We start from the raw sequence: 57,671 nt of genomic DNA, 5'->3' as shown, positions 1-57,671 counted from the left end.
CTATAAATGCTCTTAACCCCGACGTGAACGTCGTGACCTATGAAGCATATATAAACAGCAAGAACATTGCCGATATTATTAAGAATTACGATTTTATCATTGACGGCACAGACAATTTTCCAGCAAAATTTCTCATAAACGATGCCTGTGTTCTGGGAGGCAAGCCCTTCTGTCATGCAGGCATACTGCGCTTTGAGGGGCAGCTGATGACATATATCCCGGGTAAAGGTCCGTGTTATCGCTGTATATTTGAAGCCCCGCCGCCGAAGGACTCTGTGCCAAGCTGCCGCGAGGCGGGAGTTATCGGAGCAATGGCAGGAATAATCGGTTCCATGCAGGCTCTTGAAGCCGTGAAATATATCACGGGACAGGGCGAAATGCTCTCGGGAAGTATGCTTATATTTGACGGACTGAAAATGGAATGGCGAAAGGTCAAACTGCCGAAAAAAGTACACTCTTGCCCTGTATGCGGTGATAATCCGAGAATAACCGAGCTTTTTGATGAGGGACAGCAGATATGCTCACTTAAATAGAGATCAGTTCCCTGACGACCTCTCCCGCAATAAGAAGTCCCGCCACAGCAGGTACAAATGCCGTACTTCCGGGAATATCCCTGCGTTCTGTGCATTTATGCTGTGCTCCGGGAGGGCAGATACAGTGACTGCGGCAGCTTATGGACATATCTTCAAGAGGCCGTACAGGCTGTTCATCCGAATATACCACTTTCAGTGCTTTTACACCGCGCTTTCTGAGTTCATGCCGCATTACCCTTGCCAGAGGACAGACTGAGGTCTCGTAAATGTCAGCTATTTTCATCCGTCCCGCATCGAGCTTGTTGCCTGCTCCCATTGCGCTTATCACAGGCATATTTTTGCTTTTGCAGCGCATGATGAGCTCCAGCTTTGCCGTGACCGTATCAACTGCATCAATAACATAATCATATTCATCAAATGGAAAATCATCAGCATTTTCCGGCAGAAAGAAGCATTTGTGTATACGTATATCCGCTTCGGGATTTATCTCAAGCATACGTTCTGCCATGACCTCTGCCTTGTATTTCCCCACTGTTTTTCTTGTGGCAAGAATCTGACGGTTAAGGTTTGTCAGGCATACCTTGTCATCGTCGATAAGGTCGAAATGGCCTATGCCGCTGCGCACAAGTGCTTCGCAGACATAACCGCCCACACCGCCTATGCCAAATACCGCTACCCTCGATTCCGAGAGCCTTTTTATCGCTTCCGCACCGATAAGAAGCTGTGTCCTTGAAAACTGATTGAGCATTTTATCCCTCACTTATTTGTATTATGTCTATATATATAGTATGATTATATACCATATTATAAGGATTGTCAATAAGAAAAACTTAGAATTCCTATTGACAAAATATGCATATTATGGTATATTATACATAGTCATTCAGTATGTATTGTGGAGGTGTTTGTTATGCAGGTATATATGTGTAAGATGGATAATTGTATAATAAGCTGCTCCGCGCCTGTTGTATCATAGGCTTTTCCTGCCTGTAAATAAACAGCCTGACGCGGAGACAGAAATGTCTCTATTTTTTTATATACAGGAGTGATATCATGAAAAGAATCGAAGTCATCTCTCTGAACAGAATTGGTCTTGTCAGAGAGATATCCAACGTAATCAGACGTTTGAACGGTAACATAATCACACATACAGCTAATGTAGTGACAGATGAAAAGAATACCTATGTTTCACATTTTACTGCCGATATAAACTTTGCAGCTTCATCCGAAAACGAAGCTGTTTCACGCAGGCTTCGCAGAATAAAAAATGTTCGGCAGGTAATAGTGACCGATCTGTGAGGTGACAGCAATGAACGAAAATATCAGAAAAGCAATTTACGACAAATACATAGCACCAACCAAGAAAGAACGTCCCGATTATATCGGTGTGGAAATAGAGATGCCGGTGGTTGACCTGGGAGGAACACCAGTAGACGAAAATATCTCAATAAGCGTAGCGGAAAAATTCACGGAACATTTCGGCTTTGCTCCCGAAGGTCACGATTCATACGGCAGCCTTACATCAGCAAAGCACAGTCCTACCGGTGATATACTCTCATTCGACTGCTGCTACTCAAATCTCGAACTCTCATTCGGGAAAGCTGTAAGTCTCTTTGAAGTCAAGGAACGTTTTGAGAAATACTGCAAATTCCTGAACTCGGAATTTTCAAAATACAACTATACTCTCACCGGCATGGGAGTAAATCCCCATGCCGATATAAACCACAACAAGCCCATACAGAACGAGCGCTACCGTATGCTTTATCACTATCTGCACTCCTATCCCCGGCATACAAAAGAAGTTGATATACGCTTCCATGAGCGCCCCGATTTCGGTACATTCACAAGCGCATCACAGGTACAGCTCGATGTGAGATATGACGAACTTACCGACGTTATCAATGTTTTCGGTATGCTTGAACCATATAAAGCACTCCTCTTTGCAAATTCCTACCTTCCTGACTACCCTCAGTTCCTCTGTGTGAGAAATATGCTCTGGGAGTACAGTATGCAGGGCTATAACCCTCATAATGTAGGAATGTTCGCACAGAAGCTGTCCGGCATTGAAGAGCTTGTTGACTACATAGGCACACAGTCCATATACTGCACCATGCGTGACGGTAAATATGTGGATTTCACTCCTGTTACCATTGATGAATACTTCTCAAGGAGCAGTATCGAAGGCGAATACTATGACGGTGAAAGCTACCGCAGGATATCTTTTTCACCCGAAAGCAACGATATAGAATACCTTCGTACCTTTAAATTTGAGGATCTCACTTTCAGAGGCACTATAGAATACAGGAGCTCATGCTGTCAGCCTCTTTCGGAAGCAATGACAGTTGCGGCCTTCCATACAGGTCTGAAAGAACAGCTTTACGAACTGAAAGAGCTGCTTGAAAACGACAGGATAATATATTCTCACGGCTTTAATGCCATCGAGCTGCAGAATATGCTTTCAAAACGCAAGCTGCCCGATTTCCTTGATGAGACCGAGGTCGAGAAACAACTTATAAATATTCTTGATATCGCAGCTGTGGGACTGAAAAAACGCGGACTCGGCGAGGAAGTCCTTCTCGCTCCGCTTTATGAGCGTGCCGAAAGACATACAAATCCGGCCAGGACCATGCTTGAAGGTATATCAAAGGGAATACCGATAACAAATTATATTGAGCAGTACGCTGCCATATGAGGTAAATAAAATGAATGAGTATTATTACAGGGGGAAATTCGGGATAGAGCGCGAAACACTGAGAGTTGACAGCCACGGCAGACTTGCTCAGACCGTTCACCCCTTTGGCAATGACGAACACATCACCCGTGACTTCTGCGAAAATCAGATAGAACTTGTAACTCCTGTTGCAGAGAGCATAGACGAAGCCCTCGGCCATCTTGCGGAGCTTGACAGAAGAGCAAGAAAGGTACTCTCCGATAACGGCGAGAGTTTATGGCTTTACAGCAATCCGCCCCATTTTGACAGCGAGGACGATATACCGATAGCCGATTTTACAGGCGACCATTCCTCAAAGCGTGCATACCGTGAAGTACTGCAGCGCAAATACGGAAAAAAGCTCATGCTTTTCTCGGGAATACACTTCAATTTCTCCTTTTCCGAGGAGCTCATCAGAGAGCTTAATACCGAAGGTGTGGACTTCCGAACTTTCAAAGACGAGCTTTATCTCAGACTTTACAAACACCTTATGATAAACAGCTACCTGCTTGTGCTTCTTACTGCGGCAAGTCCTTATTATGATGCTTCTCTTGACAAAGAAGGAAAAAGCGGTATAATTATGAGTGGATATTCCTCACTCCGCAACAGTGACCGCGGCTACTGGAACAAATTCCTGCCTATCCTCGACCACAGAAGTCTGAAGACCTTCACGGGCAGCATCAAAAAACATATAGTAACAGGCTCTCTGTATTCGGCAAGCGAGCTGTATCTGCCAATACGTCTTAAACCCAAGGGCGTGAACAGCCTTGAAAACCTTGCGGCAAACGGTGTTGACCACATTGAGCTTAGAATGTTCGACCTTGATCCCTCCGCACCTCTCGGCATTGACGGCAGAGAACTTGAATTCGCACATCTGCTCATACTGTATCTGCTCTCACAGCCCGATTTCGACTTCACTCCCGATTTGCAGGAAAAGGCTGTCAGCGACCATAAAAATGCGGCACTGCTTAACCCCGACGCCGAACTTTTGGAACGTGGTGAAAGCGTGATCGAGGAAATGGAAAGTCATTTCAGTGACAATAAAAAAGCACTTGAAATTATTGGCTTTGAAAAAGAAAAAATAAGCGGACGAAAGGTCTGTAATCGCTCTGACAGCACTAAACTCTTTAAATAAGGCGGTGATATAATGTGCGAGCTTCTCGGCTTCACTTCGGCAAGAAATACTGATATATCAGACTATCTGCGGACATTCTTTTCCCACAGCAACAAGAATCCTCACGGCTGGGGAATGATGTACGAAACTGACAGGCGTGAGATACTGAAGGAACCTGTCAGTGCTGAAGCCAGCTCTTTTCTGTCCGATGTTATCGACTATATGCCGCCGCAAAAGGCTTTACTTGCACACATCAGATACGCTACCGTCGGAACTGTAAACCAGCGCAACTGCCACCCGTTTACGGGTTCGGACATTTCGGGCAGAGAATGGACTCTGATACATAACGGAACTATCCTGAACAGCAAGCACAATCACAGATATTCCGCAATACAATCAGGCGATACGGACTCCGAACGTTTCTTCCTTTCTCTCCTTGATAATATGAATGAGCATATTGCAAGAAATGTTCCCAACGAACGTGAGCGCTTCGAGATAGTGAATAAATTCATCGTCGAAAATGCTCCGAGAAACAAGCTTAATCTGATGATATATGACGGAGAACTCTTGTACGTCCATAAAAATCTGAAAAACACCCTCTGCTTCAAAAGACTTGAAGACGGGCTTATTTTCTCTACCAAGCCCCTCGATGACGGAGTATGGATACCCTTCCCCATGGCTCAGGTAATAGCTTACAATAACGGTCAGGAGGTCCACCGCGGCGACCGCCACAAGGGCACTTTTATACCTACATTGGAGTATATCACCGCTATGGACGCAATGTATATATAACAGGAGAATAGTATGGGATATAATTTTTACGGCTGGGAAAATGCCTCAGTCCCGCCGATAAACAACGATTTCAACGGTATTGGCGATCCACGTCAGCTCTATGACGCTCTTACCCAAATATGGTGCGAATACACCTGCGCTCCCCGTCTGCGCGGGAAGTGGAGCAAGGATAATATCACTCTCGGACAGTGCTCCGTTACCGCTTTTCTGGCGCAGGATATTTTCGGCGGCAAAGTTTACGGAGTCCTCAGACCTGCCGGGAATTATCACTGCTATAACGTTGTGGGAGATGTTGTGTTCGACCTTACCAGTGAACAGTTCGGCAATGAAAAGCTGAACTATACCGATAACCCCGAACAGCTTCGAGAGGTGCATTTCGCAAAGACTGAAAAGCTTGAGCGGTATGAGTACCTCAAAGCTGAACTTTTAAAATATACGGTGAAATAATATGAGTGCAAATGAACTTAAACAGGCTGTTATCACTGAAAACGAAATTGCTTTCTCACATAGCGGCAATGATTATTTACTCTACGGCTGGGATCAGTGTGACGGCTATGTGCTCAGCCTCGAACGTGAAGGAGAGCTTGTATGGCAGTCCGCACCACAGCCGAAAAAGGTCTGCATAGAGGATTTTATCAGCTATTATTCCGAACTATAACTGATTATAGATTTTCGGGATTGGACAGTTACTGCATTATGGAGTATAATAATAACATCAAATGAAAGGAGTTGTTTCACGATGAAAAAAATATGTTGTTGTTTCTCGCTTGACAATAGAATATTTTCATATCGGAGAAACAGCAATTTTGTTTTATAACTGTGCGCCTATGCGCTCATATCAAGAACAAAGGGAATGCAGTTTTCTGCGTTCTCTATTTTTATGTATTAAGGAGAATAATTATGAGCAAGTATATTTTCACTTCCGAATCCGTTACAGAAGGACATCCAGACAAGGTGGCAGACCGCATCTCAGACTCCATCCTCGACGCTTACCTTGAAAAAGATCCGACAGCAAGAGTTGCCGCTGAAACAGTCCTCAAGAACAACACTGTAATCCTCGCAGGAGAGGTAAGTTCATCTGCTGAGATAGATACGGAAAAAGTAGTCCGCAACGCAATAAACAGTATCGGTTATGACCATGAAGCACTCGGTTTTGACGGTCATACTGCTGAGATAATCAACCTGCTTGACAGACAGTCTCCCGACATCGCACAGGGCGTTGACTCGGCACTTGAAGTAAGAGAAGAAAACGGCACAGACATCGGTGCGGGAGATCAGGGAATAATCTTCGGCTACGCTGTGAATGAGACTCCGGAGCTGCTTCCGCTGCCAATATCTCTTGCCCATAAGCTGGCTTACAGACTTACGGAGGTACGCAAGAACGGTACCCTTCCCTATCTCCGTCCCGACGGAAAAACTCAGGTATCCGTTATCTATGAGGACGACAAGGCTGTCGGTATCGACACTGTGCTTATCTCCACACAGCACGATGAAGAGGTGTCACAGGAACAGCTCCGCAGCGACCTAATCGAATATGTCATCAAGCCGATAATTCCCGAAAACTGGCTCAATGACGAGGTACGCATACTTGTAAATCCCACTGGTAGATTTGTTATCGGAGGACCTGTAGGCGACAGCGGTCTCACAGGCAGAAAGATAATCGTTGATACCTATGGCGGAGCTGCTCATCACGGTGGCGGAGCTTTCAGCGGAAAGGACTCCACAAAGGTGGACAGAAGCGCTGCCTATGCAGCAAGGTGGGCTGCTAAAAACATCGTTGCCGCAGGCCTTGCAGAACGCGCAGAGATACAGCTGGCCTACGCTATCGGCGTGGCTGCTCCTGTGTCGGTCTACGTGAATACCTTCGGCACAGGTGTTATCCCCGATGAAGATATACAGGCTGCCGTTTCGGAAGTATTTGACTTCACTCCGGGCGGTATCATCAGAGAGCTGGAACTCAGAAAGCCCGTGTTCGCTCAGACTTCTGCATACGGACATTTCGGCAGGGCTGACGCTGACTTCACATGGGAGCGCACAAATAAAGCTTCCGCTTTGAAAAAAGCACTTCAGATTTCTGTAAAAACCAAATAAGTACAAAGAACGATTTCCTGAACAAGTAAAGGGCAGCCTCAACGGCTGTCCTTTATTGATGTATCGTGTTCCGCAGCATAGTCCCGAATCTGTGATCTTTTCAGCCTTACAGCATGATCTGTTGAAGCGTTTTCTCTTTATTGCAACATACCGGAAAAGTATTTACAATGCCGCTGAAAAATGCTATAATTGATGTATAATGAATTTTGGGCTTGCTTATAAAAATCAGGATTTACGGAGAATAAAAGATATGAAATTCAAGATCAAACATGAACAAAAATGGATCTTATTTACGATACTGGCCGCCGGTTTGCTTTTTTTTATATTTGTTGTCCTGTCTGTAAAATGGTTTTCCAGATGGCTTCTGATGGCGGATATAGCAATTGTGATACTAACGATGATGTTATACTTTACGGAACAGCTCATCGGTACTTCCGTGCGTGTTGGGGGAAACACGGTAACTATAAAATATATTTTCCACAAAAGAATAATTGCTGTCAGTGACATAAGTGATCTGAATATCGAAGCATACCAAAGAATTCGCAGGAGAGGTGGCGGAGCTGCATCTCAGGAAAAACGTATGCGAATGACAATATCACTTCTTAACGGAAAGGATATAATTCTTACAGATAAAGCAGAAAAATCAGGATTCGCTCTCACGGAACCCGAAAAGCTCCCTGATGGTGAGGTACCGCTTTATAAGGCATATACAGCTATAAAGTCATTTATGAAATAAGCTCCGTACACCGGGATAATAAAGCATATGAGCTGATAAAGGAGGACGAAAGCATGGATACAGATATGAACCGTATATCCAACCTGGATATATACCTGACAAGGATGCAGAGATCGATACTTGATAAGATGTTCTTCATTGACAAGGTTTTTGAACCGTTCAAGTACATCCTCGATTTCGGCTGCGCTAACGGAGAGCTTATCAAAGCCATGAAGCCGATGTTCCCAGATTATAAGTATACAGGATACGACATAAGCCGCGAAATGATCGAAGCTGCACGCAAAAATGTTCCGGATGCACAGTTCTATGACAACTGGGACAGAATTGATATACCCTTTGAGGACAGCCTTATCAACATTTCAAGTACGGTACATGAGGTCTATTCCTACTGCGACGAAAAGGATATAGATATTTTCTGGAACAGGGTTTTCGGAAGCGGCTTCAGATATGTTGCCATAAGAGACATGATGTTCTCACAGGCAGAGGATATACCGGTGAGGAAAGAACAGCTTGAAATCGTAAGGAACAGCAGCTATGCGGAATGGCTGAAGAGCTTTGAGAGTGTCCGCGGCAAGATAGAAAGTCAGCGTCAGCTCGTCCATTTTCTGCTGAAGTATAAGTATACGCAGAACTGGGACAGAGAAGTGCATGAAAACTACTTCCCCGTTTACACAGAGGAGCTGATGAAAAGGATACCCGCTTCTTACAGGCTCGTATACAAAGACGTGTTCACTCTCCCCTATACCTCATGGCAGATACGGAAGGATTTCGGGTTTGAGCTCACAGACCATACCCACATAAAGATCATAATGGAAAGGATAATCTGATAGGTGACCTGTTACTGATAAAGAGAGGTAATATCAGGATATACGATGACTTTTCTGCCTGTGCAGATGCTCAGGGCGCGCTATGAGCAGAAGATGTAAAAGAAATAAAGGATAAATGCAATGGAAAATTTCTATGAAAAGATAAATGAAGAATGCGGAGTCAGATTGCCGTTTTCAAATGAACAGGATTGGGAGATATGTGCAGGCGATCCTAATCACACTTCCGGCTATATCACCTTTTATAACAAATATTCCGACGATATGGATATATGGCAGAAATATCTTGCTGCAAATCTCATCGTTCAGGGTATCGAAGATCTAATGGAACAGAACGAAGATCAGAACGTTATTGATGCACTATGGTCAGAAACACAGAAGATACTGCTGAAGGATAATCACAGACATACGATCTTTTCATGGTCCTGTGTCGATCAGGAGCCTGAGGACAGCTGGCTGATAACTCCCAGAATGAGAGAATTGCTGTAACCGAGATCAATATCAAGGATAATAAGACTCCTACCACGATCATACAAGCGACATGACAAGACGTTATACAGTTAAATACGTGCTGCAAAAGTAAAAACAACCCGGAGGTAGCAAAATGCTCAATTACAGGCCCAAAATGTTCGATGAGGCTTCGGAAGCCAATATCTCAAAGGATATTCTCATGATACTTATCAGTTTCATAGTCGTGTTCATGCTGACAAGAACCCAAAAACTTATCCCTGTAATGATCTCAAACCACCTCCTGAAGCAGGAACTGGCAAATTCGGCTCCTGACTTACAAGAAAAAATAATGATCAGCGGTTCCGACAAGCGTGTAATGATACCTGCTCTGTTTAGCACAGTATTGACCACCATTGTTTCCATAATCTACTGCCGTTTCTTCGAGGAAAGACCTGTGCGTTCAATGGGTGCAAGAAAAAATGGCTTCCTTGCCCATTATCTCTCGGGGCTTCTTGTCGGAGGAGCGCTCATGTCGGCAATAGTCCTTATAGCAAACAGCTCGGGAGCTATCAGCTTAAAGCTCTGCGAAAATATAAACTATAAGGTAATAGTTCTTTTCTTTCTGGGCTTTGTTGTACAGGGCATGAGCGAAGAATTCCTGTTCCGCGGTTTTCTGCTCAATTCAATAGGAGGCGCAGGTTATCACACCATGCTGGCTGTAATGATAACATCCGTAGGTCACGCATTTTCACACGGACTGAATAACGGCTTCGGCTTTTTCACGTTTTTCAATCTCATAATCATTAATCTGTTCTTTACTCTGTATATGATACTGTTTGATAATATATGGGGAGTATGCGCATTACATTCTGTCTGGAACTTCACACAGGGAAATATCTTTGGCATAAGCGTCAGCGGTAACGAAGAAATGGACTCGGTAATGCGTGCGACCGCCATATCCGGCAATGACATAATCACTGGTGGGAAATTCGGGATAGAGGGCAGTATATTCACTACAGCCGCTGTTACGGTCTGCATAATCGTTATAAGTATCCTGCTGTTCATAAAATACAGAATCACACAAGCCAAATCGGCAGAACAGCCTGTATAAAAACCATAAGATAATCTGTGAATTTATCTGAAAGCTTATTATTTATACTCAAAACTGAAATGGCAGCCCGAAGGCTGCCATTTTATTATGTCAGTACGATAATTCCTTATCGAATAATTGTCCGTCTGCACAATGTCCTGTAAGATCGTCCCATACCAGCTGTTTGCCTTCCAGCCTGAACTCAGCGGATCCGTCCGTATATTCTTCAGTCTCGCTGAGCTGTGTTTCTCCTTCTTTAACATCATAATTGGTTTTAGTGCCTTTGCCTTTGCATACAAGCTTACCGTCTTCGGGTTCAAGGGGATATATCCACATTGAAAAAGAGTCGCCGTTTCCGCCCCATTTTATAAGAGCCCTGTATTCTCCTTCGCCTTTGTCGGTTATTTCTATCGTGGCTCTCCCAAGCCCCCATCTTCCTGTAAAGCTTTCCTCTTCCGCGGATTTATCATCTGCGGGTTCAGAACCGGCTTCAGCATTATCATCATTTGCAGCAGCTGCTGTTGCTTCAGCAGTTGTGCTTTCCGTCTTTTCTTCTGCGGTAGTTATTTCTGTTACGGCAGTTGTTTCTGTTACGGCTGTTGTAACTGCTGCAGTTTCCGCAGATTTAGCCGTATCGGCAATGCTTACAGAACCCTTTTCTTTGCCGCAGGACGAAAATGCACATAGTGTTAATATCAGTGCTATGATCAGTGCTTTGTTTTTCATGATAATTTCTCCTTTTTTCAAATAGTTTGTGAATAAGACATTCTATAATAAATAACGAACTAAGAAAACAGAATGTGACATAAAAAAACCCCTCAGAGTTCACAGACCTTTATGTATCTGCTCTGAGAGGATGGGCATATTATTTTTTCATGTAATTCTCAAAGGATATGATATCTTCTTTTGTTGTGGAAACGTAAGAATAGTAGGCAAGAATATTTGAAGCATCAACTGCATTTATCTGTCCGTCGCTGTCAGCATCAGCTGCAAACTGCTGTTCTTCCGTATATCCTCCGTCCTGCTTTGTTGAAACTCTGGCATAATATGCAAGAACCGAAGAAGCATCGACAGAGTTTATCAGGCCGTCATCGTTTATGTCGCCGAGCTTATATTCAGCCGCAGATACAGGCTCTGCCGTTGTTGTAGTGGTCACAGCAGTCGTAGCCGCGGTAGTTGTTTTTTTCGCGCCGTTGATCTTTATATAGCCGCTATGGATACCCTTTGTGAATACATAGGTCATCTGAAGCTTGCCTGCGTCCTTCTGTTCCGAATCAATGAATGTATCGGGCGCTGCATCGTCTGTCACATATGAAAGACCGAACGGATAAACATCGCCCTGCTCCGCATTTTCGGGGACGATAAAATCAACCGTGAATAAACAGCCGTCAATCAGCTTGGCCTCATCTGAATACGCATTGAATACCAGCTCTCCCTCTTCGACCATCGCAGAACCTGTGGTGAAGTCATTTAACGCTCTGCCTTTATTCAGAAGCTCCCCTTTTGTGTTATTCCTGACAGTCAGTCTTGTATCATAAAAAAAGTGGAACTTGATGTGGCTGACAGGCTCCGTTGCTCCCGTCAGACAAAAATATACACTCTGCACCTTGCCTCTTGCATATTCGGGATCGAGTCCGATCTTATCAAAATACAGCATTATTCCGCCTTTATAATCCTTGGGACTGATTTTCGGCTTGTTCCATTCCTTTGGCTGTACCCAGCGTGAGCCGTCATAGGCAACTTCCATATCGTCCTGTCTGTTATAGGGATTATCTGATATGCCGTCAGACTCAGCGATCGTATCCCTGTCTGCCGAAACAAATACTGAAGGCATTATCGAATTGGTTTTTATGATGCTGTCCGAAAAGAAATGATAAAACGATAATACTGCTGCGAAACTTGTTATCAGCGATATAAAGCGATTTAAGCTCCTTTTTTTCATAGTTTGCCTCCTGTCATCTGTACATGGTTTCTGCGGGATATGTCTTATTATATCACATCACCGATATATTGTAAATATACAAAAAAGAAAGCTCCTCCGCAGTGAAGGAGCTTTCATTATCGGGTACATTTCAGCAGGACAGGCTGCTTTCCGCAGTCCCGAAACCGTCATATCAGCCCGCTTTGAAGATATATTTTATAAAGTTATACATCAAAGGTATAACGGTACTGCTGTCGTGACCGCCCCTTGGTACAGAAAGATATATGTTCTCAGTGCCGTGCTGCGTGAAGAGGTCACTGTACTGCTTCGGGAAGTCATTTACCATAGTGTCGCTGGTTCCGCCTGCTATAAGCAGCAAATAGGGTGAATACGGCGGATCTATACGCATCTCATCCTTACTCATAACACCCGGATGAGTCATGAACTGATCCTTTGTCGGGAATATACCCGGTGCAGGTGCACCGCCGCCGATATATCCGACCTTATCGCAGCACTTCATGCCTATGTAGAGAGATTCTCTTCCGCCCATGGAAAAACCTGCTACCGCCGTATTTTCACGGCCTGTTTTTACCGGGTAATGGGATTCGATATAGGGCATCAGGCTGTCAGGCATATCCTCAACGAAATTATCGTAACCCGGAACATCTGCCTGACCGTTACCTGTCTGTGCTGCATGGTTCGGATCAGTGTACTGATTGGTGAAAACGATTATCATCGGAACAGCCTCGCCGCTCTTGATAAGATTGGTAGCTATCTCGCGGACTCCCATACCGTTCATCATTGAGGACTCATCGCCGCCGTATCCGTGATTTACATAGAATACAGGATACTCCTTGCTGCTGTCATATCCGGGCGGTAGCCATACATTGGCGCCTTTATTGCGGTTGGCCTTCTTCGAGAAATAGGTGATATGCTCAATTTTTCCTTCTGCATTTTTAAGGACTGAAGAAGGTACATCTGCCGTTATCTTATCGCGGATGCTTTCCATATAGCTGCCTGCGTTCACAGGACTTGTGGTAGTTGTCTGAACGGGAGGCGCTGTTGTGACAGTTGTTGTGACCACGGGCTTCGGGAATTCCGTTACCTGTCCGAGAAGGAACTTTGTTAAAAGGACCAGATCGTTTACCGCAAAGCTTCCGTCACCGTCAATATCGGCAATATTCATGTTTATACCTGCATCAGAGCCTGACATATGACTGAGCAGAGCCCTTCTTGCTCCGATAAGATCAAAGGATGTAAGGTAACCGTCGGAGTCAAAGTCTCCCGGGACAGGCTTTTCTGCATCTGATACGATGACTTCGTCGATGAGTAGATCCCCTGTGCCTGCTTCTGTTTCAACATAAAGGATATATCCCGAGCCTTCGGGGAGTTTATATTCTGTATTTGCAAGTATTATATAATCACCTGAAGATATGCCATCGGCAATGTGATCGTAAATATTCTTTCCCAAGGCATCTGTATACTGAAGCGAGAGCATCATTTTTCCGGTTCCCAAAACAGCTGCGCTGAAGCTGTACTCCACGCCTGCTTTGAATACATCGGCATCAAGAGCTTTCATGGCGCCATGCCATGAGCTTTTTCTGTCGGAAACAGTCAGTGCCTTTGAACCTGCATAGGCTGTATCAGCTGTGGTGACCGAAGCGCCGCCTCTTCCTTCCCAGCCGTCCGAACCGTTTTCAAATGTATCGTGAAAGAAGCAGCTTTCCGTGCCTGCGGACTTTGTGTCAAGCTGTGAGAATGACGCATTCGGCAGGGCTAAAGCTGCCAAAAATGCCAGTGTTCCTGCGAGAAAGCTCCTGATCTTGCCCATAATCATTCCTCCTTGGCCGAAAAAATGTCAGAAAAAAATATTCCATTATATATATCATATATCATAAAGCCCAATAGTTCAACTCTTTTTTTAACGGTTTGGTGGATAAAAGGCGGATTTTTCATTGAAACATCCGCTGTCACTGTCAGAAAAACGATAAATAAAAAAGTCAGCCCCGTAAGGAGCTGACTTATTCTGCAAATAAGTATTAAAAACGCCGGATACCTGACATCAGACTATCCCGATTACTTATTTCAGCTCAGGATAGGTCTCAAATGTCCTATCACGGATAACTGTCATGGTATCATCCCAGCTGCGTCCTTTTTCAATATATGATTCTTGTATCTCACTTATGATATTGGTTTTAATTGTATCATCATAATGTGTATACTTCTTCATATCGATATTTCTTCCGCTCTGGTCGAAAACGTCATAATAATTCTGTGCATTCAGTATTTCCTGCATCTCTGTGTCATGATAAAAGTTTTCCTTTGCAAGCTGCGCATTGACAGACATATTGTTAGGCATATGATTATCCTTATTTCTCTGTCTGGCGTACTGCATCATGCATCCGGAATTAAAACCGAAAGAAAGAACAAAGCTTTTTACATCATCGCCGTTATCGGTAGACGGGTTGATGAGAATTTCATTGCCCCCCCAGTAATAAGACTGCGGTCCTAAACATATGCTCCATTTTCCGGTCTGATTCTTAGCAGCATCACAAATGAAGCTACCTGAATAAATTGCCCATGAAGGCACAAAATAGCCCATACAATTGCCTTCCTGGCCGCTTTGTACCCATTCATCAGTCCACTGATTGTTCTTTGCAACACCGCCGTTTTCCCAGAGTTCTTTAGCCATATCGGCAAAGGCTCTGACATCGTCACTCATATCCAGCTTATTGTTGCTCGTGACAAAATCAAATCTTCCGCAGGAATATGCTTCCCACATACCTCCGATGGAATCGGCAAAAGCAATTTTTCCTCCTGTTTTTTCTGCAATAGTTTTAGCCGAGCTCGAGAACTTATCCCAATCTCCAATAGTTGCCTGCATTTCCTCGGGATTTTTAACTCCGAGATACTTTTCCGCAATGTCCGAACGGTATACAAAAGCTCCGGGAGCAATACAATAAGGAACGGCTTTGTATACACCCTTGCTGTTTTGAGCAAGCTTCTTGGTATACGGATACCATTCGCCCATATCTTTTTCGGTTATGCCCAGAGATGAAAGAGGAGCAGAAAGTGCATCATTATCCATATACTTTAAAGCCCAGTACGGTTCGGCTAAGTATATATCTATATCCTCACCCTGATTGAACATCTCATCATAGCTGTCTGAAGCCCTTCCGCCTGAGGTGCCTAAGTTGATAAAGTTAATTTTGGCACCTGATGCCGTTGTTATTCCCTCTCCGGATTCGGAATACAGACTATCAATCACTTCTTCGGCATCAAGGCCTTTCCAGTTTGCGATCATACTCGGTATTTCGTCATGGTTCCATGATACAAGGGTAAATGTGTCGCCGCCTGTTCTGAGGCTGACATCTTTTTCAGGTGAATCTGAAGTTTCAGGTTCGGTCTTATCGGAATCCTTTGCCATGAACTGTTCTAACGTCATGGGAGTCCCCTCGGCAGTTGAAACATAAGAGTAATAGCTAAGTATCATTGAAGCATCAACAGCGTCAATATAGCCGTCAGAATTGATATCGCCAAATTTTGTATCGGCTTTGACGTTATTGCTTAACGTAGAAACTGCAGTTAAAGAAAGCGCTCCGATTAGCCCCAGAGCAGAAATGCCTGCGATATTACGTTTGATTTTCATGATTTAATCCTCCTGATATTGTCATTTCCATATATTTATATATTTTTATTATATCACACCCGAGCTTGTAATACAAGTATTTTCAGGAACTTTTGGTGTCAGAAAAATCGTCTGACAGATCATAACAAAAGTCAGCCCATTTTCAGGGCTGACTTTATATATATGTGTATCGCAGGAGAAGCGGAATAAAACAAAATGAGCATACATAAAAATGATTTATGAACTCAACAATGAATCAGCGTCTCGAAAGATTATTCAATTCATATGACGGAATACATAACACATACTCCGCATTCACCGTGCGAATTACAGAATATGAATATGTTATCAGGTAGTGATTCGGTATAAAACCACCTATAAACGGTATCAGAGAAAAAAGGCTGCTTTTCTTCTTAACTCCGTTTTTTGAATACAATGATGGAGATCCGCTATGAATCCAATGACGAATTTTAGCCTTGCCATCTGATTCTGTCCATGGACTCATGAGCGAGTATGGTATTCTTACTGTTCCAATGACATCAACAATATATAAAGCTTCACTGTCAGCGTAACTGAGGTATATTCCGTTTGTAAAGGGATATTCCTTTTTCAGCTGGAAATCCTCCTGAATATTCTTTGGAAATAAAAGTTCTATTTCATTATTATCATCGGGAATATTCATCTCCTCCAATGCCATAGTACAGAGTTCATCCGAACGCCGCTTTACAGACGGTCTGCTGATCCATATCGCAGCTAATGCCCAAATCAGCGGGAAACCAAATATTGTAAGTAGTCCGAATACCAGTATCAAGCTTGAATTCCATCCTGCAAGATCTCCGCCGATCCAAAAAACTGCCATGAAAATGACAAAAGCAAGAGCGATCCACTTTGTATTCTTTATTATCTTATCTATCTTCATATTATGACTTTTGATATGTTCCAAAAGCTCCGGATTCGGACGGCACACAATTAATTCATCAGAGTCAAATATATTTTTCAGCATAACGAGGCTGCCTCCTATAAACCTGTGACTAAATATAACTTTATAATTATATCACACCCCCGTACCCAAAGTCAACGAGAAAATTTACACATATATGGATCATGGTATATAAAAAAACAATTGGCTACAACCGAAACAAGCCTGTATTCATGCAGAAGAAAAGGAGTTTTTGCAATAAAGTGCCATAATTCTGCAAATATCCCCGATGATTCCCCATTTCTGAAAAAACATATCCAAATACGTACATTGCCTGCCGATCTTTAGAATATATCAATTTTACACAATGTAGCAACAATCGACTTGATTTATGGTAAGAATTATACTATTATTTTATTGCAGTTAACCACTGACATCTTAAAAAAGGAGTATTTCTCATGAGCAGGCAAAGAAAGAAATTCATCTCTGCTGCCATCGCAGCAGCAATATGCACAGCTTCGGTATCCGTTCCTTCCAGCAATGCAGGCATAGTTATCGACCATGACAGCAACGGAATAGATAAAGGCTATTACTATGAATATTCCAACTGTGACGAAAAAAGCAAACCCGTTCTGGACATAGAGGGAAACGGCTGCTTTGACTGCAAATGGGACAACGAAAAGGACTTCTCAGCAGTCAGAGGAGTAAAGTTTTCTTCGCCTGTCGAGTATTCGAAGCTCGGGGATATGATGATAAGATACTGGAGAAGAATTGAAGTCGAAAAGATGTACAACGGCGACGGTTATTTAAAATTCGGAATAAGACTTCATAATAAAAACGGTAATACCATTACTATCCTTGAAACAGATGAGAACTCCTCACCTTCGGCTTCCATCAGGAATAATGAAAGCTACAAAAAAGTCGGAACACTTGCGTCATTCGAGATTATGAACGACTATACTGTCTTCGGTATCGATGACAGTGATAAAAAAGATGTGAACTACACTATCTATTCCTATGAAGACAATAACGGCACATCGTTCATTTGCCGCAGAGATACTCCTGTCCCAACAAACAATTACACTGATAACAGCAGAAAAATAAGCATATCCGATAAGCTTGGAGCTGTTGCGGAAACAGGCTTTGACATCGGAGAGATCACAGATATCACATGGTTTGTGGAGGCAAGCTCCTCAAAGGGCGAGGCAAATATACATAACAACGGACTTATGATAGAGAATATGCCCGAGCTTTTGCCCGACCAGTGTGATGACGAGCAGGCTCCCCTGCGTATCAGCAGCTTTGACAGCGGAGTCAGAAACGGTTACTATTATTACATGAATTGCTATGACAATTCTGATATGGAAGTTGTCTCTCCGTCATTATTCAAGAGCGAATGGGACAATTCAGCCAATACTTATGAGGTCTCCTCGGTGTTTGAACGCGGAAAGACATTTGACAGCGGTCAGTCGTACAAAGTAGCTGCCGATTCAGGTATCGACTATTCCCTGGACTTCGACGCACAGGGAAAATTCAGCGTATGTACATATGCTGATATGGCAGGCCCGGAAACAGAAGAGGCAAGATTCAATTCAGAGTTGTACATAGTCGATGCTTGCAGCAAAGAGTGGGCTGTTCCCCAAAGCGGCATCAAAGCCGGAAGAATAACCGCTGACGGCTGTGATTATGATGTTTTTTACTGTCTGAGCGGTGCACAGGGCAGCTTCAAGACCATATTCACTTTCGTTTATTATTTCGTAAATGTAAATGCAATAAAGAACAGCGAAAAGGGAACGATATCCGTTAAACATGAACTTGCACCGTTCGTGGACTATATACACGATCAGGGAGCAGTTCTCGGAAGCCCCGGAAAGCTTACAGCACAGTTCAACTGCGGTATCTCAAAGGGAAAAGCCGAACTGACACGAAATGTTGTAACTCTTTCTGATTTTATTGCGGAAGATGATGAGTTCAAGGAAGCTTATGAGAACTACGATCCTATGAATGAGCCGTACTCAAGCGCACTTAATAAAAATGATCTTTACGGTAAAACCGTCGGAAGCAACTCAACGATGTACAAGTATGCTGTAGATAAAACCAAATGTGACTGGATCAGCAGATATGATCTGAATTTATCCCCCTTCAAGTTCAAGCAGTTCTCCTTCTCACGCTACTTTTTACAGGATGGCCCCAACTCATTGGGATACGACGGCGATGGCAGCATAATCGTCGATTACAGCATAGATATGGGCGAACTTTCCGCAAAGGACGATGAGTCACGGTGGATAATCGGCTCTTCTATCGAATGCAATAACAGAAACTTTTTCAATGGTTCTGTACCCGAAGGCGAATTCAATGGCACAACTATCGTTGTAGCGGATAAATGGGAAGGTGATCCTCTTTTCTTCTTCGGCAATCCTTACGGTTATATCGCTGATAAGGAAGAACCAGACATGATACTGAAAAATATTAGTCCTCCACTGCCCTACCATGATTTTGAAAAGCTGGGTACCATTGAATCCGGCGGCGCGGAATATGATGTTGCAGCGGCATTTCCTTATAACAGCTGCGATTACGCATACATAATCGTGACGCGCAAACACGCCTTGAATGATATAAAAGACGAAGATGTTTTCGACGGATACAAGCGATATGCAAATACCGTCAACGCATCGGACATCGTCAATAAGATCAGGGCTCTCGGTTATGACGCAGGTATGATATCAGAGGCAAGCGCTTCGGTTATCGCCTACCATAATGAAGGCTCGGCTCTTGTCAATTCCTATGACGTAAAGATCGTCCCGAATGAAAAAAACGCTTATACGGCTGATGATGTCAGAAAACTATCGGATTTCCTGCTGGGCAAAAAGACTGATATCCCGCAAGGAACGGATTACGATCTGAACGGTGACGGCGTATGGGACTCATTTGACCTTATCGCCCTGAAACGAAACCTTTCTCAGAATGATTGACAAAACTGCAAGCTTATACAGACACCACGGATACTGATACTGTTACTTTACAGTAATTGACGGCGATACAGGTGAGCTTATAAATTATAAAAAAAAGGACGGCTTAAAACCGTCCTTTTTATATTCACTGAGCAAACAGAAATATCTGTTATTATCAGTTCGTACTGTTTGCAGCTACCGACGCAGCAACAATAGCAGCCATCATTGCAGCTTCCTGTGCAGCGATAACAGCCAGAGCAGAAGCGGATACAGCTGCCTGAGCATTGTCGGAACCTTCGTAAAGATCAGCTGCAAGCATAGCGGCGTGCATAAGTCTTGTTTTCTTGTCAAGGCTCAATGCACCGTAGCCCTTCTGACCGCTGAGCATTTCGTCTATTTCGATAACAGTGTCAACAAGCTCCTTTTCGTCAGCTTCGATAACAGATATAGCTGCAAGCATGGGAAGCTCATAGTGCTTGCCGTATTTTCTTCCTGCTGCGGTGAACATATCGAACATTCCGAACAGTCTTCCCACCTTTATCTCGGGAGCACCCTCTGTCATTGCAAGTATATGGGATACTGTCTGAACTGCGTTCTTGTCCGAGAACTTCTTCCTGAGCAGGTCATAACACTTCTCTGCATCATCAATGAGCTGAGCGTCGCTCTTTTCCGAAAATGCCATAAAGCCTGCCATTACATTGTCTTCACTTGAAGTGAGTATGGGGTGTTCCTTCTTCATCATATCGTAAAGAGCACGTCCCCTTGCAGCAATGCGCTCTGCCTCGTCCACAGTTGTTTTCTCTGCGAGGAGTGTTGCAAGCAAAGCAAGATACTCGGATCTTCTGAAGTGATTCTTAAGGATACCGTACATATCCATTGCCTTTTCAAACTGAGCTTCGGGATCAGCAGCCACGCAGAGCTTTGCTGCAAACGGTGTCATTACAACGCCCTTGAGATAAGACGCAAAGCCCGCATTCTTCTTGATGATCTTCTTGCATCTGGTAAGCTTATCCACGTCAGCCTTTACACCTGCCGCGCAGAATATATTTGCTGCAACGGGATAGATGTACGAGCTTTCGAGCTTGATAGCCTTTTTTATGATGTCTCTGTTCTCGATAAAGTCCATTGTGATCTTTCTTGTATTCTCTTTCATGGTAAAAACTCCTTTTGAATGATATGTAAGATGTTTGCTTCTGTGATTATAGTATATCATATCACAATGCACTTGTCCGTCTTTTAATATTACCTTATATTACAATTCTGAAATGTTTATCATGTAATCAGCTCACTGAAACTTTTTGCCTGCACTTCTGGCAACGGCAACGCTTTCTCCGACCTTTCTGTAGCATTTCGTGGCTGTATCGTATATAACCAGTCCTGCCTTACTGTAATCCACCTTGCCGTCGGTAAGTACATTTTCATCGGCCTTAAGACCTACCACCTCGGCAACTACTCTGGTCTCTCCGAACTCCTCCTGTATATCTATCACCCTGCACTCGATAGTCACAGGGAGCTGATCTATGACAGGCGCATTAACCTTGTCTGACTTTGTAACAGTAAATCCGCACTTTTCCAGCTTGTTCTCCTCATTGTTGCCCGATACGATGCCCACATAGTCGCAGGCTGCGATCTGCTCTGCTGTAGCATAAGCGATTGTGAATTCCTTGTTCAGCCTGATATTTTCAGTAGTCTTGTGTGAGCTTGAAAGGCTGACGGATATCTGACTCATACCCACCTGACCGCCCCATGCTGCATTCATGGCATTGGGAGTGCCGTTTGCGTTATATGTGCCGATGATAAGCACGGGAAGCGGTGCGAAAAAGCCCTTTTCAAATGATCGTTTCATAGTTGATTACCTCCAAAACAAGTATTATGTTTTTATACATATCAATTATACATCACATACTCTCAAAAATCAACCGCAGGCAGCACTTTAATGAAAGCAAATACCTTATTATAAAGCAGAAGGCCCCTTATTCAGAAGGGCCCTTCTCAATAGTTATTACAAAACCTCTTACGAGTACCGCACTTATGCAGAGCTTCTTCATTCTGCCCAAAACTCAATCATTATCAGCTTTAACGAAGAATTTCTCGCCGTCCTTTACACTGATACCGTAAAAATTATCCGACTCATCTGCAATGTATACAAGAGCGCTGCCCTGCATTTTCAGATGATGGACTTTATCAGAAGTATTTTCTGTCATTACAACAGTATCATCTTTTATTTTCCATGTTCCGCCGCCTATATAGCTGCTAATAGCACCTGTGTAGTATTCAAAGGTCTCGTCATCTCTGAATGTAATGGTGAATTCGCTTCCCGTACCCTCTTTTTCGTACACATAGGTCTTTCCTGCTATTGAAGAGTTATAAATATCGGTATCACTTATTCCCAGCAGCTCCCTCTGAATTTCCTGAGCATCGCCGACCGTCAGACCGTCGCCGTTCATATCAGCATTTGCTCTGCCCAGTTCGGTGAGGTGGAGGATAGAAGAACCTTTTTCACCGTACTTATTTGGATTGGCAAGAGCCTGCATAATGAGTATCGCGTCTGCAAGATCGAAACTGCTGTCGCAGTTTGCGTCGCCCTTTATCGTTTCGGTGCGTTCAGAGATCACAGCTGTCTTCCTTACACCTCCGAACTGAGCAGGATAGGTCTCAAGGATACCACCGGCATAGGTGATCCCGAGCTTCATGCCTGCTTTCGGAACTATATCGCTGTCAAGGTATTTCGTTGACAGAGTCATCAGCTCCCGTGAACGTTCAACCGACTGCAGCAGCAGTGTTTGGCCGCTTACCTCCAGAACCGTTGCTGTCATGGTTTGATAGGCTGTGATCACATCAGTCTGCGCTGCTGAAACAGTTTCTGTCGTACCTGAAAGCATGAGATCATCAACGACACTGACCTCAAAGCTCACGTTATCCCCACCAATGACCTCTACTTCATAAGTGCCCGCTTTATTGCTGCGGAAATCAGTAAAGAGAAGAACCTTTGGAGGCCTTGGTGTATTTGAATCGTGTGCAAAAGCCATATCGTGATCTGTGCAGACAACAGGCTCTTCACCGTCTCTTGTCATTTCTATCTTTAATCCTTTCAGCGAGAGCACTTCTCCAAGCTTGTATTCCACCTTGTCAGGCAGCGCAACTATCTTGTATGATACTTCCCTATCTGCCGTATCATTCAGGCTCTGTGAATAAATAACCATACTCTCGTCTTCTGCAGCAGCTTCCCCGGCCATACACGGAACAGGAACTGCACCCGCGCACAGCATTGCACCAATAACAGCTGCCAAAGCTTTCTTTTTCATAGAATCAACTCCTTTTTAATAAAAACGTTATTATAATATTTACTGTATTTATGCCGACGGCGCCTGTATTTGACCTGCTTATACCGCCGCGGCGGTCACGAAACGGACGGAAAGCCCATTATGTACTGAGCCTTCGGCTGTACGGGCATATTCTTTATATTGCAAGCTGTCCGTTCAGTTCAGTTCCACCATCACAGCTTCATCGGGAGAGAAATAGTCTGCCGTGTTGCTGCTCAGTCCCGAAGCCATTGCTGCCCGTTCAAAGGATATCTGGGGTATATTGCTAAGAAAAACATATTCCGAATCACCTGCTGCATTGGGAAGATGCCCCTGAATTACCAGACGGTATTTATAAGAATGTCCTTCGCATGACCATGAACCGTCAGACATCTCATAATATGTCCTGAAATTTCCCTCATAGTTTTTTTTTATAACGGGCTCGGTGGGAACAGTGCTTTCCTCCTCTGACGTATTGCTCACGGGAGAGAGAATATGTCCCTGTCCGCGGAATATATGGATAGTCCCAGCTGCAGCGAGCACAAGGACGGCAGCTGCCGAGACTATGCTCACCGCTGTTTCCCATTTAGGTCTGCGGTACGGCTCTGTACCGTTTACCTGAGTTTTTTCATCGAAGTCCCCGCCAGTTCCGCAGCGCTCTGATATTTGTCGGTATATCCTCTTTTTCTCATCGTCGTCAATGGCGGAATAACGCTCTGCCATTTTTTCAACGGTCTCTCTTTCAGCGTTTTCCAGGATTCTCAGATCAGCCTTTTTCATAATGACCTCCGTTCATATAGTGATACCCTTGTCCGTCAGAAGCCTTCTCAGTTTTTTCAGAGCCCTGCTGCTCCTCACTCTTACCATCATGGGCGATAGCGTGACGAGTTTTGATATTTCGGCTGCGCTGCGGCCGTAGAAAAACTTCTGTATTATTATCGTTGAGTCGGGTTCGCCGAGGCTGTCAACAAGCTCCAGCAGTATACGCCTTTGCTCCTTCAGCTCTGCATTGACTGAGATATTCTCATCAGAGGGCAGCATCTCTGTCAGCTCGTCACCCAGGGAAACGCTGCGGCTGCTGCTCCTGCAAAGTCTGCGAAAGAAGGTGGCAGATTTTCTGTAAGCAACTGCTGCGATAAAGCCTCTGATGTCCTCGGAGACAGCCATGCTTTCATCATAGTGTGCGAACACCTCATAGAATATGTCGGTAACGCATTCACCCATGTCCTCGCGGGTTCCGCAGCTTCGCAGACGGTTAAAAACTATGGTATAGACATAGTTGATATACTCGTCGTACAGTGCCTGATGAGCTCTGTTCCTGTCAGCGGCAAGCAGCCTGCTGTATTCACTGTGAGTCATCTGCTTTCTCCTTTCTGTGATATGGATCCATTCATTATATATATTCTCTCTGAGTCTCTGAAACGTTGCAGCTGTCGATTAATATTTATTATTTAATCATATGTTCACGATAGAACATCACGTTCGGGATCTGTGAAGCAGCGGCTTTGCGGTCAACAATTACCGCAATAACGACAACAGCCGCACAGTGAATAAGACCAATAATAGTCCGAACTCGCTGTCACGGCTGAATATATGTCATCAGACGCAGAATGCACTGAATTCTTTAGTTCATAGGCTGTAAAACGAATAAACGGGTGCTCTCTGAAAATATATAACAATAGTATAAAGAGAACGCCGGTATAATTGATCTCCCCCATGCTTTCAAAATACATAGAAACACAGCTTCTGAATGCTTAATTGTATTTTAGCTCCACCAAAGCCCAGTCATCCGTGGTGATCTCATACTTATTCCCACAATAGGGACAGTTTTTGTTTTTCGTTGCATCAAAACTTGCACCACAAGACGGACAGGCGATCTTCGTCATGGAAAAGTTGAAATTCACCGGGATATCAGTGCGTCGTTTTAATGTAGCGCTAAAGACCTGTTTTTTGAAAAAGACCTTGTCGCCGCCGGCATAAAGCACATCAAAATAGGCCTTTGTTACAACCGTTACAAAATCCCCGTCTTCATGTATGCTTTCACAGCCTAACGCACCGCCGTAATTCAAATCTATAATGTCCTTCATCTTCGGATCAAGTTTTTCACCTTCATAAAACAAAAGATCCTTCTCATTCTCGGAAAATACAGCCGTTTTGATAAGTGACAATGTCTTGCTCGTAAAATACTCATAGGAAAACTCGGGACTGATCTTTTTCATTCTTGTTTCAAATTTTCTTCGTGAACCCGCAGTTCCCATTTTACCCGCAGAAGATATTGCTCCGACGATAAGCTTCATCAGCAGAAAATAAGCATACAGAATATATGCTAAAACGATACTTGCTATGGCAGAGACGATATAAGAGCCTATCCCCTTGCGAAGTACAAGACAAAGTATAAACATGGCGATAAGAGTAATGGTATATGAAATCAGATATCCCGACCTGAATTCCTCTTTTGTCATTCCCGGACTATCTAAAAAATAATAGGATGTGACCTTCGGGAAAAGGTCGTCCATCTGAAACTTAGTCCTACAATGAGAGCAGCCGTTCTGAAGCCCGGCAACAGTTGAGAGCGCACCGCAGTTCGGACAGCAGATAGGGTCGTTATCGGGATGAGTACCTGTTACCACATCGGTTATTGTTTCGTATAAAACGCTCTTATGATCGTCTTTATACTTGATTTTGCCGTCCTTCCTGACTTTTCGTTTTATTCCGCTTTGATTAAAGCAGACGGTACTTTCATAGTGAGTATCTCTCCAATTGCTGCCTGTCATGAATTTGTTTTTGTTATCATCTCTGGAATAGATATCGTAGTCCAGTTCCAGTCCTTTTTTTGAAAGCCTTTCATGCTGAAGCTTCAGCATATATGTAATATCATTATCTGCAAAGGTTATGTTCTTTCCTTTGCATACAGCACTTCCGAGCGATGCTCTGAAATCATTTAATTTGCTGTTAAAAACTCCTGAAACCTCTTTAACGTTAAAAAGATTGTATCCCATATAAATGCACCCCTATCCTTTAAAATCGATGATCATTCCGACATATTCCGAATTTTTACAGAAAGCCTGTGCTCCCTGTACGCAAAAATTATAGCAAAAAAAGCAGAAAAAGTCAATGTAATACTCTCATATATCCGTGCAAAGAAAAAGCCGTCCTGAAGGCTGCTCAAGCTTTTCCACTTCTATGTAAATCTATTTCATCTGCATTAAACGAAAGGCAGCCCAATGGGCTGCCAAATCTTTATATATCGTACTTCAAAATGTGTTTTAATATAACTTCAACACCGCCTTGAGAACTCAGCTTCTTACCGAATTCAGACGCTTTTCTTCGCAGCAGCTCAGAAGCTATGACTTTTTCGGCCTTACTGCGAATGAAATCAGCTTTGAACTGCCTGTGGGGAATGATGATACCTGCTTTGTTTTTCGCAACTGATACCGCATTGTATCTCCGTTCAAAGACCTTACCTGGAGCTATCATCTGCGGAACTCCGTGAAGCAGACCATCGACTATACTGTTCTGGCCGCCGTGGTTTATAAACAAAACTGCCTCGTCAAGAAGCTCATTGAAGTCCCAGCGCGAAGCTATATGAATATTGCCTTTATTATTCACTTTCAGATACTTTGAAGCTATATACACTTCATACCCCGAGCCGCTGAAAGCATTGCTTATCTCTTTCTCAGTCATTGCTGCGGAGACTGTTCCATTCCCAATATACACGACTATCTTGTTTCTGAGGCGTTCAGATGTACTTATCTTTTTCAGCGCACCACAGAAAGTAACGTTTTCTTTTTCAATGGGTTCAAGCTCACATATACTTGGACAAAAGCACTCATCAGACAAGTCAAAGAGTTCCAGCACAGAATTGACCTGCAGCAGGCCTTTTTCCCGCAAATACCTGTTTACACCCTTTGCAAGCTTCGGAGTATTGGCATATTCAGGCTGAGTAGGATAGCTGACAGTTGCAAACAATTTCTTATTTTCAAGCTTAGCTGCTATCATAGCAGGCATACTGAATTCAGAATAAACTATATCAGGTTTGAAGCTCCTTATGGCTCTGCGAACACTTGCAACGCTTTTCACAAGATAATTGTATACTGAATTCCCCGTGAACCAGAGAACTTCATCAAAACTCTTTACTGTTTTTCTTGATGTGATCCCCAGCTTCTGCGCCACAGGAAACACCTTTGAAGCTATGATCTCGGGCATTCCAAGCGGAGCAGGAACGTCAAGGAAATAGTTCTTTATACCGTTTATTTCTGAATAGTTTACATCTTCTGCAATACAGGTCGCAGTATCTATGCCTGCCGCAGCCGCACTTTCAGCAAGCAGCTTACATCGTGAGAACGGCCCTGATGTTTCTGCCATAGCTGCCATTGGTACTATAAGTAGTCTCATAATTTTGCTCTTTCTAATTCACTTAGGCTCTTTTCCGATAAGCTTTATTATCTCAGCTTCATCAGCATCCGGATATAACTTCTTGACCCTGTCAACTATACGCTGCCATGACTCATGAGGTGATTCATTGTATGCGGAAGTAACCGCATCATATCCCCATAAAGCTTCGGGCGGCAGCAAAACCGATACAGCCATTCCGTACTCTGTCCCATTCTTATTCCTGCGCCTGCGGAAGTCTGCTGTAACAAGATATGTCTTCATCATAAGGTCTGTCGTAATGCCTTGAAAGTTCTTCTCGCCGCCTTTACCGAAACCTGCCAGCTGTTTAAGCTCCGTTGACAGTATCTGCTTATCTGTCCAGACAATATCACCGTCACTGCCTGCCTCTGTCAGAACGTCCATTATAAGCTTTTCACGGCGGTTGACCTTACTGTCCTCCCATGCGGAGTCAAAGTCATAACCGTCACGCCTGTAATTTGCAAAATACGGCAGCCATTCCAGACTGATAAAGCCTGCCTTCTTATCGAAAAATTTACCATAAGCTGCTTCATGTCCTGCCGCTATTATCTCGCGCCACTCCCACGGATCCTGCTCTCTGTCGCCTGTCCACCAGTAATCAGATGAAACGTGCTCCTCTACAGAAAAGCCTTTCACACCGTTGCTGAAAAGCGGAAGAAATCCCACCTCATTTATCCAATCCACAAGCTCTTTCGGACTGCGTATCCTGCAGGGATCTTCCCGCGCAAGTCCATGTATTATCCATTCACCGTTCTCTACTATCATAACCTGCTCCTAAGTTTTTCTTTATTATAGCACACCTCAGATACATTTACAACATCTCTGAAAAACGATATAATCGATATATAATAAAAACGTAAGCCTGCGAAAACCTGAATACATAAATGCAGATATGAAAAGGACATATAATTCTTTTTATTGGATATCTGTATTTCAATACAGACTGATCGTGAATTTGGTTCCCTTGCCCACTTCACTCTCTGCCTCTATTTTTCCGTCGTGGACACGGATTATCTGCCTTGCCATGGCAAGACCTATTCCCACGCTGTCGTGAGATGAATTGCCTGCCTTATAGAATCTTTCAAATATATGGGGAAGGTGTTCTTTATCGATGCCTTTTCCGTTATCCTCTATAATAATAGTGGTATGCAGATTATTCTGACTGGCAGATATTTTTACATAACCTCCTGCATTTGTATGCTCGATACAGTTTTTGATTATGTTTGAAAGTGCCTCTTTAAACCAGTGTACATCTGCCATAATTACTATCTCTTCAGGAATACTGACTATGTATTCCACTTCCGCAACTTCAGCCATTATCAAAAACGGTTCGGACAGCTCGTTGATAAGCTTATTCAATTCCGCCTTTTCCGGTTTCATTTCCAGAACCCCTGCTTCCAGCTGTGAAAGCGTCAGGAGACTTTTGAGGAGCCATGTCATCTTGTTTATCTGGGCATCGATCTTCCCTGCATATTCCATTCTCTGCTCATCACTGACCGTTTCGTTCATTAACAGCTCATTCATCAATGATATGGCAGTAAGCGGTGTTTTGAACTGGTGTGATATATCAGACATCATATCCGACATATATTTCTTCTGATTATGCTCGGACGAATACTGTTCAAGCAGAATAGTTATCACCTTGTATATCTCACTTTGCAGGATCCCCATGTTTCCTTCCGAAATCTTCTGCATTTCAGGCAGTGAAGAATAATCCTGTACTCTGGTGATATATGATATCAGTTCATCTGTCTGCTTTTTTATTTTTCTTTTTTCAATGATGTCCGCCGCCAATATTATAATAAGTACAGCTGCCAGCACCACCGCAATAAGACACGGTTTCCTGAGCAGGATACACAGTACGATCGCAGTGGCAACAATTCCGATTCTTAATTTCATTTGAATCAAACCATACGATAGCCCATTCCACGAACGGTCTGTATTATGGGCTCATCGCCTTCCTGTTCCAGTTTTTTTCTGAGTCTTTTAACATATACCGTCAGAGTATTGTCATTTACATAATCCCCTGCACTGTCCCACATACTATTTAATATCTGCTGCCTTGTAAGGAGCAGTCCCCTGTTTCTTACAAACGTAAGAAGAAGTCTGTATTCGGCAGCTGAAAGGAATATCTCCTCTTCATCACGCATTATCCTTCCGCTTCTGATATCCAGTATATTCCTGCCTATCTCAATAGGTTTCTGCTCCACTTCCTGTTTTTTTCCTGCTTTATCCGCATTGGAACTGCTTCCGCCGCTTCTTCGCATAACCGCCTTCATTCTGGCTAAAAGCTCTCTTATCCTGAACGGCTTGGATATATAATCATCAGCCTCATTTTCAAAGGCAAGAACGGTATGCAGTTCATCGTCACAGGCTGTCAGAAAGATTATCGGAACATCTGATTTTCCTCTTATTGCCTTGCATATCTGATAGCCGTCGCCATCGGGAAGGGTTATGTCAAGGAGGCACACATCAAAGTGTACCTCTTCTTGTATTGCCTCTATAGCGCTTTTCATATCCCCGAATGCTTCGACCTCGTAGCCCTCCTGTAAAAGTGCTATTTTAAGCCCTTCCACTATTATGGGATCATCTTCTGCAATCAATACTTTCATATACTCTCCTTACGTATCTCATCTATTATCTGCATACCGTTTTCATGTCTGTAGCATATTTTTGTAAATGCCATCAGGCCTGTTATGCTCACAAGCAGAGTAATTATTATCCCCCCTACAGGTATCGTAATACTTACTCTTTCATAATGCAGATTGATCAGTTTATATAAACATATCGCAAAGCCCGATGTAATCAAAGCTGACCTTATAAATGACTTTATCAAAAGCCTTATGTTCTCGATAAAAAGCATCTTATTCTTCTGTTTTTTCGTCATGCCCATCGAATGCAGGACAGCCATTTCCTTATGTCTTGCAAGGCATCTGCCCATCACTGAATTATACAGGTTAAGCAGACATATAAGCGCTATCATTAATGTAAAACATACTGCTACGATATTTGCTATTGTTGTTACCACTTCCGAAAAGTCCTTCAGATCAAAAAACTCCATTGATTGAAGCGCACTTTGTCCGAATTCATCTTCGATCTTTGAAAGCTTTCCAATCAGCTGAGAATCCTCTGTATTTACGTTAAAGAATACACACTTCCAGATATCATTCCTTCCGAATTCAGGATCTTTAAGTATTATATTATCCCGTGTCTGCTCTGAAATGAAGATGAAGGTCACGTTATCGTTCAGAGTGAAATACTCCTTTATAGCATCGGCATCTATGTACCCTGCAAACTTTACGGGAACAGTGAAATCATATTCTTCATTCTGCTCTTCATCGTATTCCGTAAGTTCAAGTTCTATAGTATCACCTTCATTCACGGATAAAGGTTTCTTCAGGAAGTATTCGTCATATTTGGGCTTTTGTGCATCATCGTCGAAAAAAGCACAATCCTGCGTTGAGATTTTCAGTGAATCATATATCAGCACAGGACCCGTTTCCGAACCTTCATATTTTGTAAGGCTGATACCTGCCCTGTCTGCTATCTTGTTAAAGTCCTCATCATTCAAGGTTATGATGTCCGTCCACGGGTGAGCGTACACATTTCTGAAGTTATCGTCCCCGAAAAGACGCTCCTGTATCTGTTCAGGCGTTGCGTTCGGAAACCACTTTTCAAGTATCTGCCTTGCTGTTCCGATATATTCCTCATTATAATACTTTATCGGAATACCGCCGTCATAATAAGCGACATCCATTTCCACATACTTGCTGACTTCATCGGAAGTCATGATATCTTCTCTGCCTGACAGATACCACTCCTCATCAAGATGACCGGTAGTCCTAAATACATATGAACAGTCAGTGTATACCTTGCCCGGAATCAGACTTTCTTCATTCTCCATACTTTTAAGTATATCACCAATGCTTCCTGCCGCAAATGCGGTTATAAGAGTAAGTGCGGTAAATGCAGTGATGCTTCTTATAATGCCTTTGGTAGATGAAATATTTCTTTCTACTGAAGCTGTTCCCATAAGCTTTTCGGCTTTTCCCTTAAGCATAAGGCCAAGATGACTTTTATAGCCTTTTTTCTTCAGCTTCATTGAATTCTCGTTTCCTCTTATGCTTTCAACAGGTCCTATCTTGCTTATTTTGAGTGCAGGTATCCATGCCGAAATAAAAACAGCAGCCGTGGAGAATATCACAACAAGCAGTATGTTTAAAGGATTGATCACTATTCTGTTGGGAATATCAAAGCTTCTGCCCATTACAACATTCAGCAGAAGTGAACCGAATAACTTTGAAAAATATGGGTAAAGCAGTCCCATTCCCACTTTTACCACAATAAATCCGATACATATTCCAAGCGGAAGCGCCAGAGCAAGCAGTGAGAAGGCCTCATAATATACGCTCCATCTTTTCTGGCTGCGTGTAGCACCAACTGATGACAGCATTCCGAGGTATCTGCATCTTTCCTGATAAGACATACTGAATACGTTGTATATAAGTACCAGTGATGCAGCCGTGATAAGCACTACAAAGAATAACTGACAAAACATCACAAGGAAATTAAGACTGTCATTCTGTCCGTTTGAAGTGAATGCCAGAAGCATATCGTTTGAAACGATCTTACCGTTTTCAACGGGGATCAGCTCATCATCCTCTGTAAAATAATTGCTGCTCTGACCTGCTGCAGCCTCTCTTTCTTCAGGCGTTTTTGATGTGTCAAGTATCTTTGCTATTTCTCCGAAACAGTCTTTATGCGTTTTTTGATCTATTGTCAATACAGCATTGATTTTATCATTATCGTTTACGGTATTATCTGTTCCTGTCAGTGCTATATATCCGCCCTGTCCGGGTAATCCGTAATACGGCTCTTCCATTATACCGACTACGGTCAGAGTCTTACTGAGCCCCGTAGGCTCATGTATCATCTCAATGAGAGCATTGTTTTTATTATATGGAAAATGATCGGGAACTTTCAATAAATCTCCCGGTCTGAGCTGAAAACCGATAGGAAGCATTATCGAATTCGCTTCTTTTCCCTCTGCAATCAGTGCATCCGATTCTTCTGCAGTAAATGCGTGTATGTATCTGTCAAAAAAGTCTGCTTCAATAGTATCTCCGAGCTTTATGTCAGCACCTTCATTCAGTGCTATTTCACTGATAATGACTTCATCTGAGTTTTTCGGATAACGTCCTTCTTTAACCTTTATGTTCATCAGTTCAAAAAGGTTTTCCGAATACTCCTTGACTTCAAGGTAAGGTGTGACATCGGGATTTCCGCTTTCGGGGAATTCCGCATATCCGAGAGGCTTTGAGACCTCAAATTTATCTATAAAATCAAGAGCCTTTATCTGCTCTGCCTCTTCTTTGCCGATATCATATACCTGATAATGCCAGCTTCCCTTATACGCTACAGCTACATTCTTCATGTAGCCCATAACTGTATCCTTGCCGATGAATACCGCAGTCATAAGAATAACCATTACCAGTATACCGAGAAAAGTAACCAGTGTACGCTTACGGTTCTTCATCATATATGTTCTTGTAACCTGAAAGATTATCTTCTTATTGTCCATTTTGTCACCTTCTTTTTCATACCCGCTTAAACCAGATTTCTGACCTTTTCATCTCTGCCGATGCGGCCGTCCTCAATGCTTATGATACGGTCAGCCTGCATTGCCAGAGCCTCATCATGGGTTATAAGTATCAGTGTCTGCTTATTCTTTTCATTTGATTCCTTTAGCAGCTCTATTATCTCCTCACCTGTCTTGCGGTCCAGATTACCTGTCGGTTCATCTGCCAGCAGTATTGCAGGATGACTGTACAGTGCACGTCCTATCGATACTCTCTGCTGCTGTCCGCCTGACAGCTGGCTGGGAAGATTATTTCTCCTGTCCGTCAGTCCCAGATGTTCAACGACCTGATCCAGTCTTTCCTTATCCAGAGGTCTTCCGTCAAGAATATGCGGAAGTGCGATATTCTCATCTATATTCAGTACAGGCATCAGATTGTAAAACTGATATACCAGTCCGATCTGTCTCCTTCTGAATATAGCCAGCTTATCTTCGCTCAGACTGTGTATATCCGTACCGTCTATAAAGACCTTGCCTTCTGTGGGTTTATCCACTCCACCAAGTATGTGAAGCAGCGTAGATTTACCGCTTCCCGAAGGTCCTATTATAGATACGAACTCTCCCTTTTCAACCGTAAAGCTGACCTTATCGAGTGCCGTTACCTTTGTTTCGCCTTTTCCGTATACCTTTGATACGTTTTCACATCTTAATATTTCCATATTGTCCTCCCGTATTATGTGTGATATTTTATGATACTTACTTTACCCCTTCATTATTTCATTACAGTGACTAAAAGGTGACGGTTTAGTCACTTTGCAATAATATCATTATTTGAATGTTTATAGGGTGATTTTATATCATTACAGGATTTCAATGACAGTAAAGTACCAGCTGCTGAAACTATTATAGCATATTGCGTTTGAAATAACAATAAAAAAACTGTTATTTGTAATGCTTTAGTATTATTTTCAAAAGATATATTCTCCGGTTATATGATCCCTCGGAAATAAAAAAGTTCCATGTGTAATAAACACAGGGAGCTTTTTTATCTCTACTCAAGGTTTGTTATTGGTATTATGTGTACTCGCCGTCCCAGTAGTGCGCTTTGATCATCGAACCAGTCTTTGCGTCAATCGTAACTAAACTGTATTTGTTTACGGTGAATTCGTAGTAAAGGTTCCCCTGACCGTCTGCCTTAAGAAGATATGTGCCGGAAATACTGTCACCATTACAGAGCTTTTCGGAATTCGCTTTCGCGTCTTCATAAACGATCGTGATTGCTTCTTCTGCCGGAACGAGATCACTCTTGGTAAAGTCGCATCTTCTGAACTTAGAGTAATCGTAATTCCAGACATAGCCTGTATCAGGTGTATGCCAGTTCATCATCTCTCCTTCTTCAAGGATTACGCCGTCAATAATGATCTTGGCAGAAAATCTGAATTCATCCTTTGTCTCGGCTTCCATGATGACGTAAACGAAGATGTTATCGTGAAGCTCCTTGTCGCATTTCCCGAGAACAGATAGAATATAATCCTTAAACTTCTTATCTCTGTCGGATTCGAAAAGATAATCCGGATAATAGGTATGCTCGCCGACTTTGATTAGTTTTGCCTCATGAAAGGCTTCTACGGCATCATTATCGGCATTTTCGGCACTGATCGCCGTCGTGGCATCTTCCGTAATCTTAGCTGTGGTCTCCTCTTCCTTATCCTTGCCGCCCGCATCTGTCTCCTCGAAAGTCTGCCCATGGCTGCCTGTTTCCGCCCTGGCTCCGCATGCCGTGAATCCTGCAAAACACATAACGGATATAAGGATCGCTATTACTTTTGCTGCCGTATTTTTCATAGTATTCTTACCCCCTTAATGGTCATACTTTCAAAAGGTGTTTCTGGTAATTATGTGTCAGAAAAAGCTTGAATTGCTGCAGCTGAGATGTATTTTCAGCATTTTGTATATATTACACGGCATATTTCAGTGCAAAATAACAACTGTCGGATAGGGACATGGTTTTTCCTACTATAAAACCAATTATGTGATACATTCATTTTCATGCTATGGACAAGTCGATAAAATACAGATAACGAAAGGAACGTGATCCATATGATCAATATCCGACCGGTGTCAGATATGAGAAATAAATACACGGAGACCGAAGCTAAAACCACTTCTGTATGGATACTCCATAATACCTGATGATACAGCTTCTTTATGATATACTGTTAAATACAGGATCTATGATATTGACTTTCGCTTCTGAGATATGATATAATTTCCGTAGAAAAGTATAGCTTGCTTTGCAAAGACGAAATTCATAGGAGTTTAGATTATGAAAAGAAGAAAAAGAGAACTTTTACCCAAAACCGAACCGCTAAAACATGATCCCATTGAAGATACAGAATACTTTAAAGCTATTATTGAAGAAGTCAACAAAGAAGCTGAATCTTTAGTAGAACCTGAAATAAGGTGTGGCAGATTTGCATTTGTTGAAAGAGAGAAAAAAAGAATATTAAAGGAAAAAAATAATATTGATTGGAAAACAACAGAAGAAATGAATCCTAATTGGGATTTCATATAGTGGTTGCAGCGTCACGCTGTAGATTCTTATCAGTAGCTGAATAAAAATATAAGCAGTCTTCGTACTGCTTTTTATTTTCTGTGGAGGTTAGAATATACCGCAAAAAGCCGTGAAACCACGCAAACACTCTTCACGAAGATAGACTATGCCTGCACGGGCATTTGCAATATAAACACGGTTTCCCGCAGGTTTATGCGTGACACAATTGATTTTTATGCTTGATTATGATATAATTGAACAAGAATGAAAGAGGTCATTCATAAGGGAGAATTTACATAAATTTTTATGCCGCTGCTGCAAGCATCATGTTACTGATGACAGGCGTCCTGAATATACAGAAAGCGATGATATTCAATAAGCCTACCATATTGTGGCAATATCTGAATGATAGGAGGTAAAACATGACTTATCTTATCTCACATCTGTGGCTGCTGTACCTGCTTTCGCTTGTACTGGCAGGTATCGCTTATACTGTGATCGACATTCATGCTCCGCATCCCGTATATTGCTTAGAAGCAGCTGTTTATGCAGCGATTCCCGATCTCATCGCTGTGTTCGGACTCTGGTGTTTCAAAAAAGAACACATGGTACCTGCTATTATCATTGCCGTACTCAGCTGTGTTGCAGCAGGCGCTGCTGTGTGGCTCTTTTGGACAGACAGTAAGATCCACGATCATTTTTCTGTAAAGGCAGCAGGAATTGCCGCCGGTATCCTGTGCATCATCGCTTTGATACTATGCAGTATATCCTTCGCCGGGAATCTCCCTCAGATACTTTTAACCTCATGCTGCCTTTGCGGTATGATAAGTGTTGCCTGTATCTTTGGCTATCTCATAGCATTTGCCAGGGGAATGGGAAGTCCGTGAAGTGTATATACTTTTTTATTAATTCGGTGAGCCGCCTGTTTTGTATTTAGTATACGTAAAAAATAAGGTATAATAATAAAAAAAGAGAATGACTGTGGATAAGGTATCAGCCCCCGATTCGGGGCAGACTTCTCTGGAATTTGACATTGGCCCAAAATAACAAGAATAAAAACTTGCACAGTCATATTTCAATTAAAGAACGGAGGATCGAAAATGAATTCTAAACTAATTGCTGTTATGACAACAGGTATGATGTTAACATCTGCGGTATCCACACCGCCTGTATTTGCCGCCGAACAAACCACCCCCACCAAGTCTGTCGTCTTGTTTTCTGACTGGATTCCGAACGACCTTGAATCAGCAGTCGAATTCCTTAACACTTACGGTGTAACGCACATAGGAGATCAGAATGAAAGCGATCTGCTTTGTGTTGTATTTGAGGAGCCGTCTTTCAGTACAAAGAAATACAACATAAAAAACACAGCCGCTCTTCCTACGGAATACTACCATGATGTATTTGTGAATGAAGATACCGATACAGCATATGAAGTAATGGCATACAAAAATGCATGGACATCACAGCCGGATTTCAAAGTGCAATTAAGCTGTGACTCGGAAGTTCAGAAAGAATTCTCTTTTACAAGTTTCGGTACTCAGGTGATAGAGACCGACATATACAGCTGGCTGCCCGACTGCGAAAAGGAATACTGGGATTATGCAGACAAAAACAGTCATTTATCTGTAAAGGATAACTATTTAGTGTTCTGTCTTTCTCATGAGGAAGGCTCTGACTATGATTGGCTTCTGAAAGATGACGGAAAAGAATGCTTTGAGCTTGAAGCAATAAGCGACTGCACAAGCAAAATCGGTTCAGGATCTGATCTTCCTATAATCGTACAAACCAATATGATCTACGCTTACAAGGCTGTCAAGGACGGCTATGACAAGATCTCCTATGATTTCGGAGCAGTTCATGCCAGCATCGAAGAAGACAGCAAGACACTTGTCGCCGACTGTGCAGTTATAAATGGCGCACAGAATATACTGCTATCGGGAGATATGCGCGTCACTCTTGTTGACGATGATACAAACGAGCCGCTTACGCTCCCCGAGGGTGCAGTACCGAGAATATGGACAGATATAAGCCAAAGCACTCCCGAGGGTGAGATCTGCTGTAATATGCAGCCCGTTGGATTTAATAAAAATCCTGCTATTGTACGTTTAGGCGACTTCTTTGACGGGTACAATTTCTCATTTGGATTAAGCAGCAATGATCTTCCCGAAGGATATTCTCTGCCCGACACAGAAGATAAATCCGCAGGTTACTATAACGGTAACATTCTCCCCGACGATCATATGACCGTTACAAAATACAATAACGATACTGCTGATGTGGTGTTCAGACTGAAAAAGAAAAACAACCCGCAGAAGTCAACAAGGATAACCTTTTATGACTCAGACACAGGCGAGCTGATAGATATCCCCAATGGAAATGCCCATCTCAATAAATACACAAGTAAAGAGGGGGACATATATGAGATCATTTACAAAACATTTGATATCAACTCCAACCCCTGCACTATTGATTCGTGTCAGGTATATGATAAGTCATACGGCTATTATTTAACTCCTGAAACAAGATCAGGCTGGTATAATGATCTTAAGTTTGAGATAACATCTGAAAATTCTGACTGTATCGAGCTTACCTGCAGAACGAAATGGCACCCAAGCGGTGACTTTAACGGGGATAATACGTTCAGTATCTCAGATGTTGTGCTTCTGCAAAAATGGCTGCTTGGCGTAAACTGCACGGAAACTACCGATTTTAAAGCCGCAGATTTCTGCCGCGACAACATACTCGACGTATTCGACCTTGCCCTTATGAAGCGTGAGCTTGTAGACCGTGACTACTTATATGTTGAACCGGACGTAATAGTCGGATACGCACCTTTAACTGTTCTGGAAGATGACCTTAAACTGTATATCGGGCCCGATGAAAGCTATGGATATGTTGAAGGGTTAAGTATTCCCGAAGGAACGAAGCTCAACGAAAACGGATATCAGAAAGGTAATGACAACTGGGTGTTTGTATTTTACAGATATCGTTACGGATGGATAAGGACATTCAAAGAGGATAATATCACGCCCACGATCAGATATGAGGTAGTCTGCGACAAGCCTGTTATCTATCTCTATCCTGAGGAAGAAACAGATGTCCATGTTGAGCTGGAGCTTACAGAAGCCGATCTCTCAACAACATATCCTAAGTATAATAACGGCTGGGACGTAACAGCTTCCCCCGACGGTTCTCTTCTGAACAAGGCAGACGATACACATCATAAGTATCTGTTCTGGGACGCTGTAAACTGCCGTACAAGATTTGACTTCTCTGAGGGCTTCTGCGTTGCAGGAAGTAATACAGAGAGCTTCCTGAAGGAAAAGCTCATCTATATAGGACTTACCGAGGAAGAAATGAACGAGTTCATCGTATACTGGCTGCCGAGAATGGAGCATAACAGGTATAATCTCATTTCTTTCCAGGGCGATGTGTATACCGATTCCGCAAAGCTGAATATCACTCCGAAGCCTGACAGCCTGCTCCGTGTATTCATGGCCTATGTTCCCCTTGAAGAAGCTGTTGATATTGAGCCGCAGCAGCTTGAGACCTTTGAGAGAAAGGGCTTTACAGTTGTTGAATGGGGCGGCAGTGAGATCAGATCATAAAAAATATCAGATATAGCACAAATAAGATATCCGCCTGCAGGCGGATATCTTTGTATATATATTCATGATGCAGAGCGTAAGCTGAATTTACAGATTTATTCTGCACAGTACAATCAACAATTACCATATTCCAATATTTACAATTCTCATAGATTTTTTATCATGCGAGATAACTGCATTATGAATTACATTATTTATGCTATTCCGGGATATAGTAAGTCATATAAATGCTTCTTCATTTAAAACCTGTTATCAGTACCTGAACCATAAAGCAGGATAGATAAAATGTGGCTGAGCAATATCCAACCATTTATCCCCCGAAGAGGATAGATAGCTATGCTTATATTTACAACAGTTCAACCCTGATTTTTTCACAATACAAATTAAAAGTAATATCCTGTTCATCTGAATATAGATGAAATTTAGTATCGCTTCCTGAGTTTGAAAATTCCTCTATCATAAAGCCACTGTATAGTCCATTCATCATATCAAAATTAAGATTTCCTCTTATGTTATATAAGGAAAGCTCTATTTGATACTGTCGAGAATTATCTGTAAGCAGTAAAGTGATTTTATTGGTATAATCGCAGTAAAATTCATCTATATCCTTTGAACAATAATTAAGTTCCACTATGTTTCCGAAACAATACCAGTTCTGAAGCTCTGCCGGGAGTTTTTCCCTAAGAATATCTATGCCTTTTATATCCTTATAATCAAACATATTATCACCTGTTTCCAACATTAGATATTATTGAATCAGACTCGCAAGTCAATCTGATACAAAACCGTGACCGCCAAACCATCTTTGATTCATTTCAAATAACAAATCCTTATTTAGCTCATAAGATCCGTCATGTGACTCTTGAAGAACCGAATCAATATGACAGTAAGGACAGATCGCAGTTCTCGCATTTACATCTTCACACCAATCAATTACTTCAGTGGAATTGAATATCCTACCACAGTAAAAGCAATCACAAGTGTTTGATTTCTTAACAAGTTCCTCATTTTCAAATGATAAAGCATGAAGTTTCTCATGGTCAAGCATTTTAAAGCCTCCTTATTCAGAAAAGATCCAGCATGTTGTCGAGATAGATCTCTTCACGGACAGTAAGCTGATATTCCGGCTTTGTGAGATAATAAAGCAGAAATTCGAGATTGACCGCACTTCCGAGTCCTCTGCCTTCTATCTTGAAATTAGAAAAACCGAGGGGCAGATAGGTGCTGATGATGTCGTTGATACTGATAAATCCGGGATTTTTCATTGCCTTTGAAAAACGATATCCGTCCCTGGCATCAGGTGCAGTACAGATGTGGTCGGGACAGTTTTCTCCGAGATTTTTCCGACTAACATTTTCATAGCACGCTTTTCTGTCTTTACAGTAAAACGAGCAGCATTCATTGCACAGAAATTCCACTTTATCTTTCTGGACCTGCGAGAGTGTATCAAGTTTATCGTACAGCTTATTCAGTCTGAAATCAGGAACAACATATTTAAAAACACTCCAATCTGTTTCCTTTATAAACTGCTCAAAATCAGTCTGAACCTTTGTAGTCGAGGAAACGAAATAAAAGTTGGGATAATGATTCTTGATATGTTCAAGCAGAAGATCTGAGTGGATTATCACACCATTCTGTACACCTTTGCTAACTGCGAAAAGCTCACACAGGGCATTACATTTCCTGTCGGTGAGATGCTCAGATTTTAAAAGCGAATTGCTGAAAGTGAGCCTTGAAGAAATACCGTATTTATTCATAAGTGCGAGTACATCTTCAACTTCACATTCACCAAATCCGGCACGTCCGCCGCCCCAGATACAGTCGGCAGGAGCGCCATAGACAGATGCTATTTCGCACCAGTCGTAGAAATATTCCCGGTGCTCACGATACAGCGGCAGAAACACACTATACAAGTCATATAACTCAAACAGCCCCGGAAGATGAAAATATGCTTTATTATTTGCCGTGTTTTCCATATGTTATCCTACCATTTTCTTTATTTTTGGACCATCAAACCGCATATATTTACTGTACTTCAAGCCCCTGTAACAGGTTTTTATGATTGCCTTTATAGTTTTTTAACACGAGCTTACCTGCGTCGTCTGCATTAGTTTTATAAAGCCTTATCTCAGTTGCTTTCAGATAATAGCATTTTTCGCCAAGCTTTAAGGCAACTGAAAAATCGTTTTCTAATGTCCCTACTTGTATAATAAACTCTCCTTGCAGAGATTCATCGCATTTATTATAAGCCTCACAAAAAGTCACTAAAACTTCATACTCGTTAAAGTAAATAAAAGCAGCATATCTGTACTGTTCACTCTCAAATCTTATGAAAACATCTTTAATTCGCGCAGGTTCCATATTCTCTTTCCACACGCCGTCGGATAAGATCTTTTCTCCGTTGAAGAAATTACAGATAGTCTTTGTGATTTTCAAGCTGTCGTTTTCAGTGCAGAATACCAAACGATATCTGAAACGCTTCAGATAATCATTAATCGTATCAAGAGAAGGTGTTTTTATTACTTTGTTCTCATTTACATCGATTTGGTATTCTGAAATTAGATCAGTAATTTCCTGCACGTAATTGTTTGTCACTTCACCCTGCAAAGGGTAATCAACCATGATATTATGTATCTGATTACGCATATTATGAAACATCAGAACCTTCCCTCTTGGCATGATACGGAATTCAATATCATCAAGCCAGAAACGCTCAGTATCATCGAAATAGTGGTCAAGTTCCTTGGGTAATGAAGTATATACCCTGTAAGTATTTCCGTCAGAAAGATCATGCCAAGCCAGTTTCACATATTGGGGAACAAAAAATGGGGTATCATTTGCATCTACTTCATCTGTATATCCGAGGCAGCCACACATTAATCCAGACGGGTTTAAATCGGCTGTTTCGGTAGGAAATTCAAAGCTACCCTCCAGTAATAAACAGTTAAGCTTCCCATGCGTTCTGACTTCAATACTTTTGCATCCGTAGACATCCCAATGCTTTAGTTCTTCTGGGCTTGCATCAAGTTCCTTTGCTTCCCATGAGTCGATCTTTTCAAGCATACCTGCTCTAAACAGGGTTTTTCTGTAATCTTCTTTGCTCATTTTTATCCATCTTGCAGATTCTTCAAAAGAATCGCCTGACAGAAACGACTTTCTGTTATTAAAAAGATTTTTAAGGCCGATACACGCTGCCAGAATCAAAACAATATGCAAACCGGTCTGCCGAGTACTATATGCCCAAAACTTTATGAGAAAAAAAGATATCACTCCGTAAAGAACAGACCCTGCCGTATTAAAAATACTGCGGAAAGCCCTCGCCATACCATTTCCGGCAGGGTCACTATGTGGATAATATGGTGCAAAAATAAACCAGTAGTAGTCAAAGGCCATTATTTCTATCATAGAGAAAAACGGCAATATTTGGGCGGTAAAATATATCGTTGCCAGCTGTGAGGTCAATGTGAGCAGTAAAAACGCTGTCAAAAGAAGATCTTCAAGTCTCTTGGCAGGTCTGTACATACCTTTTATAGCTACACCTGCATAGCTGAATATGATACAAACCAATAGTAGAACGAACGTGGCCATAATTCCTTGTCACCCTCTTTAAATCTCATAGTGGTATTCCACATTAATAAAATTCCAAATAGTATTCTACGGTATTTACATATTCCTATAATAGCATTAATTTCAGTCATAATCTGTGCTGTCATCTTGATATTCCAATTATAACACACCACAAAAGCATTTACAATATCTATCAGCAGTAAAGAGTAAACAACATTAAAATTGTATATACTTTAATGGCAGATTAGCTGCCAATCCATTTTAAGTATATATGTTCATAAAAAGTTTACTATTTCAGCCGCACAATTCACTATTCTCATACGTTAAATCAGATATAAACATTATAATGCGATTATTTCTTGAATTCAGAAGATATCGTTATATAATGAATTTAAGCAGTTATATGCTTTCAATCTGAAGAATGGTAGGTGAATTATATGAAATTCTCAAGGCTTACTGCCGCAATCCTTACAGTCACGACCGCAATCGCTCCTATTTCGCTGAATAGACCTGTTTTACTTAATGCATCCACTGTATTTGCAAAGGAAACAGATGCTGTTGCCGCACTTCCCGACTGGATACCGGACGATTTTGACTCGGCTGTAGAGTTCCGCAACACATATGGAGCTACACATATAGACAATGGACTTATCTGTATTGTTTGTCCTGACCGTGCCAGAAAAGGTGCCAGTGAAGATACATATGGCTTTGAACTGCGCGCAACAGAAGGCATGGGACAAGAGCTAAAGCACGGAATCTATACCTATGAATATACCGAGACCTGCTTTGATGTGTTTGTCTATCAGCCTTTGAAACAGGGAGATATTGTCCTGACGGTCGCTGATCCCCATGTACAGGTCAAGCCATCAGAAAAGGAAACCGGTGATAATTGGGAACCTCCGGCAATTGCTGAATACACATTTACACTTGATAAGAGCCTTAATATCACCGAAACTGATATTTTCAGCTGGCTTCCCGACAGTAAGACGGAATACAACGAATATACAAAGCTGAACGGCGAAGTTTCCGTAAAGGATAACTATTTGGTGTTCTGTACGATGGCAGTCGCCCAGTTGGGTGACAAATGGGAACCCGCAAGCACCAATAAATATGAGAACATCAAGAATCTACTGTCGTCCGACTGTACGATGCAGGTTCCTGACCTGTACGACGACGGTTCTGTTGATAAAATATATGTATATCAGGCTGTGAAAGACGGATACGAGAAGATCTCCTGGACTCGCACGTCCAGCGCCAGACCTAATCCGGAGGAGCAAACGACCTATACTCTGACCGCGGACTGTGTTGTTCTTGATGATGCACAGACAATTCTTCTTCCCGGTCAGATGAGAGCGACTCTCGTTGACTTTGATTCAGGTGAGCAAATCATCCTATCAGAAGAACAAACGCCATATATTTGGACTAATATTAGCAATGGCGAATCGTCCACAGGTCCCATTCTTGTAATGGAGACTAACCCTGCGATTGTGTCTGACGCTCTCGGCGGTTTCTCTGATTCCAAAAATTTTTCATTTGGTTTAGAGGAAAGAGGTCTGCCTGATGGCTACTCATTTATTGATGACGAAAAGCGGCCGGGCTATTACAGCGGAACGATTCTACCTGAAAACTGCATGACTGTAACGCGATATGATAATGGCTCCGCTGATATTATTTTCAAGCTGAAATTCAATCCCACAGGTGACATAAACAATGACGGTGAATTCAATGTTGCAGATGTGGTACTGCTTCAGAAATGGCTGCTTGCAGTTCCGGACACACATCTTGCCAACTGGGAAACTGCGGATTTCTGCCGGGATAACAATCTCGATATATTTGATCTTGTTCTTATGAGAAAAGCACTTCTTAAATCAATAAACCTGCCTGTTGAGGTCAGCGTCAGAGAATCCGGCGGAGTCGTAGGAGCAATGATTATATATAAAGTGTACTGCGAAGGCGAAAAATATTTTCTGTCTTATCAGGACCTGACATATGATCAGAATCCTAAACATATGGTCTACAAGATCTCAGAACAGGAATATCGTGAGATAATGGCTATGGACTATGACAGCATGATCCGAAACATGAATAATCACGACGGACCTGAATGGAGCGAGATCGAGTTCGTGCTCGAAGTCAGCTATTCCGACGGTTCTCAGAAAAAGGCAGTTTCAGACAGAACGCCAAGTGTCATAACAAAACTGAGAAATCTGAAAGAAAAGTATTCCAATTATGTTGAGCCTGATGAGCATTTCGAGTACGGTATTTCATTCTATGTTCAGGAGGACGGCCTCAAGCTTTACCTCGGTCCCGATGAAAGTTACAGCACCGTCGCCTCAATTCCAGCGAATACACGCCTGTTTGAGAAAGGCATAAAGAAAGACAACAATGAATGGCTGTTTACAGAATATAACGGGCAGTATGGCTGGATCAATACAATAGGTGCGGACGGCAAACCAGTAATCTTTTTTGATGGAGCAGCAAAAAAGCCTGTAATTTACCTATATCCCGAAGAGGAGACCGATGTTCATGTTGAGCTGGAGCTTACAGAAGCCGATCTCTCAACGACCTATCCAAGATATAATAACGGCTGGGACGTTACTGCTTCCCCCGACGGTTCTCTTCTGAACAAGGCTGACGGTACGCATCATAAGTATCTGTTCTGGGACGCTGTAAACTGCCGTACAAGATTTGACTTCTCTGAGGGCTTCTGCGTTGCAGGCAGTGATACCGAAAGCTTCCTCAAGGAAAAGCTCACATATATGGGATTGACAGAAGATGAAATGAACGAGTTCATCGTTTACTGGCTGCCTCTTATGGAGCATAACAAGTACAATCTCATTTCATTCCAGGGGGATATATATACAGATTCTGCCAAACTGAATATCACGCCTACACCTGATAGTATGCTCCGCATATTCATGACATATGTTCCGTTGGAGGATGCAGTTGATATCGAACCGCAGAGATTATCGACCTTTGAAAGAAAAGGCTTCACAGTCGTTGAATGGGGCGGTAGCGAGATCAAATCATAAAGCATAAGAAGGTTTCCGGACTACTTCTTTATGCCAAAACAGATAATTTCACTCAGCCGGATCACTCTTATTCAATGAGTGGCAACTAAATAAGCGTAAAAACCTTGAATTTAGATTGCGACTTCACCGAAGCAAAACGACAGTTAAATGATTTAGCTCTACAACACTTCAAGATATGAGCAAAAATCGGACAGCCTTAGCTGTCCGATTTTTATTTATGGTGAGTTATGGGTGCGAAAGTATGAGTTAAGGGTGAGGGTAGGCGAAGTGCAAATGAGTACAACAGTACGCTTAGGACTGTTTAAGCATAAATAGTAGACTAGCGAAACATATATCGCTTACATATATAGGCACAAAAAGAAAAACGCCCCTATAAATAGGGATGCTTTTCACCGACGTCAAATGATTAATATCTCCATTGTGACGTCTAAATATGGTTGCGGCGGCTGGATTTGAACCAACGACCTTCGGGTTACGAGTTATACTTTAAGTATATCATACAGTATCACGGAATACCACGCAGTCCATTTTTAGCCAGTTTCAGCACTATACGATACGTAATAACACTGTATAAAACTCAAAAATTGATGTACAAATTGATGTATAAGATATTTTTCTATTTCTATAAGCCTCCTTTACGGAGGCTTTTTCATTTAACAAGTACGCTTTATACAACAGCCTCAATCAAAGTTTTATCTTCATATTTAACAGTTTTGATACCATTTTCCTTATTCTTATTAAAGTTGAAAGTCAACATATATCCAGTTTTTAATCTATACGAATCAAGATAGTCTGAAAGCTGCTTCTCGCCATCTTCATTATACTTCTGACCGTGCCATATCTTAAGCTCCACGATATACCTCTTGCCGAGATAGTCGATAACAACGTCCATACGACGGTTGTCACGTGTACGAGCTTCGATATAATAGTTTCCTACTCCGTTAATTATGGGACGGAGATATACAAGGAAACACTTCCTGCCATCCTCTTCAATAAACTTTTCAGTGCTGTCACCGTAAATCTCATGGAAGTGATCTATGAATCGGCTGATGATAAGCTCAACATTAAGAATGCCATTTTTCACAAACTCAGGCTTATCAAATAATCCAGCCTTTGAGATAGGTGTTGACTTCATTTCCTCGGAGGTAAGCATATCATTATACAGCCTCGTCTCAAATATCCTGTTGGCTATTACTACCGCTCCATCCTCAACCTTCACAAATCCAAACATCAAAAGCAGCTTTGTCGGTTCATGATCAGGATTAAACGAGAATCTTTCGCCTTTAGTAAGTATCTGATATAGGCTTTTCTTCATCTCAGGATAATCTTCAAGCCTGTTAATAAGAGATTCAAACAGAGGAGTATTCGCCGCAAGAATACGGTTTACCGCCTTTATTACGCCTTCCTCTGTCCATTCGTGGATTTCTTCATCCAGGTATTTACAAATATTAGACACAAGCACAGGATAGCCGGAAGTGTAGTCATAGATAAGCTGAGCGATCAAAGCGACATCCATACCTGTATTATGATCCTTCTCATAATCCGTAAGCATTCCGATTATTCCATCTGCGGTAAGGGCCATGTTAATATTAAAATCTACAGCAATATTCCAGGGACTATTATGCTGATGCTCGGAATCCTCTCTTATTTTCAGTTTTAGATTACGAATGTCCCTGACACCTGCAAGTATAACTGATTTGAATATGGTTATCTTGTTTCGGCGAAGATAATATCCACGCAGCATACCAAGTAAGTCAATGAATACTGTATTATTTGCAGCTGTATCGATCTCGTCTATAATAAGAACCACAGGCTTTTCCGCCTCAGCGCATACATCACTGAAAACATCAAAAAGATCCGCAAGTACAAAGCTCTTATTATCGTTTTTTAAACGCTTGATAGCATCAACTATATCGTTGCTCACAACACTTCTGAATGCATTATTCCTATACATCTCACGAGCAAAAGCAGATACGAATCTCCCTTCAGTACTGAAATCAGTATTGCTGAGCAGTTGAAAATCCAGATTGATAACCAGATACTCTGGAGTCAGGAATGTCTCAAGTGCATTCAGGGTAGTTGTCTTGCCGTACTGACGTCCACGATTGATAACAAAATAGTCTCCCTTGTCTATCATATCTCTGATTTTCTCAAGACGATCATGTATATCGACCATATAATGCTGCTCAGGTATACAAGAGCCGGTTATATTAAAGCATTTACTCATCTATTCTCACTTCCTTACTGTGTGCCAGAAAATTGCTGTGGTATAATTTCTGTTAACAGTATACCACAATTCATTGAATAAATCAAGCATAACAAGTAAAATCGGGGCCGAGCCCCGATTTCATGTCATTACTTATATAATTCAAGCAATCTGTTTATTCTGTTTTGAATGAATCCCGTTCAGAGCGTTCTACCGCTCCTCTGAAACAGGATATTCCTTGTGATTGACAAGACTGAAATCTTCAATGCTATTGATTTTGCTGTACATATCCTTGCTCATAAGCCGAGGCATATGGTCATCAAATATGCATCTTTTCGTTTTATTGTAATAAGCTTTGCGATTCATTATCTTGCTTGGACAATAATTCATCATTCCAATAAGTGAAAGAAAAAATAGTCACAAAATTCTCTCAAAAATCAATTATAGTATTGCTTTTTTTATTCAAATCACTTTCATCTCCAAAAGCACCATATACTTTTAATGCATCGCGAAGATCGTCTAAAAATGCTTCTTCATTGCAATACGGAAAAGCGTTATCTATCAGACAGCGTTCAGGGATACTCCAGCGAACCGTGTAATCATCTATAAATTTCTGATTAAGCTGAACAATATAGCTTTTACAGTTCCAAATAAATACAAATAACTTTTCATCAGGAAAATCTCTGTCACACGACGACGAAATAAGATACATTTTCCTATCTTTATCTGCTGTCCATTTAAATGGCGGAAGCATTTCAGTTAACTTGATAATATGGCCCAAGCCTAAGACAGGTATCTTTATATCCCACCTGCTGAATGCATTTCGCTGTTCCGGTGTCAATATTTCATTTACAAAAGCCATTGATTTCTTCCTTTTCATTTAGCAGAATCTGTTTTTGAGAATAATGCTCTGATTTCGTCATAGTGACACTCCTCACTTGATAGGTGACAAATCTCACTGATAAAGTGACAAATAACACGTTCCCAAAGGGAAAAATATGTGATATCATAATGACAGTGAAGGACACGGAAAACAAAATAAGCAAAAAGGAGGTAAAAAACAGGGACTATCGTTTTCCAGAACTGTTCATCGGAAAAACAAAAAACAAATTTTATTTATTTATCAGGATGGAGGTTGTTTATTATGAAAAAATATTCCAGAACAATGCTTGCATTATTTATCGGAGCGTTAACTCTTCAGAGCAGTATCACAGGGGCTTTGACAGCAGCTGGGGCGGAAACTGAGGAAGCCGGAGAGATAACAGTGTATTATGACGAAACGGAGTATGAACTTGATCCCGCAGAGGACGATACCGATGTGCAGATACTACTTAAAAAGGGCGATATATCCGTCAGCGTTACCAATGATGAGGACGCTTACATAATCAGATACGGCGAGAGCGTTGAGCTCGGCGTTACAGCCACAGGCGGATTCGGCAATCTTTCTTATCAGTGGTTAAAGGACGGAGCGGCGGTAAGCGGCGCTACTTCACCGACCTATACCGCGTCAGAGGTCGGAAAGTATACCTGCCGTGTAACCGATAATTCAGGCTTCAAAGTAACATCAACGGTAGTAAATGTTGTATCGACGCTTTCCTTCACAAAGCTCCCCGATGACGTATACATCGCAGAGGGCGGAAGCGCAGAGATGTCCGTTGAGATATCAGGCGGACTTGCCCCCTATACCTACCAGTGGTACAAGGACGGCACTGCCATAGCCGGTTCCGGTTCTGCGACCTGTACAGTCACATCGGCAGGAAGGTACAACTGCAAGGTAACTGATTCCCTCGGACAGGAGATAACAGGAAGATACGGCAATGTATACATCGCTGATAAGCTCGTTCTCACCACCGACCTCAGTTACAGGGAGATAATGCCCGCGAGCGGAGTAGTCCTCAAGGTCTACGCAAAGGGCGGACACGGAACATACTCCTATCAGTGGTACAAGGACGGCACTGCTGTGAGCGGTGCAACAAACCAGAGCTATGGCGCTGCAACGTCAGGCAACTATTACTGTATCATAACCGATAATTCGGGACAGTCCGTGAAGAGCAGAACCTGCGAGGTCATTGCAAAGCTTGCTGTAACTTCACAGCCGCAGTCACAGACAGTGGCAAACGGTAAATCTGCTGCCCTCGCTGTCAGCGTAAGCGGCGGCAAAACACCATATACATACCAGTGGTACAGGAATGGTATGGGTCTTGGAGGCGCAACCTCAAAAACATACAACGCGACCTGTTCCGGCAATTATTACTGCCTTATAAAGGACAATTCAGGTCAGAGCGTATATTCAAATACCGTTACGGTAACAGTAGCAAGCGCTGTAACCATATCATCACAGACTCAGAATTATCCGTCTGTAACGTCAAACGGCTCCACAAAGCTCTTCGTCAATGCAACAGGCGGCTACGGAACTCTCAAATATCAGTGGTACAAGGGAGGCACAGCAATCAGCGGCGCGACTTCAAGCACATATACGGCAACAGCGGCAGGCAATTATTACTGCATAATAAAGGATTCTCTCGGACAGAGCGTTACTTCATCGACTATTACCGTTGTCAATGCCATAACTATCTCATCGCAGACGCAGAGCTACAGGATACTTGCGTCGGGAGGCTCTTCAACACTGAGCGTGACCGCAACAGGCGGCTACGGAACTCTCAAATATCAGTGGTACAAGGGCGGTACAGCGATCAGCGGCGCGACTTCAAGAACATATTCAGCAACAGCGGCAGGCACATATTACTGCAAGATAACCGATTCAGCCGGACAGATAAAGTCCTCTGCAAATATCATCGTAGTAAATAAACTGGGTATCTCATCACAGTCCGGAAACATTACCATCAACGACGGCTGCTACACTACGCTTTCAGTATGCATGACAGGCGGCTACGGAACACTTAAATATCAGTGGTACAAGGACGGTTCGGCTGTAAGCGGTGCTACATCGAGAACATATTCAACAAAGGCAGCGGGAAGATACTACTGCGTAATAACAGATCAGGCAGGTCAGAGCGTGACCTCAACCACAAAGGTAGTCACAGTTATCACCTACCGTATCACAAAGCAGCCTCAGAGCGGCGTTATCGCTTCCGACAACGGCTACAAGCTCTCGGTAACGGTAGCGGGCGGCACATCTCCGTATAAGTATACATGGAGAAAGGACGGCGTTTATATAGGCAGCACAGCAACACTGACGGTATATGACGCAGGCAGGTATTACTGCACTATCACAGACGCAAACGGCAAGTCGCTCACAAGCGATACAGCTACGCTTATCAAGAATTATCTCAGATTTACCAACACATTCCCCACATACGCAACAAAGGAAGGCAGCTATTATCACCTTAAAGCAAGCGCGGCAGGCGGCTCCGGCAAGTATTATTACTACTACTGGCAGAAGCTTGCGGCAGGCTCTAGCGAGTGGGTATATACAGACTGCCACGACTCCGAGCTCTATGTGTATGCAGGCACTTCCAAGGGCGACCGCTACAGATGCTGCATTACCTGCGAGCATTCATATGAACCCGGATATGCTTACCTCTGGGGACCTACGATATATATGGCTGATCCCATGAAGCTTACAAACAGTTCATCATACGGCAGCTCGACAGGTACTCTTACAGTAAAGGGCTCTGAGGGCTTCGGACCATATACAGTAAAATGGTATAAGACAACAAAAGAACATGAATACTTAACAGGAACGCTTGTTTCATCATACTCTGTAAGCAGCATATCAGCAATAAACTATACTGTATATAAAAGCAAAACAACATCGGGAACATATAAAGAGGAGTATTACACAGGATATTACGGCGGCTGGAAGACCCGTACTATAGATAATGGTGATGTATACAAATGTGAGATAACAGACGCAACAGGTACTAAAGTAACATCTGAAAGATTCTATGTATATAAGAGCTTCTTCAATTAATAATTAAACAGCAATAATAAAAGCTCCTATGGCAAAATGAATTAAGCAACAAACTGGCTTCGCAACTCAAGCGGAGTCAGTTTTGTTTTAAGCTGGATATCACATACTCTCTTAATAATGATTTTTTTGATTATACAATGTCTACGCCGAAATGTCAGTATCCAGAAACACCTTTGCGGTGTATGTTATTTGTAACGGAAAGTAGATTCCGTATGCGGAACTGGTGAAAGAGACAGATACGAAGGACGATGAAAGTTCATGATTTGATCTTTCTGAATTCGTCTTCACAGAATCGCTGCATGGCAGGCAAGTTTTCAGCAAAAAACTTTGCTTGTTCCTCAGAAATCGTAACATCAAAAAGAGGAATCGGATCAAAGCCATTTCTTCCACAGCTCATATAATGATATTTCACAACTGCTTAGCGAATTTCATCACGGTGATAAGGATATTTTACAAGGTATACACCATTGTATTCTTTGAGGATCGTACCACCGAAATTTAAAATATAATTTTCAGCATTTTCAGTCATAGATTACTCTCCCCTATGATAATGTGATAAAATTTTTTCTTATCATAATACTAATTCGCCTGAAATGATCTTATTATTAAAAGGAACATGGACAGAAAAAAGCAATGATACATGGCACGTTGACAATTTAAAACTCCAACCAGATGGATATGATATTTTAATTAATGTCCCAATTAATGTATCTACTGAAGCAAATGCTTCTTTAGATGTTACTTTTGATGGTACGAATTATATAATATCAAATATTTCTGGAATGTATGCAATTCCTGGGAAAGAAGAGATTGGCACAGATTTATCATACTTGAATTCGGATAATATGTCAAAAACTGCTCTTACTGTCCCTAAAACCATGATTGAGAATGACAGATAACATGTATGCTGGGGCTTTATGCCCCGGCTTTCATATATTCTATTTTTATAAAGATAGGATAATAACTGTATAAACAAAGTGCCACCTTTAAAAAGGTGGCATAGTTCATTTCAGAATATAATTGAAAACTATCAGATTAAACTCTGATATTCTCTTTTTTAAGAAAATGACGATACGCAATATATGATACTATTGTATCAAAAGCATTTCCGAAACCAAACATCAGAGCGATACCGATGAGCGTAGGCTTCCATACTCCGCAGATGTACAAGATAAAGAATGTTCAGTAGTAAATGCTGTTCGTCACAACAGACTCAAACAGCATATAGTTTGTCTTACCTCGGCCGTAGAAAGTCGCATCGAAAACGTTCTGGAATGCGTACATAACATAGAAAACGAACAACACCATTACAAGCTTAAACAGCTTATCTACATCGCTGTATCCAAGGATATTACGCATAAATGGCTTATACAGCGGAATCGTAATTACCCATATAAGACAGGTTACAGCCGTTATCGTAAAATACCCGAGAGTATTCTTCTTTACGGCATTCTTGTCCTTGGCAGTCTCCTGCTTTATAAGCTCTCCAAGCTGAGTAATAGGCAGCAGCATCCAGCCCCATATGAAGTTATTGGCTACCCAGTATGTACCTTGTTCTCCGACCATATTGACCATACGCGAGACCATGAGCATATATGCTATATTCCTGACAAACGATTCAAGTCCCGAGATACTTCCAATCTTGAAGAAATCCTTCATCCAAGCAAAAGACAGCTTTTCTTTCTTAAACAGCGGATAACCACATCTGCATATAAGAAACGCCGAAATCAGAAACAGTATCAGGTTTGAAATGATATTGGATATTCCTATTCCGTTAACGCCGCAATTCAGCGATACGGGAAGCGTTGAAACGAGTAATGTATCAAGTATCAAGCTCAGAACAAGCTTGGCTGCCGTTATAGTGTATACAAGCTTATCCTTGCCTATGGTGATAAGAGCTACGCAAATAAAGCTATACAATATGCCAAAGATATTTGCAACACACTCTATCCTGATATAGCTTGCGGACTCCGATAATATATCAGGTGATACTGCCATGAATCTCAGCAGCGGATGAACAAATATCATCACAAGCATGGGGCAAACCGTATATATTCCAAGCGATACAAGCAGTCCACTTCGTATCCTGTTGGAGTACTCCTTTTTATCCGAAACAGCCTGTCCCATAAAAAAGTATAGTGGCAGGACTATAGCTTCATTTATGACCTCATAAAGCAGGTTTACCCATGAAAGCTGTCCTGCAATTGAGTAGGACCAGTCTCCGGGAAGCTGCCCGAGGAAAAATGTTCGCAGTGTTGTGTACAGCGTCGGGCATAGTCCCATGACCAATAGCGCCAGAAACAATCTTCCGTTAATATTCTTAAGTGATCTCTTTATTCTGTCCATTATAAACTCCCCCTGTATTAACATACTCCGTTTATTCAGCGTCTTCCCAGTAATCTTTGGCTATGTCAGCAAGATAGTCATCGCCACAGACAACAAAATCAACGAAAATCTTTTCGGTTTCGTCATCTTTATAGTTCATCAAACCTCTGAGTGCAGCAGCGATTATCTGCTTGGTATCACCGCTGAATGAATTATGGCGTGCGAACTTCATAAGCAATCCTTTTGTACGTTTATCATTTGTCCGAACAAATCTGCTCATAAGAATCTGAGCGTAATATACAGGATCCTCTTGCTGAAAAACATAGTAATATATGTCTTCGGCTGACATATTTTAAATAGCACTGTAATCACTGGCTAATTCACCTGCAAACTGATCTGCTGTCGGATAATAATAAACAGCGTCTGTATAGCATTTTTCCCATTCGCGTTTCGCAAATCTGCTTTCAACAGGCAGTCCTTTATAAAGTACAGGGGGCTGTTGCTTCTTTTTGGCGTAAAGATCAGCTATTTGCTCAGTATATTGCTTGTACAGTTTTGACGGTAGACCGCTTATTTTATCTACTGCTATATCGTACTCGGCATCAAGATAATAACCGAACCGTATCTGAATATTGTCCTTGTCTCCTGCAAGATGTCCCTTTGTGATAACTATCGTATCAAGAGGAGCATGAAGTCTTGCAGCTGCACAGGCTTTGTGATGGCCGTCAAGCAAAGCACTCATTCCGCCCATTGCGTTATATGCTATAGCACGGGGCTTTTCATTTCCGCTTTTGAACAAGTCCATATAATGCTTGACACGGTTCTCATCATATCTGTCACGCGACTGTGTTGGATAAAGAAAAACGCCTTTTAATTCGCATAGCTGCATAAGATCGGTGATATAATATGCATCTGTATATGCGTTATAATACTTAAGCTCGTAAGTAACTGCCCAAAAGAAATGACCGTCACCGTCAACAGGAAAAGTCTTTGTATCTCTGATAAGATATACTCCGTCCTCAAATAAGCCGATAAGCGGCTTTATAGTTTCAAGGAAATCCTCAACACCAGTAAATCCGCTGTTGATCTTATCTGATACTTCGGTAAGTTCGGTACATTTTGCACTATCAAGTCCATAGCCTGTGGCAAGTAATCCGCAGCAGGTAGGACAATAACTCGGATGCATCTCCATTAACGGGGTACCGTTCAATGTCATGACCATAGGATATGTCATATCTTTCTCATTCTCTTCCATACTTGTCAATTCACATTTAAGAGCAGCTTTTGCACCTGTTACCGCTATAACGATACCATCTGGCACTTTCTTTATTATATTGATCTTAGTATTACTGAACAATCCCATTTTTTTCACCACCAATCAGAGTTTATTTCATTATATCATGAGAATATGTATTTTTCAATAACAGGTATTGATAACAAGCTTCTCAGAACTTCCTCCGCAAAACATCAGTAAAAAAGAAGCACCGCCCGAAGACGGTACATTCATTATCACATATCAAAAAGTTTATCTGCTTCATCAAGGTCAAGAAGATAATACTTCCTACCTTTCTGACGATTCTCAATGAGCAGTGTATCTGGTATCATCCTCAGCCTGCTCCGTAATGTATTCTCTGAGAGTTAAAAAGATAAGAATGTGTGTTCACAAAAAGTTTGCGATTTCAGCCGCACATTTTACTAATCTCATACGTTAAAGCCTATATAGACTAAAGTACAATTATCTCTTGCATTTGGCGAGATATCGTTGTATAATGAAATCAGGCAGCTATATGCTGCAAATTCAAAGAATGGTAGGTGGATTATATGAAACTCAAAAATATCACAGCAGTTTTTTTAACTGCAACATTGTTATTCTCGTCTGTGCCGGTATCATATCCGTCATCTATATTTGCAGCTGAAACTGTATCAGAGGTTCATGCAGAGATACCGCTGGATTCTGATAATGTACGCTTTACAGTCGTTGACTACGATACGGGAGAAAAGATAGCATTGGACAAGGAGTTCAGCTATTTCGCTATCGTCCCCTATATATGGGCCAGTGACGACACACAGCAGAATCCAAGTACCGTTTATTTATACCCCGATTCCAATCCGTATATATGGGAACAAACCATTTCCGAGGATGAGACAATTAATGCGGGGCTTGCTGACGGTTCTTTGAACGATAATTATTATCTCCCCGATGATTATGAAGAGATAACCAGATATGAAAATGGTTCTGTGGATGTAGTGATAAAGCTGAAAAGCAACGAAGGCTTTGAGCTTCCACCAGGCTCCGTAAGAGTAACTGTTACGGATGGAGATACAGGCGAGCTTATCCCTGATGAAGTGTTTGCCAAAGCCCCTCTTACAATCGGAACAAATATAGTTACTAAAGGCAAAGTTACAGGGCCGATTATCATGGTAGAAAAAAATCGTGCTGTAATAAAGGAGAACCTTGCTTCTCTTTATAAAAGTGCTGATAAATTTGAGCTGTATTTTGACGGAGAATCAGAAATAAAGGTCTACGCTAACAATTCTATGGATATTTTCCTGACAACTGCTCCTAAGGCTGAAGTTAACGGAGATGTTAACGATGACGGCGAATTCAATGTTGCAGATGTTGTTCTGCTGCAAAAGTGGCTACTCGCCGATCCGGACATTCATCTTTCTAACTGGAAAGCGGCTGATTTCTGCAACGATAATAAACTTGATGTTTTCGACCTTTGTCTTATGAGGAGAGAGCTGCTTCGCGCGTTGGGTCATTATGTCGGCTTCAGCATCATCGAAGAAGGCGGAGTTAAAGGAGCACAAACAGAATATGATGTTTATCAGGAAGGTGAAAAATATTTCCTGTCTTATCGTGATCAGACAATGCCTCTAAAAATCAGAGCCCGGATCACAGAGTCGGATTATAACGATATTATATCTGAAGCCTCTGACAGCTATCGTGAAGTTGCAGCGGCACCTGTTAGGCCGAGTGAAATGGTTTTTTCAAAAACGTTCTATTATGCTAACGGTTATGAAAGGAATGAATCTTCTGACAGATATCCGGGTGTTCTTGATAAAATGAAGGAACTGAAGGCAAAATATCTCTTGTATGTTGTGCCGGACAGATTGGTCCCATTTTTCTCAAATATTATAGTGGTAACAGATAAACTGAAAATGTATCTTGGTCCTGATACAAGTTACGATGTTGTCACATCTATCCCCAATAATATAAGGCTTCGTGAACTTGGAGTTCAGAATAACAACGTCAATTGGGCATTTGTAGAATATGAGGATCAGTATGGCTGGATTCAGATGGTTACAGATGACGGTGAACAACAGTATATCGTTGATGCTCCGGTTGCAGCAAAACCTGTAATATACCTATATCCAGAGCAGGAGACA

48 protein-coding genes (1 of these 48 running past the window's edge) are annotated in these 57,671 nt (G+C 42.1%); 20 read left to right on the top strand and 28 right to left on the bottom strand.

Annotated elements, in window-relative coordinates:
- Positions 1-533, top strand: partial view of a HesA/MoeB/ThiF family protein gene (locus RF007C_RS14945; protein WP_037301243.1) — the 3' portion only. Its footprint begins 274 nt before the window's first position; the window shows 533 of its 807 coding nt (coding positions 275-807); the start codon falls outside the window, past its left edge; the stop codon is at positions 531-533.
- Here the strand turns inward: RF007C_RS14945 and RF007C_RS14940 are convergent.
- The gene (locus tag RF007C_RS14940; RefSeq protein WP_037301241.1) at positions 526-1,281 is read right to left on the bottom strand and encodes a tRNA threonylcarbamoyladenosine dehydratase; all 756 of its coding nucleotides are present in this window, start codon (positions 1,279-1,281) and stop codon (positions 526-528) included. The two genes, RF007C_RS14945 and RF007C_RS14940, sit on opposite strands and share 8 nt — an antisense overlap.
- 305 nt (positions 1,282-1,586) lie before the next feature.
- On the opposite strand from RF007C_RS14940, the gene RF007C_RS14935 reads away from it, so the two are divergent.
- The 11 genes from RF007C_RS14935 to RF007C_RS14885 all read left to right on the top strand — a co-directional run bounded on the left by RF007C_RS14935 (position 1,587) and on the right by RF007C_RS14885 (position 10,361).
- Positions 1,587-1,832 carry an ACT domain-containing protein gene (locus tag RF007C_RS14935; RefSeq protein WP_037301239.1) on the top strand — a complete coding sequence of 82 codons (246 nt, stop codon included), beginning with the start codon at positions 1,587-1,589 and terminating at the stop codon, positions 1,830-1,832.
- A gap of 10 nt (positions 1,833-1,842) precedes the next feature.
- The gene (locus RF007C_RS14930; protein ID WP_037301237.1) at positions 1,843-3,225 is read left to right on the top strand and encodes a glutamylcysteine synthetase; all 1,383 of its coding nucleotides are present in this window, start codon (positions 1,843-1,845) and stop codon (positions 3,223-3,225) included.
- Positions 3,226-3,235: 10 nt separating this feature from the next.
- On the top strand, positions 3,236-4,378 hold the full coding sequence (locus RF007C_RS14925; protein ID WP_037301235.1) for a glutamate-cysteine ligase family protein: 1,143 nt from the start codon (positions 3,236-3,238) through the stop codon (positions 4,376-4,378).
- 12 nt (positions 4,379-4,390) lie between these two features.
- Positions 4,391-5,149, top strand: a complete 759-nt coding sequence (locus tag RF007C_RS14920; RefSeq protein WP_019680565.1) for a class II glutamine amidotransferase — start codon at positions 4,391-4,393, stop codon at positions 5,147-5,149.
- Between the two features lie 12 nt (positions 5,150-5,161).
- Entirely contained in the window at positions 5,162-5,596 is a 435-nt protein-coding gene (locus RF007C_RS14915; RefSeq protein ID WP_019680566.1) for a YunG family protein, read from the top strand.
- 1 nt (position 5,597) lies between these two features.
- Positions 5,598-5,807 (top strand): hypothetical protein, encoded by a 210-nt coding sequence (locus RF007C_RS14910; protein WP_019680567.1) that lies wholly within the window; start codon positions 5,598-5,600, stop codon positions 5,805-5,807.
- Between the two features lie 242 nt (positions 5,808-6,049).
- A complete protein-coding gene (gene metK, locus RF007C_RS14905; RefSeq protein ID WP_037301233.1) occupies positions 6,050-7,240 on the top strand; it encodes a methionine adenosyltransferase in 1,191 nt (396 codons plus the stop codon).
- A gap of 250 nt (positions 7,241-7,490) precedes the next feature.
- On the top strand, positions 7,491-7,976 hold the full coding sequence (locus tag RF007C_RS14900; RefSeq protein WP_037301230.1) for a hypothetical protein: 486 nt from the start codon (positions 7,491-7,493) through the stop codon (positions 7,974-7,976).
- A gap of 53 nt (positions 7,977-8,029) precedes the next feature.
- The gene (locus RF007C_RS16730) at positions 8,030-8,803 is read left to right on the top strand and encodes a class I SAM-dependent methyltransferase (RefSeq protein WP_051456708.1); all 774 of its coding nucleotides are present in this window, start codon (positions 8,030-8,032) and stop codon (positions 8,801-8,803) included.
- 120 nt (positions 8,804-8,923) lie between these two features.
- Entirely contained in the window at positions 8,924-9,289 is a 366-nt protein-coding gene (locus RF007C_RS14890; RefSeq protein ID WP_037301227.1) for a hypothetical protein, read from the top strand.
- A gap of 115 nt (positions 9,290-9,404) precedes the next feature.
- Positions 9,405-10,361: a CPBP family intramembrane glutamic endopeptidase gene (locus tag RF007C_RS14885; RefSeq protein ID WP_037301224.1), complete on the top strand. Its 957-nt coding sequence runs from the start codon at positions 9,405-9,407 to the stop codon at positions 10,359-10,361.
- A 90-nt stretch (positions 10,362-10,451) separates the two neighbouring features.
- Here the strand turns inward: RF007C_RS14885 and RF007C_RS14880 are convergent, their stop codons facing one another.
- The 5 genes from RF007C_RS14880 to RF007C_RS14860 all read right to left on the bottom strand — a co-directional run bounded on the left by RF007C_RS14880 (position 10,452) and on the right by RF007C_RS14860 (position 16,892).
- Positions 10,452-11,066, bottom strand: coding sequence for a hypothetical protein (locus RF007C_RS14880; RefSeq protein ID WP_037301221.1), 615 nt, complete (start codon positions 11,064-11,066; stop codon positions 10,452-10,454).
- Between the two features lie 139 nt (positions 11,067-11,205).
- Positions 11,206-12,282, bottom strand: a complete 1,077-nt coding sequence (locus RF007C_RS14875; RefSeq protein ID WP_037301218.1) for a dockerin type I domain-containing protein — start codon at positions 12,280-12,282, stop codon at positions 11,206-11,208.
- 172 nt (positions 12,283-12,454) lie between these two features.
- Positions 12,455-14,092: an alpha/beta hydrolase-fold protein gene (locus RF007C_RS16725; protein ID WP_051456707.1), complete on the bottom strand. Its 1,638-nt coding sequence runs from the start codon at positions 14,090-14,092 to the stop codon at positions 12,455-12,457.
- 249 nt (positions 14,093-14,341) lie between these two features.
- A complete protein-coding gene (locus RF007C_RS14865) occupies positions 14,342-15,910 on the bottom strand; it encodes a hypothetical protein (protein ID WP_051456706.1) in 1,569 nt (522 codons plus the stop codon).
- Positions 15,911-16,145: 235 nt separating this feature from the next.
- Positions 16,146-16,892, bottom strand: coding sequence for a hypothetical protein (locus tag RF007C_RS14860; protein ID WP_037301214.1), 747 nt, complete (start codon positions 16,890-16,892; stop codon positions 16,146-16,148).
- A 374-nt stretch (positions 16,893-17,266) separates the two neighbouring features.
- Between RF007C_RS14860 and RF007C_RS14855 the strand changes: the two genes are divergently transcribed.
- Positions 17,267-19,780, top strand: coding sequence for a glycoside hydrolase family 11 protein (locus tag RF007C_RS14855; protein WP_037301211.1), 2,514 nt, complete (start codon positions 17,267-17,269; stop codon positions 19,778-19,780).
- Between the two features lie 154 nt (positions 19,781-19,934).
- On the opposite strand, the gene RF007C_RS14850 is transcribed toward RF007C_RS14855, so the two are convergent.
- The 13 genes from RF007C_RS14850 to RF007C_RS14790 form a co-directional block, all read right to left on the bottom strand.
- The gene (locus RF007C_RS14850; protein ID WP_037301208.1) at positions 19,935-20,912 is read right to left on the bottom strand and encodes a DUF4003 family protein; all 978 of its coding nucleotides are present in this window, start codon (positions 20,910-20,912) and stop codon (positions 19,935-19,937) included.
- A 132-nt stretch (positions 20,913-21,044) separates the two neighbouring features.
- Positions 21,045-21,605: a flavin reductase family protein gene (locus tag RF007C_RS14845; protein WP_019680583.1), complete on the bottom strand. Its 561-nt coding sequence runs from the start codon at positions 21,603-21,605 to the stop codon at positions 21,045-21,047.
- 214 nt (positions 21,606-21,819) lie between these two features.
- A complete protein-coding gene (locus RF007C_RS14840; protein ID WP_037301205.1) occupies positions 21,820-23,064 on the bottom strand; it encodes a dockerin type I repeat-containing protein in 1,245 nt (414 codons plus the stop codon).
- A 174-nt stretch (positions 23,065-23,238) separates the two neighbouring features.
- Complete coding sequence (locus tag RF007C_RS16720) at positions 23,239-23,841, bottom strand: hypothetical protein (RefSeq protein WP_051456705.1); 603 nt, start codon at positions 23,839-23,841, stop codon at positions 23,239-23,241.
- 12 nt (positions 23,842-23,853) lie between these two features.
- Positions 23,854-24,420 (bottom strand): RNA polymerase sigma factor, encoded by a 567-nt coding sequence (locus tag RF007C_RS14830; protein ID WP_037301202.1) that lies wholly within the window; start codon positions 24,418-24,420, stop codon positions 23,854-23,856.
- Positions 24,421-24,815: 395 nt separating this feature from the next.
- Positions 24,816-26,060, bottom strand: coding sequence for a hypothetical protein (locus RF007C_RS14825; RefSeq protein WP_037301199.1), 1,245 nt, complete (start codon positions 26,058-26,060; stop codon positions 24,816-24,818).
- 241 nt (positions 26,061-26,301) lie between these two features.
- Complete coding sequence (locus RF007C_RS14820) at positions 26,302-27,456, bottom strand: glycosyltransferase (RefSeq protein ID WP_037301195.1); 1,155 nt, start codon at positions 27,454-27,456, stop codon at positions 26,302-26,304.
- 18 nt (positions 27,457-27,474) lie between these two features.
- Entirely contained in the window at positions 27,475-28,239 is a 765-nt protein-coding gene (locus tag RF007C_RS14815) for an AlkZ-related protein (RefSeq protein WP_037301192.1), read from the bottom strand.
- A gap of 168 nt (positions 28,240-28,407) precedes the next feature.
- On the bottom strand, positions 28,408-29,373 hold the full coding sequence (locus RF007C_RS14810; RefSeq protein ID WP_037301190.1) for a sensor histidine kinase: 966 nt from the start codon (positions 29,371-29,373) through the stop codon (positions 28,408-28,410).
- Between the two features lie 5 nt (positions 29,374-29,378).
- Positions 29,379-30,086, bottom strand: coding sequence for a response regulator transcription factor (locus RF007C_RS14805; protein ID WP_037301186.1), 708 nt, complete (start codon positions 30,084-30,086; stop codon positions 29,379-29,381).
- Positions 30,083-33,055, bottom strand: a complete 2,973-nt coding sequence (locus tag RF007C_RS14800) for an ABC transporter permease (RefSeq protein ID WP_037301184.1) — start codon at positions 33,053-33,055, stop codon at positions 30,083-30,085. Before RF007C_RS14800 ends, RF007C_RS14805 begins: the two co-directional genes overlap by 4 nt.
- Before the next feature lie 26 nt (positions 33,056-33,081).
- Complete coding sequence (locus RF007C_RS14795; RefSeq protein WP_019680592.1) at positions 33,082-33,771, bottom strand: ABC transporter ATP-binding protein; 690 nt, start codon at positions 33,769-33,771, stop codon at positions 33,082-33,084.
- 355 nt (positions 33,772-34,126) lie between these two features.
- Complete coding sequence (locus RF007C_RS14790; protein ID WP_037301181.1) at positions 34,127-34,897, bottom strand: hypothetical protein; 771 nt, start codon at positions 34,895-34,897, stop codon at positions 34,127-34,129.
- Between the two features lie 481 nt (positions 34,898-35,378).
- Here RF007C_RS14790 and RF007C_RS14785 point away from each other — a divergent pair, with 481 nt between their 5' ends.
- From RF007C_RS14785 to RF007C_RS18130, 3 genes are all read left to right on the top strand, one after another.
- The gene (locus RF007C_RS14785) at positions 35,379-35,627 is read left to right on the top strand and encodes a hypothetical protein (protein ID WP_037301178.1); all 249 of its coding nucleotides are present in this window, start codon (positions 35,379-35,381) and stop codon (positions 35,625-35,627) included.
- Positions 35,628-36,028: 401 nt separating this feature from the next.
- A complete protein-coding gene (locus tag RF007C_RS14780; RefSeq protein WP_037301175.1) occupies positions 36,029-36,493 on the top strand; it encodes a hypothetical protein in 465 nt (154 codons plus the stop codon).
- A gap of 213 nt (positions 36,494-36,706) precedes the next feature.
- A complete protein-coding gene (locus RF007C_RS18130) occupies positions 36,707-39,217 on the top strand; it encodes a dockerin type I repeat-containing protein (RefSeq protein WP_193385760.1) in 2,511 nt (836 codons plus the stop codon).
- Between the two features lie 346 nt (positions 39,218-39,563).
- Here RF007C_RS18130 and RF007C_RS14770 read toward each other — a convergent pair whose 3' ends face one another.
- Genes RF007C_RS14770 through RF007C_RS14755 form a run of 4 tightly spaced genes read right to left on the bottom strand, consistent with a single transcriptional unit; the run spans position 39,564 to position 42,805 of the window.
- Entirely contained in the window at positions 39,564-39,938 is a 375-nt protein-coding gene (locus RF007C_RS14770) for a hypothetical protein (protein ID WP_037301172.1), read from the bottom strand.
- 48 nt (positions 39,939-39,986) lie between these two features.
- Complete coding sequence (locus RF007C_RS14765) at positions 39,987-40,265, bottom strand: hypothetical protein (RefSeq protein WP_037301170.1); 279 nt, start codon at positions 40,263-40,265, stop codon at positions 39,987-39,989.
- 16 nt (positions 40,266-40,281) lie between these two features.
- Positions 40,282-41,193: a hypothetical protein gene (locus tag RF007C_RS14760; protein ID WP_037301167.1), complete on the bottom strand. Its 912-nt coding sequence runs from the start codon at positions 41,191-41,193 to the stop codon at positions 40,282-40,284.
- Positions 41,194-41,242: 49 nt separating this feature from the next.
- A complete protein-coding gene (locus RF007C_RS14755) occupies positions 41,243-42,805 on the bottom strand; it encodes a hypothetical protein (protein WP_037301165.1) in 1,563 nt (520 codons plus the stop codon).
- A 416-nt stretch (positions 42,806-43,221) separates the two neighbouring features.
- Here RF007C_RS14755 and RF007C_RS18125 point away from each other — a divergent pair, with 416 nt between their 5' ends.
- Positions 43,222-45,816: a dockerin type I repeat-containing protein gene (locus RF007C_RS18125; RefSeq protein ID WP_242836314.1), complete on the top strand. Its 2,595-nt coding sequence runs from the start codon at positions 43,222-43,224 to the stop codon at positions 45,814-45,816.
- Between the two features lie 667 nt (positions 45,817-46,483).
- Here the strand turns inward: RF007C_RS18125 and RF007C_RS14745 are convergent.
- Positions 46,484-48,043 carry an AAA-like domain-containing protein gene (locus RF007C_RS14745; RefSeq protein ID WP_037301162.1) on the bottom strand — a complete coding sequence of 520 codons (1,560 nt, stop codon included), beginning with the start codon at positions 48,041-48,043 and terminating at the stop codon, positions 46,484-46,486.
- Between the two features lie 409 nt (positions 48,044-48,452).
- The gene (locus tag RF007C_RS14740) at positions 48,453-48,884 is read right to left on the bottom strand and encodes a hypothetical protein (protein WP_037301158.1); all 432 of its coding nucleotides are present in this window, start codon (positions 48,882-48,884) and stop codon (positions 48,453-48,455) included.
- Positions 48,885-49,166: 282 nt separating this feature from the next.
- Here RF007C_RS14740 and RF007C_RS16715 point away from each other — a divergent pair, with 282 nt between their 5' ends.
- Together RF007C_RS16715 and RF007C_RS17345 are read left to right on the top strand one after the other, a co-directional pair.
- Positions 49,167-51,956: an immunoglobulin domain-containing protein gene (locus RF007C_RS16715; protein ID WP_152537182.1), complete on the top strand. Its 2,790-nt coding sequence runs from the start codon at positions 49,167-49,169 to the stop codon at positions 51,954-51,956.
- A gap of 593 nt (positions 51,957-52,549) precedes the next feature.
- A complete protein-coding gene (locus RF007C_RS17345) occupies positions 52,550-52,855 on the top strand; it encodes a hypothetical protein (RefSeq protein WP_152537181.1) in 306 nt (101 codons plus the stop codon).
- 283 nt (positions 52,856-53,138) lie between these two features.
- On the opposite strand, the gene RF007C_RS14720 is transcribed toward RF007C_RS17345, so the two are convergent.
- From RF007C_RS14720 to RF007C_RS16710, 3 genes are all read right to left on the bottom strand, one after another.
- Positions 53,139-54,302 (bottom strand): MATE family Na+-driven efflux transporter, encoded by a 1,164-nt coding sequence (locus tag RF007C_RS14720; protein WP_051456702.1) that lies wholly within the window; start codon positions 54,300-54,302, stop codon positions 53,139-53,141.
- A 31-nt stretch (positions 54,303-54,333) separates the two neighbouring features.
- The gene (locus RF007C_RS17340; RefSeq protein ID WP_152537180.1) at positions 54,334-54,513 is read right to left on the bottom strand and encodes a hypothetical protein; all 180 of its coding nucleotides are present in this window, start codon (positions 54,511-54,513) and stop codon (positions 54,334-54,336) included.
- Positions 54,514-54,633: 120 nt separating this feature from the next.
- Positions 54,634-55,644, bottom strand: a complete 1,011-nt coding sequence (locus tag RF007C_RS16710) for a hypothetical protein (RefSeq protein ID WP_051456701.1) — start codon at positions 55,642-55,644, stop codon at positions 54,634-54,636.
- Between the two features lie 458 nt (positions 55,645-56,102).
- On the opposite strand from RF007C_RS16710, the gene RF007C_RS14705 reads away from it, so the two are divergent.
- On the top strand, positions 56,103-57,671 hold a 1,569-nt coding region (locus RF007C_RS14705; RefSeq protein ID WP_037301152.1), incomplete at its 3' end, for a dockerin type I domain-containing protein.

This window comes from Ruminococcus flavefaciens 007c (assembly GCF_000571935.1).
GTDB lineage: Bacteria > Bacillota > Clostridia > Oscillospirales > Ruminococcaceae > Ruminococcus > Ruminococcus flavefaciens_F.
Note: the sequence above shows the minus strand (reverse complement) of the source record. Positions and strands in the feature narration are given on the sequence as shown.

Coding starts and splice junctions, on each gene's coding strand:
- RF007C_RS14780 (WP_037301175.1), top strand. CDS start 36,029: ATGACTTATCTTATCTCACATCTGTGGCTGCTGTACCTGCTTTCGCTT.
- RF007C_RS14755 (WP_037301165.1), bottom strand. CDS start 42,805: ATGGCCACGTTCGTTCTACTATTGGTTTGTATCATATTCAGCTATGCA.
- RF007C_RS18130 (WP_193385760.1), top strand. CDS start 36,707: ATGAATTCTAAACTAATTGCTGTTATGACAACAGGTATGATGTTAACA.
- RF007C_RS14770 (WP_037301172.1), bottom strand. CDS start 39,938: ATGTTTGATTATAAGGATATAAAAGGCATAGATATTCTTAGGGAAAAA.
- RF007C_RS14790 (WP_037301181.1), bottom strand. CDS start 34,897: ATGAAAAATACGGCAGCAAAAGTAATAGCGATCCTTATATCCGTTATG.
- RF007C_RS14900 (WP_037301230.1), top strand. CDS start 7,491: ATGAAATTCAAGATCAAACATGAACAAAAATGGATCTTATTTACGATA.
- RF007C_RS14910 (WP_019680567.1), top strand. CDS start 5,598: ATGAGTGCAAATGAACTTAAACAGGCTGTTATCACTGAAAACGAAATT.
- RF007C_RS14935 (WP_037301239.1), top strand. CDS start 1,587: ATGAAAAGAATCGAAGTCATCTCTCTGAACAGAATTGGTCTTGTCAGA.
- RF007C_RS14785 (WP_037301178.1), top strand. CDS start 35,379: ATGAAAAGAAGAAAAAGAGAACTTTTACCCAAAACCGAACCGCTAAAA.
- RF007C_RS16725 (WP_051456707.1), bottom strand. CDS start 14,092: ATGGGCAAGATCAGGAGCTTTCTCGCAGGAACACTGGCATTTTTGGCA.
- RF007C_RS14805 (WP_037301186.1), bottom strand. CDS start 30,086: ATGAAAGTATTGATTGCAGAAGATGATCCCATAATAGTGGAAGGGCTT.
- RF007C_RS18125 (WP_242836314.1), top strand. CDS start 43,222: ATGAAATTCTCAAGGCTTACTGCCGCAATCCTTACAGTCACGACCGCA.
- RF007C_RS14760 (WP_037301167.1), bottom strand. CDS start 41,193: ATGGAAAACACGGCAAATAATAAAGCATATTTTCATCTTCCGGGGCTG.
- RF007C_RS16710 (WP_051456701.1), bottom strand. CDS start 55,644: ATGGGATTGTTCAGTAATACTAAGATCAATATAATAAAGAAAGTGCCA.
- RF007C_RS14825 (WP_037301199.1), bottom strand. CDS start 26,060: ATGGGATACAATCTTTTTAACGTTAAAGAGGTTTCAGGAGTTTTTAAC.
- RF007C_RS17345 (WP_152537181.1), top strand. CDS start 52,550: ATGATCTTATTATTAAAAGGAACATGGACAGAAAAAAGCAATGATACA.
- RF007C_RS14885 (WP_037301224.1), top strand. CDS start 9,405: ATGCTCAATTACAGGCCCAAAATGTTCGATGAGGCTTCGGAAGCCAAT.
- RF007C_RS14830 (WP_037301202.1), bottom strand. CDS start 24,420: ATGACTCACAGTGAATACAGCAGGCTGCTTGCCGCTGACAGGAACAGA.
- RF007C_RS14875 (WP_037301218.1), bottom strand. CDS start 12,282: ATGAAAAAAAGGAGCTTAAATCGCTTTATATCGCTGATAACAAGTTTC.
- RF007C_RS16730 (WP_051456708.1), top strand. CDS start 8,030: ATGGATACAGATATGAACCGTATATCCAACCTGGATATATACCTGACA.
- RF007C_RS14855 (WP_037301211.1), top strand. CDS start 17,267: ATGAGCAGGCAAAGAAAGAAATTCATCTCTGCTGCCATCGCAGCAGCA.
- RF007C_RS14840 (WP_037301205.1), bottom strand. CDS start 23,064: ATGAAAAAGAAAGCTTTGGCAGCTGTTATTGGTGCAATGCTGTGCGCG.
- RF007C_RS14800 (WP_037301184.1), bottom strand. CDS start 33,055: ATGGACAATAAGAAGATAATCTTTCAGGTTACAAGAACATATATGATG.
- RF007C_RS14795 (WP_019680592.1), bottom strand. CDS start 33,771: ATGGAAATATTAAGATGTGAAAACGTATCAAAGGTATACGGAAAAGGC.
- metK (WP_037301233.1), top strand. CDS start 6,050: ATGAGCAAGTATATTTTCACTTCCGAATCCGTTACAGAAGGACATCCA.
- RF007C_RS14915 (WP_019680566.1), top strand. CDS start 5,162: ATGGGATATAATTTTTACGGCTGGGAAAATGCCTCAGTCCCGCCGATA.
- RF007C_RS14880 (WP_037301221.1), bottom strand. CDS start 11,066: ATGAAAAACAAAGCACTGATCATAGCACTGATATTAACACTATGTGCA.
- RF007C_RS17340 (WP_152537180.1), bottom strand. CDS start 54,513: ATGAAGTTCGCACGCCATAATTCATTCAGCGGTGATACCAAGCAGATA.
- RF007C_RS14850 (WP_037301208.1), bottom strand. CDS start 20,912: ATGAAAGAGAATACAAGAAAGATCACAATGGACTTTATCGAGAACAGA.
- RF007C_RS14845 (WP_019680583.1), bottom strand. CDS start 21,605: ATGAAACGATCATTTGAAAAGGGCTTTTTCGCACCGCTTCCCGTGCTT.
- RF007C_RS16715 (WP_152537182.1), top strand. CDS start 49,167: ATGAAAAAATATTCCAGAACAATGCTTGCATTATTTATCGGAGCGTTA.
- RF007C_RS14745 (WP_037301162.1), bottom strand. CDS start 48,043: ATGAGTAAATGCTTTAATATAACCGGCTCTTGTATACCTGAGCAGCAT.
- RF007C_RS14820 (WP_037301195.1), bottom strand. CDS start 27,456: ATGAGACTACTTATAGTACCAATGGCAGCTATGGCAGAAACATCAGGG.
- RF007C_RS14815 (WP_037301192.1), bottom strand. CDS start 28,239: ATGATAGTAGAGAACGGTGAATGGATAATACATGGACTTGCGCGGGAA.
- RF007C_RS14740 (WP_037301158.1), bottom strand. CDS start 48,884: ATGGCTTTTGTAAATGAAATATTGACACCGGAACAGCGAAATGCATTC.
- RF007C_RS14890 (WP_037301227.1), top strand. CDS start 8,924: ATGGAAAATTTCTATGAAAAGATAAATGAAGAATGCGGAGTCAGATTG.
- RF007C_RS14925 (WP_037301235.1), top strand. CDS start 3,236: ATGAATGAGTATTATTACAGGGGGAAATTCGGGATAGAGCGCGAAACA.
- RF007C_RS14930 (WP_037301237.1), top strand. CDS start 1,843: ATGAACGAAAATATCAGAAAAGCAATTTACGACAAATACATAGCACCA.
- RF007C_RS14920 (WP_019680565.1), top strand. CDS start 4,391: ATGTGCGAGCTTCTCGGCTTCACTTCGGCAAGAAATACTGATATATCA.
- RF007C_RS14860 (WP_037301214.1), bottom strand. CDS start 16,892: ATGCTGAAAAATATATTTGACTCTGATGAATTAATTGTGTGCCGTCCG.
- RF007C_RS14940 (WP_037301241.1), bottom strand. CDS start 1,281: ATGCTCAATCAGTTTTCAAGGACACAGCTTCTTATCGGTGCGGAAGCG.
- RF007C_RS16720 (WP_051456705.1), bottom strand. CDS start 23,841: ATGAAAAAGGCTGATCTGAGAATCCTGGAAAACGCTGAAAGAGAGACC.
- RF007C_RS14720 (WP_051456702.1), bottom strand. CDS start 54,302: ATGGACAGAATAAAGAGATCACTTAAGAATATTAACGGAAGATTGTTT.
- RF007C_RS14765 (WP_037301170.1), bottom strand. CDS start 40,265: ATGCTTGACCATGAGAAACTTCATGCTTTATCATTTGAAAATGAGGAA.
- RF007C_RS14865 (WP_051456706.1), bottom strand. CDS start 15,910: ATGAAAATCAAACGTAATATCGCAGGCATTTCTGCTCTGGGGCTAATC.
- RF007C_RS14810 (WP_037301190.1), bottom strand. CDS start 29,373: ATGAAATTAAGAATCGGAATTGTTGCCACTGCGATCGTACTGTGTATC.